The 57,671-nt window shown below is 44.1% G+C and carries 40 protein-coding genes and 1 tRNA gene (1 of these 41 running past the window's edge); 17 read left to right on the top strand and 24 right to left on the bottom strand.

Features of this window, described 5'->3' with window-relative positions; all coding sequences use genetic code 11:
- Window positions 1-441, bottom strand: the 5' end (the start) of a protein-coding gene (locus Q0R52_RS20300) for a glycoside hydrolase family 9 protein (RefSeq protein ID WP_295797717.1). It extends 1,404 nt beyond the left edge of the window; the window shows 441 of its 1,845 coding nt (coding positions 1-441); the start codon lies at window positions 439-441; the stop codon falls past the left edge of the window.
- A gap of 439 nt (window positions 442-880) precedes the next feature.
- On the opposite strand from Q0R52_RS20300, the gene Q0R52_RS20295 reads away from it, so the two are divergent.
- From Q0R52_RS20295 to Q0R52_RS20265, 7 genes are all read left to right on the top strand, one after another.
- The gene (locus tag Q0R52_RS20295; protein ID WP_295797715.1) at window positions 881-1,315 is read left to right on the top strand and encodes a hypothetical protein; all 435 of its coding nucleotides are present in this window, start codon (window positions 881-883) and stop codon (window positions 1,313-1,315) included.
- A complete protein-coding gene (locus Q0R52_RS20290; RefSeq protein ID WP_295797712.1) occupies window positions 1,308-1,778 on the top strand; it encodes a PTS sugar transporter subunit IIB in 471 nt (156 codons plus the stop codon). Before Q0R52_RS20295 ends, Q0R52_RS20290 begins: the two co-directional genes overlap by 8 nt.
- A gap of 118 nt (window positions 1,779-1,896) precedes the next feature.
- Window positions 1,897-3,471: a PTS system mannose/fructose/sorbose family transporter subunit IID gene (locus Q0R52_RS20285; protein ID WP_295797711.1), complete on the top strand. Its 1,575-nt coding sequence runs from the start codon at window positions 1,897-1,899 to the stop codon at window positions 3,469-3,471.
- 143 nt (window positions 3,472-3,614) lie between these two features.
- Window positions 3,615-5,318 (top strand): phosphoenolpyruvate--protein phosphotransferase, encoded by a 1,704-nt coding sequence (gene ptsP / locus Q0R52_RS20280; protein ID WP_295797708.1) that lies wholly within the window; start codon window positions 3,615-3,617, stop codon window positions 5,316-5,318.
- Between the two features lie 149 nt (window positions 5,319-5,467).
- On the top strand, window positions 5,468-5,734 hold the full coding sequence (locus Q0R52_RS20275; RefSeq protein ID WP_295797707.1) for an HPr family phosphocarrier protein: 267 nt from the start codon (window positions 5,468-5,470) through the stop codon (window positions 5,732-5,734).
- Window positions 5,731-6,489, top strand: coding sequence for a 6-phosphogluconolactonase (locus Q0R52_RS20270; RefSeq protein ID WP_295797705.1), 759 nt, complete (start codon window positions 5,731-5,733; stop codon window positions 6,487-6,489). The genes Q0R52_RS20275 and Q0R52_RS20270 overlap by 4 nt, the downstream gene beginning before the upstream one ends.
- Window positions 6,490-6,786: 297 nt before the next feature.
- On the top strand, window positions 6,787-10,449 hold the full coding sequence (locus Q0R52_RS20265) for a CheR family methyltransferase (protein ID WP_295797703.1): 3,663 nt from the start codon (window positions 6,787-6,789) through the stop codon (window positions 10,447-10,449).
- A 162-nt stretch (window positions 10,450-10,611) separates the two neighbouring features.
- Here the strand turns inward: Q0R52_RS20265 and Q0R52_RS20260 are convergent, their stop codons facing one another.
- From Q0R52_RS20260 to Q0R52_RS20240, 5 genes are all read right to left on the bottom strand, one after another.
- On the bottom strand, window positions 10,612-12,894 hold the full coding sequence (locus Q0R52_RS20260; protein WP_295797702.1) for a GH92 family glycosyl hydrolase: 2,283 nt from the start codon (window positions 12,892-12,894) through the stop codon (window positions 10,612-10,614).
- Between the two features lie 241 nt (window positions 12,895-13,135).
- Entirely contained in the window at window positions 13,136-15,316 is a 2,181-nt protein-coding gene (locus Q0R52_RS20255) for a hypothetical protein (RefSeq protein ID WP_295797699.1), read from the bottom strand.
- A gap of 371 nt (window positions 15,317-15,687) precedes the next feature.
- Window positions 15,688-16,437, bottom strand: a complete 750-nt coding sequence (locus Q0R52_RS20250) for a DUF3823 domain-containing protein (RefSeq protein WP_295797697.1) — start codon at window positions 16,435-16,437, stop codon at window positions 15,688-15,690.
- Window positions 16,438-16,447: 10 nt separating this feature from the next.
- Window positions 16,448-18,385: a RagB/SusD family nutrient uptake outer membrane protein gene (locus Q0R52_RS20245; protein ID WP_295797695.1), complete on the bottom strand. Its 1,938-nt coding sequence runs from the start codon at window positions 18,383-18,385 to the stop codon at window positions 16,448-16,450.
- Window positions 18,386-18,398: 13 nt separating this feature from the next.
- A complete protein-coding gene (locus tag Q0R52_RS20240; RefSeq protein WP_295797692.1) occupies window positions 18,399-21,632 on the bottom strand; it encodes a TonB-dependent receptor in 3,234 nt (1,077 codons plus the stop codon).
- Window positions 21,633-22,153: 521 nt separating this feature from the next.
- Between Q0R52_RS20240 and Q0R52_RS20235 the strand changes: the two genes are divergently transcribed.
- Genes Q0R52_RS20235 through Q0R52_RS20225 form a run of 3 tightly spaced genes read left to right on the top strand, consistent with a single transcriptional unit; the run spans window position 22,154 to window position 25,043 of the window.
- Entirely contained in the window at window positions 22,154-23,875 is a 1,722-nt protein-coding gene (locus Q0R52_RS20235; RefSeq protein ID WP_295797690.1) for an HAD family hydrolase, read from the top strand.
- Window positions 23,875-24,792 carry a class I SAM-dependent methyltransferase gene (locus tag Q0R52_RS20230; RefSeq protein ID WP_295797687.1) on the top strand — a complete coding sequence of 306 codons (918 nt, stop codon included), beginning with the start codon at window positions 23,875-23,877 and terminating at the stop codon, window positions 24,790-24,792. The genes Q0R52_RS20235 and Q0R52_RS20230 overlap by 1 nt, the downstream gene beginning before the upstream one ends.
- A gap of 5 nt (window positions 24,793-24,797) precedes the next feature.
- Window positions 24,798-25,043, top strand: coding sequence for an acyl carrier protein (locus Q0R52_RS20225; protein ID WP_295797685.1), 246 nt, complete (start codon window positions 24,798-24,800; stop codon window positions 25,041-25,043).
- 78 nt (window positions 25,044-25,121) lie between these two features.
- Here Q0R52_RS20225 and Q0R52_RS20220 read toward each other — a convergent pair whose 3' ends face one another.
- Both Q0R52_RS20220 and Q0R52_RS20215 read right to left on the bottom strand, forming a co-directional pair.
- Complete coding sequence (locus tag Q0R52_RS20220) at window positions 25,122-27,518, bottom strand: M1 family metallopeptidase (protein WP_295797683.1); 2,397 nt, start codon at window positions 27,516-27,518, stop codon at window positions 25,122-25,124.
- Between the two features lie 150 nt (window positions 27,519-27,668).
- Window positions 27,669-28,247: a HupE/UreJ family protein gene (locus Q0R52_RS20215; protein ID WP_295797680.1), complete on the bottom strand. Its 579-nt coding sequence runs from the start codon at window positions 28,245-28,247 to the stop codon at window positions 27,669-27,671.
- A gap of 66 nt (window positions 28,248-28,313) precedes the next feature.
- On the opposite strand from Q0R52_RS20215, the gene Q0R52_RS20210 reads away from it, so the two are divergent.
- The 3 genes from Q0R52_RS20210 (at window position 28,314) to Q0R52_RS20200 (ending at window position 30,798) form a co-directional block, all read left to right on the top strand.
- Complete coding sequence (locus Q0R52_RS20210) at window positions 28,314-28,838, top strand: DUF6702 family protein (protein WP_295797677.1); 525 nt, start codon at window positions 28,314-28,316, stop codon at window positions 28,836-28,838.
- A gap of 103 nt (window positions 28,839-28,941) precedes the next feature.
- Window positions 28,942-29,511, top strand: coding sequence for a type II CAAX endopeptidase family protein (locus Q0R52_RS20205; RefSeq protein WP_295797674.1), 570 nt, complete (start codon window positions 28,942-28,944; stop codon window positions 29,509-29,511).
- A 189-nt stretch (window positions 29,512-29,700) separates the two neighbouring features.
- A complete protein-coding gene (locus tag Q0R52_RS20200; protein WP_295797670.1) occupies window positions 29,701-30,798 on the top strand; it encodes a kelch repeat-containing protein in 1,098 nt (365 codons plus the stop codon).
- A gap of 189 nt (window positions 30,799-30,987) precedes the next feature.
- Here the strand turns inward: Q0R52_RS20200 and Q0R52_RS20195 are convergent, their stop codons facing one another.
- From Q0R52_RS20195 to Q0R52_RS20185, 3 genes are all read right to left on the bottom strand, one after another.
- On the bottom strand, window positions 30,988-31,965 hold the full coding sequence (locus Q0R52_RS20195) for a hypothetical protein (protein WP_295797667.1): 978 nt from the start codon (window positions 31,963-31,965) through the stop codon (window positions 30,988-30,990).
- A 129-nt stretch (window positions 31,966-32,094) separates the two neighbouring features.
- A complete protein-coding gene (locus Q0R52_RS20190) occupies window positions 32,095-33,258 on the bottom strand; it encodes an aminotransferase class I/II-fold pyridoxal phosphate-dependent enzyme (RefSeq protein WP_295797665.1) in 1,164 nt (387 codons plus the stop codon).
- A gap of 1 nt (window position 33,259) precedes the next feature.
- The gene (locus tag Q0R52_RS20185) at window positions 33,260-34,597 is read right to left on the bottom strand and encodes an APC family permease (RefSeq protein ID WP_295797662.1); all 1,338 of its coding nucleotides are present in this window, start codon (window positions 34,595-34,597) and stop codon (window positions 33,260-33,262) included.
- Between the two features lie 111 nt (window positions 34,598-34,708).
- Between Q0R52_RS20185 and Q0R52_RS20180 the strand changes: the two genes are divergently transcribed.
- The gene (locus Q0R52_RS20180; RefSeq protein ID WP_295797660.1) at window positions 34,709-35,401 is read left to right on the top strand and encodes a hypothetical protein; all 693 of its coding nucleotides are present in this window, start codon (window positions 34,709-34,711) and stop codon (window positions 35,399-35,401) included.
- A gap of 47 nt (window positions 35,402-35,448) precedes the next feature.
- Here the strand turns inward: Q0R52_RS20180 and Q0R52_RS20175 are convergent, their stop codons facing one another.
- The 9 genes from Q0R52_RS20175 to tsaD all read right to left on the bottom strand — a co-directional run bounded on the left by Q0R52_RS20175 (window position 35,449) and on the right by tsaD (window position 47,118).
- Window positions 35,449-36,360, bottom strand: a complete 912-nt coding sequence (locus tag Q0R52_RS20175; RefSeq protein WP_295797658.1) for a hypothetical protein — start codon at window positions 36,358-36,360, stop codon at window positions 35,449-35,451.
- Window positions 36,361-36,363: 3 nt separating this feature from the next.
- Window positions 36,364-37,803: an MBOAT family O-acyltransferase gene (locus Q0R52_RS20170; RefSeq protein ID WP_295797654.1), complete on the bottom strand. Its 1,440-nt coding sequence runs from the start codon at window positions 37,801-37,803 to the stop codon at window positions 36,364-36,366.
- Between the two features lie 6 nt (window positions 37,804-37,809).
- Entirely contained in the window at window positions 37,810-38,190 is a 381-nt protein-coding gene (locus tag Q0R52_RS20165) for a VOC family protein (protein ID WP_295797651.1), read from the bottom strand.
- Between the two features lie 139 nt (window positions 38,191-38,329).
- Entirely contained in the window at window positions 38,330-39,451 is a 1,122-nt protein-coding gene (locus Q0R52_RS20160; RefSeq protein WP_295797648.1) for a hypothetical protein, read from the bottom strand.
- Window positions 39,452-39,481: 30 nt separating this feature from the next.
- Window positions 39,482-40,603 carry an SPFH domain-containing protein gene (locus tag Q0R52_RS20155; protein WP_295797646.1) on the bottom strand — a complete coding sequence of 374 codons (1,122 nt, stop codon included), beginning with the start codon at window positions 40,601-40,603 and terminating at the stop codon, window positions 39,482-39,484.
- 121 nt (window positions 40,604-40,724) lie between these two features.
- Window positions 40,725-41,924 (bottom strand): threonine synthase, encoded by a 1,200-nt coding sequence (locus tag Q0R52_RS20150; RefSeq protein WP_295797642.1) that lies wholly within the window; start codon window positions 41,922-41,924, stop codon window positions 40,725-40,727.
- A gap of 111 nt (window positions 41,925-42,035) precedes the next feature.
- Window positions 42,036-43,664, bottom strand: a complete 1,629-nt coding sequence (locus Q0R52_RS20145) for a M28 family peptidase (RefSeq protein WP_295797639.1) — start codon at window positions 43,662-43,664, stop codon at window positions 42,036-42,038.
- 83 nt (window positions 43,665-43,747) lie between these two features.
- On the bottom strand, window positions 43,748-45,580 hold the full coding sequence (locus Q0R52_RS20140) for a patatin-like phospholipase family protein (protein ID WP_295797636.1): 1,833 nt from the start codon (window positions 45,578-45,580) through the stop codon (window positions 43,748-43,750).
- 536 nt (window positions 45,581-46,116) lie between these two features.
- Window positions 46,117-47,118, bottom strand: a complete 1,002-nt coding sequence (gene tsaD / locus Q0R52_RS20135; protein WP_295797633.1) for a tRNA (adenosine(37)-N6)-threonylcarbamoyltransferase complex transferase subunit TsaD — start codon at window positions 47,116-47,118, stop codon at window positions 46,117-46,119.
- Window positions 47,119-47,363: 245 nt separating this feature from the next.
- Here tsaD and Q0R52_RS20130 point away from each other — a divergent pair, with 245 nt between their 5' ends.
- A complete protein-coding gene (locus tag Q0R52_RS20130; RefSeq protein WP_295797631.1) occupies window positions 47,364-51,782 on the top strand; it encodes a translocation/assembly module TamB domain-containing protein in 4,419 nt (1,472 codons plus the stop codon).
- Window positions 51,783-51,913: 131 nt separating this feature from the next.
- On the opposite strand, the gene Q0R52_RS20125 is transcribed toward Q0R52_RS20130, so the two are convergent.
- The 3 genes from Q0R52_RS20125 to Q0R52_RS20115 all read right to left on the bottom strand — a co-directional run bounded on the left by Q0R52_RS20125 (window position 51,914) and on the right by Q0R52_RS20115 (window position 55,256).
- Window positions 51,914-53,116 carry a bifunctional 3,4-dihydroxy-2-butanone-4-phosphate synthase/GTP cyclohydrolase II gene (locus Q0R52_RS20125; protein ID WP_252789190.1) on the bottom strand — a complete coding sequence of 401 codons (1,203 nt, stop codon included), beginning with the start codon at window positions 53,114-53,116 and terminating at the stop codon, window positions 51,914-51,916.
- Between the two features lie 191 nt (window positions 53,117-53,307).
- Window positions 53,308-54,747, bottom strand: a complete 1,440-nt coding sequence (locus Q0R52_RS20120; RefSeq protein ID WP_295797627.1) for an LptF/LptG family permease — start codon at window positions 54,745-54,747, stop codon at window positions 53,308-53,310.
- A gap of 128 nt (window positions 54,748-54,875) precedes the next feature.
- Complete coding sequence (locus Q0R52_RS20115; protein WP_295797625.1) at window positions 54,876-55,256, bottom strand: START-like domain-containing protein; 381 nt, start codon at window positions 55,254-55,256, stop codon at window positions 54,876-54,878.
- A 165-nt stretch (window positions 55,257-55,421) separates the two neighbouring features.
- Between Q0R52_RS20115 and Q0R52_RS20110 the strand changes: the two genes are divergently transcribed.
- Together Q0R52_RS20110 and Q0R52_RS20105 are read left to right on the top strand one after the other, a co-directional pair.
- Window positions 55,422-55,495: transfer RNA gene (locus Q0R52_RS20110), tRNA-Met, on the top strand.
- A gap of 415 nt (window positions 55,496-55,910) precedes the next feature.
- Complete coding sequence (locus Q0R52_RS20105) at window positions 55,911-56,591, top strand: hypothetical protein (protein WP_295797622.1); 681 nt, start codon at window positions 55,911-55,913, stop codon at window positions 56,589-56,591.
- 149 nt (window positions 56,592-56,740) lie between these two features.
- Here Q0R52_RS20105 and Q0R52_RS20100 read toward each other — a convergent pair.
- Window positions 56,741-57,671 (bottom strand): PDDEXK nuclease domain-containing protein (locus Q0R52_RS20100; RefSeq protein WP_295797619.1); only part of this gene is annotated, 931 nt, incomplete at its 5' end.

Here is a 57,671-nt window from a genome sequence, read left to right as displayed (position 1 = left end):
TAATAGTCCCGAACTGCGTTGGCCTTTAAAATAATATACTACATCAGATACGGTAGCTTTCTCCAATACATTTTTCCCGATGATAAATGGATAAGACGAAACAGTACCGCCTGGCAGCGTCGCCTGCAGCTTATAAGTACCGGGTGTTGTAAAGCTGCTAAAGTCTATTGTCCAAAACTGGAAATGTTTCCATTTATCAACCCCGCCACTAAATACCGGTTTGCCACTGAAAACGGATTTACCTGTGGCAGCATCAATAAGGTTAAATGAATTAATGTTGATTTTGCTGTCGGCAACGATTATGGCATGCTTGGCGCGGCTGTCTTCATAACCCACGTGATTGGTTACAATTTTTACCGGTTGCGCCTTCAAAAAAGCAGGTATACCTATTAATAAGCACAGTATCCAGGTTTTTGCGTTTGATGTTAGCACGAAATTCATTTTATAAAAGGTTTTATTAATAAAGGTGTTCGGCGGGACCCTTTACGAGTTCAAAGCTAAGTTATTACAATTTACGCTGGTATTTTCATACCCCTACATTAGCACTACGCAAGGGATTAAAATCAGTTGGTGTATATTAAATCAAGTTTCCAAACCGGGTTTTGGACTAAACAGAGCCGCTGTGAGGACACAGCCTTTGGGTGTGTATATGTGGTTTTTTAATAGAGCCATCGGCTCGGCCCATATTGTAGCGCCGGGTTTCAACCGGGCGGACGAAGGATGTTTACACCATAAAACCACCGATTTCCACCATAAATTCTATCGTAGTGGTATTGTAGTGCCTTAAAAATAGTATTTAACCAAAGTTTGGCGGATTATTGCACAACATAAAATCCATATATTGTAATGCCGATTTATAATATATAGCCAATAATATTTGATGGAGAATACTGCTAAAACAAGAAAGTTCCTGATTGCTACCCACGGCACCTTTGCCGCGGGGGTAAAATCGTCGCTTGATATTATTATTGGCTCGATGGAGCATATTTTTTTGATTGAAGCTTATGTTGATGAAACGGTTTCGGTGGAAACACAGATAAACGAGGTGATGACACAGGTTAGCGATACAGACGAACTGATTGTATTTACTGATATTTTGGGTGGCAGCATTACCAACCAAATATTGCAACATGCACTAAAACCGAACGTGCATGTTGTTTCAGGCTTTAATTTACCGCTGCTGATTGAAGTTTTGATGGCTGATGCTGAAAAACCGGCGGAAGAGGTAATTACCGCAGCCCTCGAAAATGCAAAAGAACAAATGACCTACGTAAATAAACTTTTAACCGCACAAAAGGAAGACCAGGATGATTAAGCTTACCCGCATTGACGACCGGCTGGTGCACGGCCAAGTGGCTTTTACCTGGACGCCGGCCCTTGGCGTTGATTGCCTGTTAATAGCAAACGACAAAGTTGCTAAGGATGAATTTTTAAAGATGACACTCGGGCTGGCCAAACCTGCTGGTACAAGGCTGCTGATAAAATCGGTAACCGATGCAGCCGCTTTTTTGAACGATGAAAAAAGCCGCAATCTTAAAATATTACTGATTGTAAACAGTGTGAAGGATGCCTTCGCCATGGTAAACGGCGTGCCGGAAATCAAATCGGTAAACTTTGGCGGCATCAGGATGAACGAGGGGATGCGCCTCATCAGCAAAGCGGTTGCCGTTAACGATGAAGACATCACGCTGGTAAAAGAACTGTTGAACAAAGGCATCGAACTTGAACTGAGGCAGGTACCTACTGATAAAAAACAGATGGTGGAAAGCTTGATATAGAGAATCAAGAGGTCAAGAGTCAAGACAGAAGAAAAGAATAAAGAGTTTTTAAATCTTGATTCCTGACTCTTGATTTCTTGCATCTCAAAGCACATACATTAAAGGAACATAAAACAGCATGTCATTATCCTACCTACTCATCGCTCTCGTCGCCATGTTTGGCCACTCCGAAGATTTTTTGGGGACCACACTATTGAGCCGCCCGCTGGTTTTGGGGCCGCTTGTTGGACTGGCGCTGGGCGATTTAAACCAGGGTGTTATCATCGGCGCCACGCTCGAGCTGCTATTTATGGGTAACATAAAGGTTGGCGCTGCTATTCCGCCCGATGTTATCACCGGCGGCGTGCTGGGTACTGCTTTCGCCATTATATCGGGTAAAGGACCAGCCATTGCGCTGGCTATCGCGGTGCCGGTATCCATCCTTGCCGAAATGGTTATCAGCAGTTTGTTCGTGTTCAGGGCAATACTTAATAAAAAATTTAACCAGTACGCCGCCGAGGGCGACTTTAACGGCATCCAGCGGCTGCATATTTTTTCGGGGGTATTAAGGCCCATATTTATGGGGATAATTATCCTGCTGGCCCTGCAATTAGGCGGCTCGGTAATGAAGGAGTTCCTGGATATGATACCCGCATGGGTACAAACCGGGTTAACGGTTGCCGGCAATATGCTGCCTGCCCTTGGGTTTGCGCTGCTGATGCATTTAATGTTTAACAAAACAGTTGCCCCGTATTTCTTTTTAGGGTTTATGTTGGCAGCCTATTTAAAACTGCCTGTAATAGCTATTGGTGGGCTTGGAATAATCATTGCGTTAATAGTAACACAGGTAACCCCGAAAACGCCTTCCGATGATGATGATTTTGAAACTGTTGCTGATGAAATTAAACCCGTCCAAAAGCTCACTAAAAGAGACATGCGCAATGTTTTTTTAAGGTCGATGGCGCTGGAGGCTAACTTTAACTTCGAGACCTGGCAGAACACCGGCTTTGCGTTTTCAATCATCCCCATACTAAAACGGCTCTACACTACCAAAGAAGCCATGGCGGCGGCATTGAAAAGGCATTTGAGTTTTTTTAATACCAGTCCGTACGGATCAACACTTATTTTGGGTATTACCGCTGCCATGGAAGAACAAAACAGCAACGATGCCACGTTCGACGCCGAATCGATTGGCTCGGTGAAGCTAGGCCTCATGGGGCCTCTTGCCGGGGTGTTCGATTCCCTTTTTTGGGGCACATTTAAAGTTATTGCTGCAGGGGTTGGTACATCGCTGGCTATAAAAGGCAATATCATGGGGCCTGTTTTGTTCCTGCTGATATTTAACGTGCCACATTTGGTGCTCAGGTACAACCTTACTTTTATAGGCTACAATGCGGGAACTAAATTCCTGCAAAACCTGGCCAAAAACAATGTGATGGACAGGCTTACCAAAGGGGCATCCATTTTAGGACTGATGGTGGTAGGCGCCATGCCTGCAACGCTCATGTCAATCACTACGCCGATAAGTATCGGGTCGGATAAATCAACGGTAACCATCCAAGGCTTGCTCGACCAGGTTGTGCCCGCAGTAATACCTTTAGGATTGACATTTTTGGTTTACTATTTTGTAAAAAATGGTGCTAAAACCACGCACCTGTTGTTGGGTTTGCTGGCGCTGGGCTTTATTGGCAGTATGATACACTTGTTTGCTTAAGGCCTCACCTAAATCCTCTCCAAAAGAGAGGACTTAAAAAAAAGCAAGCCACAAGAAATTAATTAAAAAGCCCCTCTGCTGTGGAGAGGGGCTGGGGCAAATAGGTCCCAAAATGATAAAAAAATGATGAGCAAGATTAAACAATGAAAGGGATTGGCGTTTCACCGGGAATAGCGATAGGCAGGGCTTTTATAATACAAAAAAAGGCGACTGTGGCTACCGGCATTTTGCTGAATGGCCCAGCAGAAATTGAGGTGGCAATCGCGCAGTTTGATAAAGCAGTAACCAGCGCGGTTAATGAAGTTGAATCGATAAAAATAAACTCACCGGCGCTGTCTGACAATGATTTTGCCATCCTTGAAACTCAAATCGAGTTGTTAAGCGACCCCGAAATACGGGAAAGCGTAATTGAAAAAATTGAGTCCGAACATAAAAACACCAGCGACGCGCTGCTGGAAACAATTGCGGGTTTTGTACAGGTTTTCGAAAGCATGGAAGATGCCTATATGCGTGCCCGCGCTGCCGATGTGCAGGACATAGGTGACCGGATATTAAAGAACCTCGGCAATTCCGGGCCGGCTAACCAACTTGCCTTTAAACCGGATACCATCATCATTGCCGAAGACCTTTCGCCATCAGATACCATTGCCATGGATATTACAAAAGTGATTGGTTTTGCAACCCAGGCAGGTAGCCAAACATCGCACGCGGCTATTATTGCAAAAGCCAGAGGTATCCCGGCGATTGTTGGGTGTGGCGCGGATTTGATCGACATAAAAAATGATGATGTTATTATTTTGGATGCAATATCAGGTGAAGTGTTCATCAACCCAAATCAGCAAATTCTGGACGAATACCTTATAAAAAGGAATGTATATCAACGGCGTGCGGTTGAATTAAAGGCTTTGCACGATGTTCCTGCAATTACAACTGATGGCATGCAAATAACGTTAACCGCTAACATATCCGGCGCGGGGGACTTAGTTAACGTTTTTGATAACGGTGGTGAAGGCGTGGGCCTTTTACGCACCGAACTTTTGTACATGAACCGCGATACCTTCCCAACAGAAGACGAGCAATTTGAATTCTACAAAAATACCGCGCTGCAGGCCAAAGGCAAACCTGTAATTGTGCGGACTATCGATATAGGCGGCGATAAGCACCTGCCCTACTTTAACCTGCCTGCCGAGCTTAACCCATTTTTAGGTTACCGGGCGATAAGGGTTTGTTTGGATAGGAAAGACTTATTCATTACCCAGTTAAAGGCTATTTTACGCGCCTCCGTTTTTGGGGATTTGAAAATTATGTTCCCTATGATTTCCAACATCCAGGAAATCAGGTCGGCGAAAAGCATTTTGGAAGAAGCAAAGGAAGAATTACGAAAGGATGGATTGCCATTCAAGTCCGGAATTAAAGTTGGCATCATGATAGAAATACCCTCTGCCGCCATTACTGCTGATTTGCTGGCTAAAGAAGTCGATTTCTTCAGCATCGGAACAAACGACCTTTGCCAATACACGCTTGCTGTTGACAGGATGAATGACAAAATAAGTCACCTGTACGACCCATTTAATCCGGCAGTATTACGGCTGATTAGTTTTGTAATTGAGCAGGGTGCTAAACAAAATATCCACGTAGGCATGTGCGGTGAAATGGCAGCCGACCCGCTGGCAACTTTATTGTTAATGGGAATGGGGTTAAAGGAATTTTCCATGAGCGCAGCATCAATACCTGCTATAAAAAGCATCATCATCAACAACAGCGAACTGAAAGCAAAACAAGTTTGGGAAAATGTGAAGGCGATGGATAGTTCGGAGGAGATTTTGGAGTATTTGAAGGGGATATAACTTTTGTCATTGCGAGCGCGGCGTGGCAACCGCGAACTATACAGAGCGAATGGAAAGTGTTCAACCTGTTTAGCTGTCATACATGGCGTGCGGTTGCCGCGCTCGTTCCTAGCTCGCAATGACATGACTTTTAATTTGATATGTAAAAAATGGTAACAACCAACCTTATAATTCTTGCCCCGCAGGGGCTCCATGCCAGGCCTGTAACCGCTTTGATACGGCTGGCAAAGGGTTTTAAATCAAACATCAGCCTGCAAAAAGGGGATAAAACTGTGAAGCTAAACAGCATGCTGAATATACTTTCGCTAACCATAAAAGGCGGCGAAACCATTACCATAATCATCGATGGCGAAGACGAAACAGAGGCATCAGCTGCCATTAACCATTTTTTTACCGAAGAACTAAAACACTTATGAAAATAACCATCTGCAAAAACGAAAACGAATTTGATATAACCGCCGCCTGGCGCATTATTGCCCAAATGCTGGAAAAACGCACATCGGTAATAGGCCTCTCAACCGGGCAAACTACTATCGGTATGCACCGCATTGTGTCTGAAATTTTTAAGCAATATCCGTTTGATGTATCCGGTATCACATTGTTTAATGTGGATGAACTCACCAACCTGGAGCGCGAATATGCCGGCAGCTGCTACACCATGATATTGAACCAGATTGCCGGGCCGTTGGGGATACCTGATGAAAATTTTATTATGCCGCCAACCCTGTCCGACGACTTTGAGGCCGAAAGCATCCTGTTTGAAAAGCGTCTCGCGGATCGGGGTGGTGCCGACTTGCAAATGCTGGGTATAGGCAGTAATGGCCATATAGGCATTAACCAGCCAGGCACGCCGTTTGAAAGCGAAACATGGGTATCGCCAATGGACCCTGATTTTGAGGCCCGCGTTCGCCGCGAAACGCAAGTGCCGCCCGAAACGGTTTTAGGCGGCCTTACCCGCGGCGTGAAAAACATAATGCATACCCGTAAATTGATATTAATAGCTAAGGGCGCGCATAAAGCAGATATTATTGAGCAGGCTATCCTTGGGCCCGTAACTACAGATATCCCGGCATCGGTGGTACAACTGCACCCTAACTGCGAAATTTTGCTTGATGCGGATGCTGGAAGTAAAATTGAAGCGTATGCGAGGAAGAGGGGGTATAATTTTTAGCGTCGACAAACGGATTTGGCAACTTTTAAAAAGTTGTCAAATCTAAATCTCGTTCAAAGGACTTCATGTCCTCATAAACCCATCATAACCAGCGGCCTGCAAAACCATTCCTTGGTTTTAAAAAAAACAATATTACCATACATCAAACAGTTTAAACTATAATGTGTTGCTTAAGCAGGAACAGATTATAGTATTCAACCCTTTCCTTATAAAATAGTTATACCTTTAGCTTTATTCAGACAGCTAATTCGTCTTTTCTGCTTTTTATCTGCTTATATCTCCTATAATTTATTTATTATGCCCTTACCAGATTCTGCCCATCACGATACTGTACCATCAGAAAATCAATTTCCTGTAGTGGGGATAGGTGCATCGGCAGGAGGCGTAGAAGCATTTAAACTTTTTTTAAAGTCGGTACCGCCAGACTCGGGAATGGCTTATGTGTTTGTACAGCACCTTCACCCGGGATACGAGAGTTATTTACCCGAAATTTTTCAAAAGGTCACAAAAATCCCTGTACGGTTAATAGCCGACAATATTCATTTGGAGCCCAACCACGTTTATATTATCCCACCAGGAAATATCCTTACCGCCACAGATGGTGTGTTGAAGCTCGACCCGATAAAAAATAAAAAAGTAAAAACTATCGATGTTTTCTTTTCGTCGTTGGCAGTAGTTCATCAAAGCTTTGCAGTGGGGGTGGTACTATCGGGCGCGTTAAATGATGGCACCCAGGGGTTGCAGGTAATTAAATCATACGGGGGAATAACATTTGCTCAAAACGAGGACGCTACGTTTGATAGCATGCCAAAAAGCGCCATCCGCTCGGGCGCGGTTGATTTTATTTTACCGGCCGAGCAAATTATTGCAAAGCTGATATCCATCAATCATCCTTTTCGCACAAGCTACACCCCGGCAGAAGTTAAAGAAAATGAGCCTGAACAGGATGAGGAGATTTTCAGGCAGTTGCTTACCGTTTTACGCGTAAGGCGTGGGGTTGATTTTACCAACTATAAACAAAACACCATAAAGCGGCGCATTGTGCGTCGCATGGCGCTGAATAAAATTGAGAAACCTAAGGACTATTTAGTTTTTCTGAGAGAAAATAAAGCCGAGCAGGATGCATTATACAATGACATGCTGATATCTGTGACTGATTTTTTCCGCGACCCACATAGCTTTGAGTTATTATGTAACAATATATTCCCGGGTATTCTGCTTCACAAAGCGTCCGATGAACCACTAAGGATATGGATTGCAGGCTGTGCCACCGGCGAAGAGGCCTATTCATTTGCAATATGCCTGCAGGAGTTTTTAGGCGATAAAATAGCTACCCGTAAAATCCAGATTTTTGCTACCGATGTTTCTGAAACAGCCATTGCCAGGGCCAGGACAGGCATTTACCGGCAGAGTGAACTTGCCGGCCTTTCATCGTTCCAGGTGCAGCAATTTTTCAATAAGCTTGATGGCAGCTACCAGGTGAATAAATCAATAAGGGATATGTGCGTTTTTGCGCACCATAATTTGTTGAAAGACCCCCCATTTTCAAAAATTGATTTGGTGAGTTGCCGCAACGTAATGATATACCTTGAGCCGGTATTGCAAAAAAGGGCGTTAAATACCTTTCATTACGCATTGAACGAGCGTGGGTATTTAATGCTGGGCAAATCAGAAACCATTGGTTCAAGTACCGACTTGTTTGCGCCTGTTGACAAGCAACAAAAAATTTACCAGTCGAAAGGTCCGCACGGTAAATATAGGAATGTAACGTCCGAAAAAAGTGAGCAAACATTAAAGGATATTGACCAGGTAGCACCTGATGCAAGCAATGAGCGCGATATTAATAAAGTTGCCGATGCCCTATTGCTATCAAAGTATACACCGGCCGGTGTTATGGTTGACCAGTTGTTTGATATTATCCAGTTTCGCGGCAAAACAGATGCCTGGCTGGCAGTATCGCCGGGAAAACCGAGCTTTAACGTACTTAAAATGGCGCGCGAAGGCCTTTCTTTCGAATTACGGAACCTGCTGCACATGGCTAAAACCAAGCAAACAATTGTACGGAAAGAAGGTATTTCATTTAGAGTAGATAATGAGTCGCAGTATGTTAATATTGAAGTAATACCCTTATCAGATACAGAAGAGGCTTATTTTTTAGTGCTTTTTCAAGATGGTATCCTTTCAGAAACTTTATCCTCGGGCGAAAACTCAACATCGTCCAAGCATGCACAGGAAAATATAAACGCCTGGGTACAGCGCATTGACCAACTGGAAAAAGAGCTTTCCCAAACCCGCGAGGATATGCGGAACATAACAGAAGTGCAGGAAGCCGCCAACGAGGAATTGCAGAGCGCCAATGAGGAGTTGCTATCCGGTAGCGAAGAGCTGCGTAGCCTGAACGAAGAACTGGAAACATCGACCGAGGAACTGCAAAGCACCAACGAGGAAATAACTATTGTAAATAACGAGTTGCTCGACCGCAACGACCAGCTCAACAACTCCAGGAAATACACCGAAGAGATTTTTAATACCATACACGACCCATTGGTTATATTGGATAAGGATTTAGTGGTATTGCGTGCAACCGATGGATTTTACAACATGTTCAGGGTTAATGAAGAGGATACGGAGGGCAATTTTGTCTATGACCTTGGTAATAAACAATGGAATATACCGAAATTGCGGCATCAGTTAGACGTAGTGTTGCCGCAGCAAGGCTTTTTTAAAGCCTTTGAGGTGGACCATGTTTTTAAAACGATTGGCCGCCGTATAATGCAGCTAACCGCACGGCAGTTTGATACCTATACCAACGAAAAGCTCACCCTGCTTGCAATCCACGACATAACCGACAAAAGAAAAGTTGAAGAAGGCCTGGCCGAAGCCGAACGTCTGCTTGCCGAAAACAAGGAGAGGCTGCATTTTGCAATCGAGTCGGCTGGGATTGGGGCCTGGGACTTCAATCCGATAACCAGGGAGCTTATTTGGGATAACCGTAACAAGGAACAGTTTGGCCTTAAACCGACAGATGATATTGCTTTTGATATTTTTTTAAATTTGATTCATCCCGATGACCGGGACAATGTTAACGATGCCATAAAAAAAGCTTTAAAGGGCGTAAATGGCGGTGAGTTTAACGTCGAATACCGCGCAATTGGCAAAAGCGACCAAAAGCTGCGCTGGATAAAATCAAAGGGCAAAGCGTATTTTGATAAAGACAACAAGGCTACACGTTTTATAGGAACAGTTTTAGATATTTCGATGGAGAAGGACCTGGAGGAAAATACGAAGGAAATGCTCCGGAAAAAAGATGAGTTTATTAGTATTGCCAGCCATGAGCTAAAAACACCGATAACCAGTTTAAAGGCCTCACTGCAACTGATGGAGCGGATGAAAAACAATCCATCGCCGATGTTACCCCGCTTCCTGGACCAGGCCACCCGCAGCATGGAGCGGATTACGCGCCTGATTGATGAACTGCTGAATGTGAACAGCATGAACGAGGGCCAGTTGCGGTTAAACAAAGCATCATTTGTTGTTGCCAGTATGCTCGACCAATGCTGTAGCCACGTGCGAGCAGGCGGCGGGCACGAATTGGTTGTGCAGGGCGATGAAACGCTCGAGGTAAACGCCGACGAAGACAGGATTGAGCAGGTGGTAGTTAACCTGGTTAACAACGCGGTTAAATATGCACCTGATTGCAGGAAAATATATTTAATTATTGAAAGAGAGGACAACATGGTGAAAGTATCGGTACGGGACACCGGTGCCGGCATACCGCATGACAAAGTGCCCCATTTGTTCGACCGCTATTACCGGGCTGACTATGGTGGAGGCCATTACTCAGGCATGGGCCTCGGGCTTTACATCTGCTCCGAAATCATCAAACGCCACGGCTGCACCATTGGCGTTGACAGCGAAATAGGGTTGGGCTCAACGTTTTGGTTTACGTTGCCGTTGTAAGAACATCGGTTTTAATAAATATTGTCATTGCGATCCGCTGGCTAGCGGAGGCAACCGCACGCCGTGCACAACCGCTATTGCAAGCTCTGTACCATTCTGTTCGCCCTGTAAAGTTCGCGGTTGCCGCGCTCGTTCCTCGCTCGCAATGACAATATTTGCTTTTTATTTTTCGTTTGACATAGAAAACGGCACATCCCCTTTCCCTGTTCCCCTTTGCTTATTTGGCGTTGCCGACATATCGAAATTTAAAACTTCACCGCTAACCAGCGCCTTGTGGCTTAGCCAGTTAAATCCATAAGCCTTGCCATTAACCGTTAAACTGTTTACATACTTATTTTCCGCGCTGTTTTTCGGTGCATTTATAGTGATGGTTTTCCCATTCTCCAAATTGATGGTTAGTTTTTTAAACAGTGGCGCACCCAAAACATATTGGTCGCTTGCGGGGGTTACCGGGTAAAAGCCCATCGCCGAAAATACGTACCAGGCCGAGGTTTGGCCGTTGTCCTCGTCACCGCAGTACCCGTCGGGGGTGGCTTTGTAAAGTTTGTTCATGGTTTCGCGGGCCCAGTATTGGGTTTTCCAGGGCTGACCGGCGTAGTTGTATAGGTATATCATGTGCTGTATAGGCTGGTTGCCGTGCGCATACTGGCCCATGTTGGCGATCTGCATTTCGCGTATTTCGTGTATCACCGTATGATAATAGCTATCGTCAAATGTTGGCGGCAGGGTAAACACGGAATCCAATTTGGCTACAAATTTTTGTTTGCCGCCCATCAGGTTTATCAGCCCCTGTATATCATGAAATACACCCCAGCTGTAGTGCCAGGCATTCCCTTCGGTAAAGGCATCGCCCCATTTAAAGGGATTGAAAGGTGTTTCAAAGCTGCCATCCTTGTTTTTACCGCGCATCAGGCCGGTTTGTTTGTCGTAAAGGTTATGGTAATTCTGGCTGCGTTTTTTGTAAACCTCGATTTCAGCGGTCGGCTTGCCGAGGGCTTTTCCTAATTGGTATATGGCAAAGTCGTCATAGGCATATTCCAGCGTGCGGGCGGCGTTTTCGTTAATTTTTACGTCGTAAGGCACGTAACCCAGCGTGTTATAATAGTCAACCCCGCGGCGGCCGGTAGCATTCGGTCCTTCGTTATTGGCCCCATGCTTCAAAGCCTCGTAAAGTGTCTCTATATCATACCCGCGAGCGCCCTTTAGATAAGCCTCGGCAACTACCGATGCGGAGTTATTCCCGATCATACAATCGGCATAACCCGGGCTGCTCCATTCGGGCAGCCAGCCCCCTTCTTTGTAATCGTTCACCAAACCTTCCTGCATCTGCTTGCTTACCGAGGGGTAAACCAAATTCAGAAATGGATAAAGCGCCCGGAAGGTATCCCAAAAACCTGTCCCAGCAAATAAATAACCCGGCATAACTTTGCCGTTATAAGGGCTATAGTGTACATTTTGCCCTTTTGCATCCACTTCGAACATTTTATGGGGGAAGAACAGCATCCGGTACAGGCAGGAATAAAAAGTACGCGTTTGGTCGATAGTTCCGCCTTCAACATTTAAACGGCTTAGGGTTTTATTCCAGGTGGTCTTCGCGTTTTGCTCGGTTTGGGCGAAGCTGTTACCGCCTATTTCGCGTTTTAAGTTAAGCTCAGCCTGTTCTACACTTATAAAAGACGATGCTACCCGCAAATGTACCTGTTCGCCCTTTTTAGTTTTAAAGCTGATAACAGCGCCGGCATGGTCGCCGGTGTATTCCAGTTTACCATTATCTATATTCTTGTCATGCCAGGCCGAGGCAACATCGAAAGCCTTATCTACATAAATAACAAAAAAATTCTTAAAGTTATCGGTTACCGCGCCGCTGTTTTTGGTGCTGTAGCCAATAATTTTCCGTTCGCCGGGTATGATTTTTACATATGAGCCCTTGTCAAATGCATCTATTAAGATATGCGAGCTGTCGCTTTCGGGGAAGGTAAACCTGAAGCTGGCAGCGCGTTCGGTGGGTGTAATTTCTGTAGTTACGTCATAATCTGCCAGGTAAACGCTGTAATAATAAGCCTTTGCAACCTCGGCCTTGTGCGAAAACCAGCTGGCGCGCTTCTGCTCATCCAGCACAATTTTGCCTGTTTCCGGGAAGATGGAAAACATCCCATAATCGTTCATCCAGGGCGATGGTTGGTGCGTTTGTTTAAAGCCAAGTATTTTGTCGGCATCATAGGTGTACTGCCAACCGTTGCCCATCTCTCCGGTTTGGGGTGTCCAAAAATTCATACCCCAGGGCAGCGCTATCGCCGGGTAGGTATTACCGTTTGATAGCGCCGGTTTTGAAGCTGTCCCCATCAGCGGGTTAATCAAATCCACCGGATTTGATACGCCACCGTTTTTTTGGGCGAGTATAGATAAAGGTAGAAGCAGGGTTGCAAGGAGTGTGTATTTTTTCATAGTGTTATATGCGGGGCCAGTGTTATATTATTATATTTTTTGTCATTCTGAGCGAGATCGAAGAATCTTATACGTGCGATATTCACGCGGGAAGGTAGTCGTCGACCTATTTGGCGCACACCTATCAACTGTATAAGATTCTTCACTACGTTCAGAATGACAAATGGGTAGCGTCAAAAAACTCCCGCGCATAATTGCTTATGCACGAGAGTAACCAACCTTTCCTCAAAAAAGCTCTTCATCACCACTTCAAATCAACCTTTATACCATCCGGGCTGTTGGCAAAGCCCAGGTACAAGGTGTTTGATGATGCATCCCATGCCGATTTCACATCGGCAACGGTTTGCCCGGTGCTATCTGTAACGGTTGTTGTTTTTGGCTGCGCAGGCAAAAGCACACGCATGCTGTTTAATGTTTTTATGGGGCTTTTCACCGTAAATGAATAGCTGCCTGGCTGTATTTTTTCATCATACGCCCTGGCTGCTGCTGCCAACACTTGTGGCTTCTCGTTATCGGCAACGCGGTTAACTGCGTAAAGCAATGCCTGCTCGCCGGGATTAATCGTTTTTTCAGCAAGCACCGGCAATTGCGGGTCGAACAAATCGATAACCGGGCCTTTCACCAGGTAAGGTTTGCTATCGGCATTTTCATCCATAACGGCAACCACATCATAAGGGCCACGCTCAACATACATGCTGTTTTTAAATAGCATTTTGCCTGCTTTGGCATCATTTTCATAGCCTTCTTTCACAAGCCCTACAAACTTTTCGTCGTTATTGGCCTCCATCACAAATTCCTTAGGGTTTTGCCTTAGCACGTATACAGTGCCTTTGCCAACCTTAAACTTTTGGTTTTCTTTTGTTGGGTTGATGCCCAGCAGCTTAAACAGGTGCTGCGATGGCGCTTTAAATTTGTTGCCGTTGGTGTCCCACCATTCCATTACCGATTGGTAGGGGTCATCATCTTTGCCGCAGTAAATTAATACCCCACCTTGCCTAACCCAAGTTGCTAATTGCTTGTGTACATCCGCTGATACCGGTTTCATGTTGGAATAGCTCATCACCAAAACCTTGATATCTTTTAATGATGCCGCGTATCCCATATTTTCCATGTGCACGGTTTGCACCGGCACGCCGCGTTTTACCAGCGGCAGTGTTTGTCCATAAAAGTTGGAGAACTGCGGATCTTCAAAACCATTATGCGTGGGGAAGCGCTGGAACATCAGCGTGTTGCTCATCAAGACCCCAATGCCGTTGACGCCAGATACTTTGTTGTTTGATTTTGGCATGCTATTTAAAGCGTTTACCATCACCTGCATCTGGGTTGAATAAAACTGCGGGATTAGTATTTTTTCATTGCTGTTGAGTACTGGATATGGGTGAGTGTAAATCCGCTTGGGCCATGGCATTACCTCGTAATCAGAAATCATGGGATATAATAGCTTGGCGGTGAATGTCGCCTGGTAGTTCCGTTTGTAGTCGCTCCACTCGTGTACACGATCCTCGATAGGATCGGTCAGGAAAAACAGTTTGCGTTTGGTGGGCGCCGTCATCGATACCATCGACCCATATTCTAAAAATGCGTTTTCAAACACGCGTTCTTTTTTCTCACCATTAAAAAATGTAGGCTCGCGCGAAGTACCTGTCCATACCTGGGCTATATAACCGTCGATACCCGGCAATGATGCCAGGCTTGCTTCGGGGCTCACAATTTGCCACGATGAATAATTAACCAGCGAATGCGTGGCAATAAAAACTTTAATGTTCATCCCCTTGCTTTTGCCATAGGTTTTGGCGTAGCTGGATACCTGTTTGATGGCATCGTAATACAAATGATATTTCAGTTTGCTTGACAGGTAGGTATTTTCTGCGGACTCATCCTGCGCCTTCCAGGGAAAGCCATAATACTTTTGCCATTCGGCTTTAAAGGGCGCGCTGTAACCGGCGCGTGCCCAAAACTCGGGCTCCTCTAAAAATATGGTACTGATGTTGGCGTCGATAACCTTTTTGATAACATCCGTCTCCATGTAATTGATGAACGATTGCACCGGCACCACATACGGCATGTTTTTGCCGTGCATAATGGTATCGCCCTTTTTGGTTACCTGGCCAACGCCCAGGTGATTTTGCCCGTCGTATTTACCCAAAAAATAATCGTAATACTGCCCCCAGGCAATGCCGGTCATGAAATTAACCTCGTAACCATGATCACGCCATGATTTTACGCGTTGCTCAAATGTCATTCCGGGCCGGTCGTTAGTTCCGTAAACAATGGCAATGTCCGAGCGTACATCAATCTCGGGCATCCATGGGCTGCTGGTTTGGAAGGCCGTTTTTTGTTTAGAGATAACAGGATTGGTATTTTGTGCAAATGCCCAGGCCGATGCACACAACAAACCAGATAGAAGGATAGATTTTTTCATGTAGGTACTACTGTTTTCCGATGGATGAAGGGCCTTTTTTTAAGTCCCAAGTCTTGAGTCTTAAGTCTGATTTGGTTTTTTGACTTGAGACTTTATACTCCGGACTTAAGACTAACGTGAGTTCGACATAAGAATTGGCGCTAATAAATCCATATCGTTTTATTTAACGGCTTGCGTTTCGCCTCACCTAAACGGCGAAGCCCTCATGTAATAATCCTCTCCAAAGGAGAGGACTTCAGCTTCGCCCCCCGGGAATTCCTTTTCAGAACCCTCTCCTTTGGAGAGGGCAGGGTGAGGCGACGACCAGCTATTGTGGCGCCGCCTGCAATTCAAAGCATCGTGTTCTTATATCGAACTCACGTTAAAACTATTTAATGTGCCGATACCGGCGTGGTATAATTATATTGATTTAACCCGGCATTAATTCTCGCACCAACCCTAAAGTACACATCCTGGTCGGGCAAGGCGCCACCGGTTGTGGTGATAGAGATGGTTTGGCCAAGCAGTGCTGTACCGGTTGAGCCGTTGTATGATACAAGCGTTGAGTAGCGCGGGTCGTAGTTGTTACTGCCATCGTACTGGGTGTTGCTTACATACAGGTTAATATTGGTTACATCAGATTGATAGGCCGGGTTATTGGTACCCCGCGTAACTTTAACCTGCACGGTAACCGATTTATCGGCATTTACCACCGGCGAACCAACCCACTCAACCCTTAAAAATGGCTGTACTTTAAAGTTAACCGTTGCCGAACCTTTCAATACCACCGTTTGGCTCGAGTCGGAAACTACGTTGCCGGTGTTGTCAGTTTGCACCAATGGTACGAAAGGCCCTTCTACCGAAATTTTGTAGGTGGCTGCAAACACTTTGGTATTGTTAAAAGTACCGTCCTGTTTTGATTGGAAGTATTCAGGTACCGGGTTGGCGCTATAGCTTGTTTCAAGCAATTTAACGCGGGTGCCGCCACCGCCAACTTCTGTTTGCAGGGTTTTTCCTGTTGCTTCGTCAATTGTACTACCTGTTAAGGTATCTGATGGGGCAGGGTAATTATCTACCTTACTGCATGAGCTGGTAATTGCTATTGCCAGGCATAATGCGGAGTAATAAAATATCTTTTTCATGTCTGTTTAATTAATAACCTGGGTTTTGAATTAAGTTGCTGCTTTTTGAAATAGCGCCGCCCGGAATTTGCTCGTAATACCACCTGGTATCGTAGGTGTAAACATTGTTCCGTTCGTCGGTGCGCTGGTCAAAGAAATATTTGCCGGCCTGTGCCGAGTAAAATGGCATCAGCACGCGGTAAATGGTACCATTTTGTTCTTTGTCAAATATTCTCCAGCGTTTTAAATCCCAGTAGGTTTTATTTTCAAATGCAAGTTCTTTCCGCCGTTCGGCGCGGACTGTATCGATTTTAGCATCGCCTGCACCAGCCAGCAAAGTGGCACCGGCACGCGAGCGTATCTGGTTAACAATAGTAAATGCATCCGATGTATTTATCGAACCTGTTTGGCCTAAGCTTGCCAGCTCTGCTGCTGCTTCGGCTTTGTTTAGCAATACCTCGGCATAACGCATTTCTATCCAGGTTTGGGTTTCGTTGTTTTCTAAAACCTGCGATGTTGCAAGATTTGGATTTAACCACTTACGAACCGAAAAGCCCGAGATGGCGCAGGTTTGGTCGCCTGTAAACACACCGCTTAATCCGGCAGGGTTCATCAACGTGCCGTCGGGCAACTTATAAGCTGTCTGGCCTGAGTTTGAAGACACCACCAAATTAGTTGATGGATACTGCGATTTTGAACCTGCCGGTAGCAGCGGGCTTATGCCACCTGCGGAAGGACCGGTATAAATACCACGGCGTATTTCAATGTTTTGTCCTTTAAACACATCACCAGGTAAAATAACCGATGCTCTTAACCTTGGCTCTACATTGGCAAAAATGTCCATTGTATTGTTAAACAAAATGTAGTGCCCGCTTGCATCAAGCGTTTTTAATGTGCCGTCCGGATTTTTTGGCAAGCCGCCAAATTTCTCTACAAAATCAAGTGTCGGGTTTACTTCTGATGAATAGCCGTTAGGCCCCATCAACTGGCGCGGAACGTTATAAGCATCGTAGCCATGCACCGAGTTTGGATATTGGTACTGACGCACAAATATATTTTCCTTGCTGGCCGGGTCCGAAAACAGGTTAACAAAGTTTTGGTACTGCGCAGCTTTATCAGTCGGCGACCATGCAGATAAATACAGGCTGTACTGACCATCCAACAATTTGGCGGCATCATAAGCTTTTTGGAAATAACCGGCGGCAGCCGTCGAAGGAATCCCGCAAAGTTGGTTCTTGGCGGCATCAAACAAGGTTGCAGTATTGTACTTAGCGATAGAGCCGGCATACAACATTGCCCTTGATTTAAATGCTGCTGCAACAAATTTGTTGGCACGGGTGCCATCGCCATAGTCGCTGTTAACTGCGGGCAGGTTGGCAATTGCAAAGTCAAGGTCACTGCCAATCTGATCCCAAACAGCCTGTTCTGATGAACGCGGAACTTTCAAATCCGCAACATCCGACCCTGGCGTATAGTTAAGCACTTTGTTTACAATTGGCACACCGCCAAAGCGTTTTACCAGTGCAAAATAGGTCATTGCCCGCACAAAGTAAGCTTCGCCAAGCCAGGCGTTTACCTGGGCCGGGGTATAAGTGCTGGCGTAGGTTGGCAGGGTTTGTATAAAGTAATCACAGTCGTGTATGGTAGTGTAGTTACCGGCCCAAACATCCCAATGCCAGCCACCGAAATTTTCGCCGGTCGAGCCACCCTGGTCGCGGCTTAAGGCTTCGCCCGTTGTTGCCGGGGTAGGTTTAATAATCCAAAAGAAGTTTAAGCCCATATCAGGCGAATACCTGAAATCTTCAATAGGCAGCTCGCTGTAAATGCGAGCCATGTAAGCCTGTATACCACCTGTCGAGGTGAATACCTGCGGGTCCTGGATAATATTTTTTGGCGGAATGTTAAGCTTTCTGCAAGCCGATATACCTGCCACCAGGAGTACTAAAAATATATATTTAAATTTTTTCATGATTTCTTGCTGATTAGAATTTGACATCTAAGCCAATGTTAAACAATTTGTCGAGCGGGTACAGGTAACCGTATGTGCCTGACGGGTGTTCAGGGTCAACATATTTAACCTTGGTAATGGTAAACAGGTTATAGCCGTTTGCAAATATCCTCACACCTTTAACGCCGATAACCTTTAGCGCGTTATTTGGCACGTTGTAACCCAGTTCGGCGCTCTTCAGCCTCAGGTACGCAGCATTTTGAAAGTTGAATATCGAGTTGGTATTGGCTGTTGTACCGGTGTAAGCAAATTTACCTGGTGTCCATACGGTGTTCGGGTTATAGGGGTCAGCAGTTGGGTCGGCAGGATGCCAGTTGTCGGTAAATTGAGTCAAAGCACTGCCGCCACCCCAAAGTGGTATATTCAACTGTTCGATGTAGGATACGCTGTACATTCCTGTTCCCTGGAACAACAAATTAAAGTCGAGGTTACCGTAAGAGCCGCCTAAATTCAGACCATAAGTAATTTTCGGTATTGCCGGGCCACCGTTAGGATTGCCGCCATAAACTATAGGGTGCGAGTCGTTACCGTCTATCTGGCCGTCGCCGTTCCAGTCCTGGTAAATGTAATCGCCAACAACTGTACCACGGTTAACATACACCGGGCTGTTCAGTATTTGCTGGTAATTTTGGTACTGTCCGGCGCCGCCATAGCCTGTTTGAATGCCCTGGTTGCGATTGGTGTTGTTGCGCTGCCAATCGAGCAATGAGTTACCCTGTTTCGATTCAGCAACAGTTGTGTTGCGGGTATTGGTGTACAGGAAGGTCCCTTTTACGTTGTACCTGAATTTGCCAATGCTGCCGTGGTGACCCACTTCAAAATCAAGGCCCTGGGTACGGTCGCCATTAAGGTTGGCCTGTGGCAGCGGTGCGCCAAGCACATCGGGTACCTGTAACACTGCAGACGCCAGCAAGCCTTTTCTGTCGCGGATAAAATAATCCACAGTAATATTAAATAAGCCTTTCCATGCGTCGATATCCACACCCGCATCAAACGTATGCGATGTCGACCAGCTTATCGCCGGGTTTGGTATACCCTTGCTTTGCACGGAATTAACGAAAGTGTTGCCAAATACCGCGCCGCCGGGCAATTGGTTATTTGAACCACCTGCGGGATAGTTGTACCCGGTTAAAAACTGGTAGTACAACGAACCGTCATCACCAAGCACTCCGTAAGATGCACGAAGTTTTAAGTTATCGATAAACGACAGTGCCGATGAGTTTTTCCAGAAATTCTCATCAGATACGCGCCAGCCCAATTGTGCCGAGGGGAAGAATCCCCAGCCCTGGTTGGGTGCAAACCTCGACGATTTATCATCCCTGAAACTAAATTCGGCGAGGTACTTGCCTTTGTAATCATAAGTCAGCCTGCCTACCAGCGAGTTGGTGGCATATTCGTACAGTGCGTTATTTCCACCATCCTGCGTGGCATTTTGGTTTGATGAGTTACCTGCAATTATCTGATCAACTGGTATAGTAAGTTGCCTGTAAGCTGCAAAGTTATCGCCGCTTTGCGAGTTTCCTTCATAAAGCACTAACGCGCTTATGTTATGGGCACCGCCAAATGTATGCTGGTAATTAATTGAAAATTGGTCGGTATTTTTTGGATAATCATAATACTGCCGTTGCACAAAAGCCGGCGAGTTGTTCAGCGATGGCTGGTAAGTTTTGGTAGCATCGTTATACTCATACAGGTTATATGATTTTTGGAAAAGCTTGTTATCCTGTATCTGCTCGTCATAGCTGTACAAGCCTTTTAACGATAGGCCCGGCACAAAGGGCACTTTATATTCCAAACTCAGGCTTCCGTCAAAAAACTTATTGGTTTGGGTGCTGTAACCATTGATGTCAGAACTGCCGTAAGCAACAGGGTTACCGCCATCAACCTGTCCCTTTAAATAATACGGAGCGGTGTTATTGGCATAAATGGTTTGGGTTGGCAGTTCGCGCCAGGCCTCGCGGGTGGTATACCAAAATGATTGTGCGGGCGAACTCTTCTTGTCGGATATGGCGCTCAGGTTTAAATTAACCGTGATGTTTTTACCAACCTTGCTGGTAATATTCGAGCGCACGTTGTAGCGTTTGTAGTTTAAGTCGTTGCTTTGCAATATACCATCCTGGTCGGTAAAGCCACCGCTTAACAGGTATTGGGTATTTTCAGTTCCGCCGGTTGCTGTTAAGTTGTGCTGTTGCTGCATGGCCGATTTTCTGAAGGTAGCATCGTACCAGTCGGTACTTTGCTTAGTGCCGTTGGTATAAGCTGCAAAATCTGCGGGTGTGTAAACCAGTTTCCCGCCGTTTGCCTGGTGCAGCGCCTGCTGGTTAAACAGGGTCATAAAATCGGTAGCGTTAACCGGTTTTGGTAATCCCGATGGCACCTGCCAGCCGTAAGTGCCCGAATAGGTAAGCTGCAATGTGCCGGCTTTACCTTTTTTTGTGGTGATAAGTATTACACCATTTGCCGCTTTAACACCGTAAACCGAAGCCGACGCATCTTTCAGCACCGAAATACTTTCAACATCGTTAGGGTCTAACCTCGAAAAGATGTTACTTGAGCCAACGTTATTATCGCCGTTGCCGCCGGTAACCGAAAAGTTTGGTTGCTCCACCCCATCAATAACGATCAAGGGATTGCCCATACCGCGTATAGAGATATTGTTTGCAAAGTCGCCTGGCTCGGATGTGTTTTGCACAATCTGTAAACCTGCCACTTTACCGGTAAGCATATTTTCGATGTTTTCGTTTTTGGTGGTCACAATCTCGCGGGCAGTTACCGCAGCAACCGAACCCGTTAGCGACGCTTTCTTTTGCGTACCGTAACCTACAACCACTACCTCGTTCATAGTTGTTGAGCTTGATGCTAAGTTTACGGTAAGTGATTTAAAGTCCTGGATAGTTACTTCCCTGGTGGCGTAGCCCAAAAAGCTAAACACCAACGTTTGGCCGATGGATGCGTTGATGGAGAATTGCCCGTCAACATTGGTTACTGTGCCCTCGGTGGTGCCCTTGAGCTTAACAGTTACACCCGGCAAGGGTAATTTTGTCTCATCAAGCACAACACCCTTTATGCTGCTGGTTTGCGCAATGGCCGGGGCGGCGAAGAGTAAAAACAAAAAGCATGCAATGGATAGCTGCAGCAACTTTTTGATTTTAACACGATGGTATGCGTCATGACAGCGCGCACCATAATTGGTAAAAAGTTTCTTCATAAATAAAATTGGTTAGTTGGTTTATAAAATTCCTAAATCAGAATTACAGGATTATCAGGCTGGTTAACCTGCTGGTTCTTCAATTGGCGAAACAATATTATACAGCGCAGTATTAAAGGATGGGTTAAAATTTGGGTTAATAGCGTTAAAAATTTATTAACCGGGGCGAATTAACCGGTATTTTAACCGGGGGGACTGTTAATTGGGTTGATTAGGTTGGATTGAGTTGGGAAAATTAAGACTACGATTTTCGTTTATTCGGCTAAGCCGCTTAGATGGGGAAGCATAAGCATTTTTTTTATGAAAAGTGCTGACACTAATTTGTCAGTACTTTTCGCGTTTTTTGGGGTAGCAGACCAGGTGAAAAGTGCATTATTAATACAGAAACAAGGTTTTCACCACTTTAGGGCGAGCTGTTCCTGTTCCACCATGTTCCTTATGTTCCACTGTGAACAGGGTGAAACAGCGGCGTAAACCTATGCCTTTATCATTATCCTGTATTTATTTATAATTTTATCATCATGAAGATTTTTTCGGAGCTGAAAAAAAACCTGAAGAACGACTTTTCAAATTTGACACCTGTTAAAGTTGCGTTGCTAGGCGATAACCCAACGCAATTACTGACTATCGCTTTGCGTGGAACAGGCTATGATATGGGGTTTGATTTACAAATTTGGGAGGCCGGTTTCGCCCAAATTGAGCGACAGGTATTTGACCAGGCTTCGGAATTTTATGCTTATCAACCTGATGTTGTTATTATTTTTCATTCGTCGCACCATCTGCTTCAAAAATATAACAAACTAAACCCGGAAGATTACAGCAGCTTAGCCGAAGAACGATTAAAGCAGGTTGAAAATCTGACGGCCGCGATAAATTCCGGCTTAACGGCAAAAATCATTCACTACAATTTCCCCGAAATAAATGATGGCGTTTTTGGTAGCTACGCCAATAAAACACAGTCCTCGTTCCTATTCCAAACCCGAAAGCTTAATTACGGATTGATGGAATACGCCATGAATAAGGCTGGGTTTTACATTTGCGATTTAGCAGCGGTTCAAATTCAATGCGGTAAAGCAACCCTTTTTCATCCGTCGGTGTATATCAATACAGGAATGGTTTTAAGCATTGATATTTTACCCGAAGTTGCCGCCCGTACTGTTGAGGTTATCGCTGGTATGTACGGAAAATTCAAGAAATGCCTGGTATTTGACCTGGACAACACTATTTGGGGCGGTGTGATCGGCGATGACGGTATCGAAAACATACAGCTCGGTGGGCTGGGCATCGGCAAAGCATTTACCGAACTGCAACACTGGCTAAAAAAACTGAAAAACAGGGGCATCATCCTTGCAGCCTGCAGCAAAAATACGGAAGCCATTGCAATGGAAGCTTTTGATCAGCACCCGGATATGGTTTTAAAAGTTGAAGATGTTGCCGTGTTCGCCATTAACTGGGATAATAAGGTTGATAACCTGCTGCATATTCAAAGCATACTGAATATTGGTTTCGATTCGATGGTATTTTTGGATGACAATCCATTTGAACGCGATATGGTTAGGCAAAATATCCCGGAAATTACTGTGCCCGAGCTGCCTTCCGATCCGGCCGATTATCTTGAATATCTGTACAGCCTGAACCTGTTCGAAACTGCGTCTCTGTCAAATGAAGATGCCGGACGCACAAAGCTTTACCAAACCGAATCTAAGCGGACTGCAGAAAAACAAAGCTTTGTTAACGAGGACGATTTTTTAAAAAGTTTGAATATGGTTTCGGTTGTTGAACCATTTACTAACTTCAATATTCCACGTGTAGCGCAGCTTACCCAACGCTCCAACCAGTTTAATTTACGCACAGTAAGATATACAGAAGCAGAATTGAAGAAGCTGGCGAAATCTGAGCAGGTGTTCTCATTTTCATTTGGACTTGAAGATAAATTTGGCGATAATGCGTTGATAGCTGTTGCCATCCTAAAAAAGGAAAACGACGATACTTTGTTTATAGATACCTGGTTGATGAGTTGCCGAGTACTGAAAAGGGGAATGGAGAATTTTGTATTAAATGAACTGATTGATGCCGCCGCTAAAATCGGCATTAAATATTTAAAGGGTGAATACCTCCCGACAGTCAAAAACGGGATAGTGAAAGAGCATTATGCGAATCTTGGCTTTACCGAACAGGATGGATATTGGACAATACCGGTCGACGGCTATCAAACAAAAAAAACTTTTATCAGCCGCAAATAATGGAGCACCCGGTAAATTATATTTACAATAAAATTGCGGTGCTTAACCCCATGCACGGCAAAAAGCTGAAAAAGAACATTGGTTTTTTTGACGATGGATATTATGAATTAGCGGATGCCTTTTTCGAAAAATATACCGGCATATTACACGCTCAAAACAAAACGTTAGACTACGCCATTGATTGTTACCTGCAAATGATTGCAGATGTAAATGCCGAGACTATTGAGTTTTTACGTACGGGCAAATACAGCAGCACCACATTCGAAGAAGTAAACCAGCGCGTGTATGCCCGGCCGGAAACCATGGAATATTATATGCATGGTTTAATTATGTCGCAGTTTTTGTGGAAACACCATTACCAGGTAGTTGATTTTTTCATTCATAACTTACCTTCTTATAAAGGCGAAACCAAAAGCTATTTGGAGATCGGCGCCGGTCATGGTTATTATCTTTCAAAAGCGCTGGAGATACTGGACGACAAAACGTCTTTTACGGTTGTTGATATCAGCGAAACATCCATCGCGCTAGCAAAAGACTTTATAAAGGATGAACAGGTTGAATTCAACCTCCAAAATATTTACGATTACAACAGCGATAAGAAATTTGACTTTATAACCCTTGGCGAAGTACTGGAACATGTAGAAAACCCGTTACAACTGCTGGTAAAAGTCAATGACCTGCTTAGCGAAGATGGTGTGCTATTTTTAACCACTCCTACCAATGCCCCTGCTATAGACCATATTTATTTGTTTGAGAGTGCAGATTTTATACAGGACATGATCCATGTTGCCGGTTTTAAGATTGGAAAAGAAGTGGATTTGCTCACCGAAGACGTATCGCCGCAACGGGCCGCGAAATTAAAAATAGCGACCCTTTACGGGGCATTTGTTAAAAAAGATAAATCTGTTTATTTATAACCCCTATGGAGAGGAACGAAATACTAAATACCGTTAACAATGTTTTCATTGACGTGCTGGATGATGATAACCTTGTTTTAACCGAAGCCACAACCGCCAACGACGTAGAAGAATGGGATTCGTTAAACCATATCCAATTGGTGGTGGCTATTGAGCGGCAATTTAAAATCCGCTTTGCATCGCAAGAAATTTTGAGCTGGCAAAACGTTGGCGAAATGGTTGATTCGATAGCTGCCAAATTAAACCTGTAGACATCCCGACAACAAAAAAAGCCGTTAACCATTTTCATGATTAACGACTTATGCAAAGGGTTTTGGGTTTGATTATCTTTATTTGCTGCCAGACACCTGCATTGGGTTTACACCCACTGACTGGCCCCTTGCAGCGGCGGCACTAACTTTTTGTTTAAACACCTGGAATTTTGATGGCTCCGGCATTTTGCCCCAATAATTATTGCTTTCGTCAATATCTGCGGTTTCGCGCATTGGGTCAAGTTTAATCGAAGCCACTTCTTTATCCTGTATGTAGAATTTGGAAGCGTGTTTTTCATTAAGCCTCCAGATTTGCGCTGGTATGCGGTCAACAGTTTTCGTACCATCGGCAAAGGTAAACTCAACAATAATAGGCATTACCAGGCCGCCTTTGTTGCCAAAGTCAAGCTGATAGAAGTATTTGCCGGCGTATTTGGTTTTATCCTCGTCGGTCATGGCTTCGGCCATGGCGCTCTGTTGAGGAGTAGCAAGTTCTTTGGTCATGTTGTTGAATTTGGTGGTATCAACAGCAGCCAGGCCACGGTCGTATTTGTAATAAAAATCCTGCACCGAAGGGTCCTGGTCAACATAAAACTTAATGTTTTTGTCTTCGCGGTTGCGGATTTTTGAGATATCATCGAAATCATTAACAGCGGGTGCATCAGCTTTTCTTGCTGCCCTGCGGTTAAACTGCGGCATTTTTCCATTCAAATCAGCTTTGGCTACTTTTACCGAATCAAGCGAAATATCGCAAGGCTCGATACCGTAGAACCAACCTCTCCAAAACCAATCCAGGTTTTCGCCACTGGCATCGCCCATGGTGCGGAAAAAGTCGGCCGGGGTTGGGTGTTTAAATTCCCAACGTTTGGCATATTCTTTAAAGGCGTAGTCGAATAATTTACGGCCCATAATGGTTTCGCGCAAAATATTCAGCGCAGTAGCCGGTTTGGTATAAGCATTCGGCCCAAAGCGAACAATGTTTTCCGAGTTCGACATTACCGGCTCCAACTCGTTTTTAGGCAGTTTCATGTAGTCGGTAATGGTATAGGCCGCACCTTTTTTGCTTGGATATTTGTTATCCCAAAGTTCCTCGGTAAGGTACTCCATAAACGAGTTAAGACCCTCATCCATCCATGTCCACTGGCGTTCGTCGCTGTTTACAATCATCGGGAAAAAGTTGTGGCCAACTTCGTGGATTACCACACCAATCATCCCGTTTTTGGTGCTTTCGCTGTAAGTTCCATCCTTTTCGGTACGGCCGTAGTTAAAGCAAATCATCGGGTATTCCATACCATTTGCGGCTTCAACACTTTGTGCAACTGGATAAGGGAACGGAAAAGTAAAGCTCGAGTAGCTTTTTACGGTGTGTGCAACCAATTTGGTCGACAGCTTGCGGTACAAGTTGTATGCCTCTTTGCCATAATAGCTCATACACATAACGGTTTTGCCGCTTACCTTTTGGCCCATACCATCCCACACAAACTTACGCGACGAACCCCATGCAAAGTCGCGCACGTTGTTGGCCTGGAACACCCAGGTCTTTTTGGCAGTAGTAGGTGATGTTTCGCGTTTTTTAGCTTCGTCAAGTGTTACAATTTCAACAGGCTCGCTTGAAGTTTTGGCTTTGTTATATCGGGCAAGTTGAGTTGGTGTTAATACCGCTGCATAGTTAATACATTCGCCTGTTGCTCCGATAACGTGATCTGCCGGTACGGTCATCTGTACTTTAAAGTTACCGAAGGTTAAGGCAAATTCCCCCCTGCCGGTAAACTGGTGGTTTTGCCACCCCTGGAAATCGCTGTAAACGCAAAGGCGCGGGTACCACTGCGTCATGGTGAACAGGTAGTTACCATCACCAGGGAAATACTCATATCCGCCGCGACCGCCGAGGCTCATCCTGTCGGATATTTTATAGTTCCATTTTACCGTAAATATCATTTTTGTGCCCGGCTTCATAGAGGCAGGCAAATCAATTCGCAGCATGGTTTTGTTAACTATGTAGGGCAGGCTTTTGCCAAGCGCATCAGTAATGCTCATTATTTTATCGCCGTAGCCATTATCGCCGGCAGTTTTCGCAGCCCTGTCCAGCTGTAAGGTACCTGCCCCGCGCGGCATAAGCGAACTTTGCTGATAGTTGGCATTGTCGTTGTTGTTATGCTCGTTTTCGTCCAGTTGCAGCCAGATGTAATCAAGCGGGTCGGGTGAGTTGTTATAGTAGGTGATGGTTTCGCTGCCCGTAAGCTTCAGGTTCTTTTCGTCCAGGTCGCATTTGATGTCGTAATCTGCACGTTGCTGCCAGTACTTGGTTCCGGGCGCGCCGCTGGCGGTGCGCTGCTCATTGGGCGTATTTAAAATAGTGCCCAACTGTTCAAATTTGTTGCCATGATTACTGGTAGGATTGTTTTGAATATCCTGCGCCTTTACAAAAGCGCCAATAGCCAAGGTGCAAAAAAGTGAGGTAAAAACTTTTTTCATTGTTAATTATTATTTGTTTAGTCAGTTTACTAGTTAGTCGAAAATTCGGAAAAGACCGAAATTCCAAAAGAAAATTGGTGCTGTTATAACCCGAAATTATCATTCCGTATTAAAATATAAAATCCGAAATCGAAATTCCGAAATCCGAAATCAAAAAGGCAATCTCTCCCAAGCCATCTTTAAAGATAATGCAAAAACGCCAGCCGACAAGAAAAATACCCAGTCCCGGCGTTTCACCTTGATAACATTTAAGAACAGCACACCAATTATCAATATAATAGCCACCACCACAATTTGGCCGGCTTCCAGCCCGATATTAAATCCAAACAAACCTAAACCAATGGTTTGATCCTTTGCCAGCATTATGCGGATAGCGTTTGCAAAACCCATCCCGTGGATAAGGCCGAAACACAATGCAAGATAATAATTTATCTTCGCACTTGTATCCCTCCGGTTTATCTGAAATATATTATTCAGTGCTGTAATAAATATGGTGCAGGGTATCAAAAACTCCACCCATTTGCTCGAAAACCGTATCACATCATAAACGCTTAAAGCCAGCGTTAATGAATGGCCAATGGTAAAAGCTGTAACCAGTATCAGTACCCGTTTAATATCGCGGATCGAAAATACGCATGCCAGGGCAAGAATGAACAACTGATGGTCGAGGGCATCGGCACTAATGATGTGCTGCCAACCCATCTTAAAATAAAAAGCAAAGTCGGACATTGCGAACTAACCGATTTAAGCGCTAAATTTAAGCCGTTTTTTTAACTATAAAAACCAGGGTACCTTATGTGGGCTTTTATTTATCAACCGTTACTATATTGTTACATTGCTTTGGGTATTGCGCTACCGGCAAAGCCATTAAAAAAGGCTTTCCACCCTATCCACGTAAGCACCACCAACATCAGCTATAACAACCAGGACAGTAAGCTGGAAATCATCTGCACGATTTTTACCGACGATTTTGAAGCTGCGCTGGCCAAACAATACCACGCAAAAACCGACCTTACCAAAGCTGAAATGCATGCCGCCATGGATGCACTGGTAAAAAAATACGTAACCGGTAACCTGCAGGTTAAAACCGGCACTGCTCCATTAAACCTTAATTACCTCGGCTTCGAAATTAACAAAGAGGCGACCGATGTTTATATTGAAACCGACAAAACACCCCCGGTTAAAAAAATTGCTGTCGACGTAAGCCTGCTGCACAACCAGTTTGACGACCAGATAAACATTGTGCACATCACCATAAACGGCGTACGAAAAAGCGAAAAGCTGGATTACCCCGACAAAAGATTGGAGCAGGCATTTTGAGGGGGCTATGGCAAATCACTCCCGCGTTACTAGCAAAATAAGGGTATTAACAGGTATAGGACTGTGTATGCTTTTAATTGTGTTTATAAATCTCCCACAAGGCATGCTACCTTTTCATTCGGCGACGTCAAACGCCGGCAGGTTTTTAATATCTCGCGGGCTAATTTGGACTTTTTTTACAGCCATATATTTGTGGGCGTTAAAAATTGAAAGAGTCTCCTTTTTGTTATTGGATGAAAGGCGGTACACCTTTGATTTTTATATTATATGGATAGTGGTGCTGTTAGCATCAAATTACGTCATCGCCGGTATAATTAGTACGCCACTAAACAACCTCCATTGGAATAATTCGCAACAACAGGTACTTAAATTATATCATCTGCCTCCAACACTAAAGCTTTTTGGTGTAATAACAGCGTCCATAACCGAGGAACTGATTTTCAGAGGGTATTTAATTCCCAGGATACAGCTCTTTTTCGAAGATGCGAGATACGGAATTGTGTTATCAGCCCTCGCCTTTTCACTTGGTCACTTAGGATACGGTACTATGGGCTATATACTTTACACCCTTGCGTTCGGTATATTGTTTGGCTGGCATTACCAAAAATATCGCAACATAAAAATTTTGATAGCCTGCCATTTCTTACTGGATTATTATTTGTTACTATTTTAAATTTGATTTAACTGAAAGGCAACCTAACTACCTATCTTACAGCATTGTTAAGTACAAGCAATTAAACTATTTTCTTTTAAAACAGCTGTATCAAAACGGTGTTCTTACCCGTAATTAACAATACAATCATTGCATTTGCCGTTATTATACCGATGCTTTTGGTTGCTTTATTATATTAAACTTTACTGTATGAAAAAGGTATCCTCACTTATTTGCGCCGCTGTTTTACTGGCGACGATTAGTTCATGTTCAAATAAAAGCACACCGGCGCCACCCGTGGACAACAGTGGCGGCTTTACAAAAATAACTTTTAACGGCACGGGCGATATGACCGTAGCGCGCAGCAATTTTGCGGGTGCCGGTATTGGCGGGGCTGCTTTTTTTGCAGGCGGCAGCGCCGATAATGGCGCTACTTTTTCAAAAGTTGTAGATGTGTACGATGTGCTTGGAAACAGGTGGTTTGCAGGTAATTTAAGTGAAGCACGGTATATGCTCGCTGGCGCAGGTGGTGGTGGTAAAGTTGCTTTTGGCGGCGGAAAAGGGGCAACAGGCGTTTCAAAAACAGTTGATATTTTCGACGCAAACAAAAACGTTTGGACTACCGCTCAGCTAAGCGAAGCCCGGGCCGGGCTTGCAGCTGCATCTTTAGGTAATATAATAATTTTTGCCGGAGGAAAAGGTGCGGCAGGCGTTTCAAAAACAGTCGACATATACAATGCGCTAACTAACACCTGGACAACCGCTCAGCTTAGTGTTGCACGCACAGGCCTTGCGGCAGCTGCGGCGGGCAGCAAAATCATTTTCGCTGGTGGCGACAATGATGCAGGCGTGCCTTTAAATACCGTCGACATTTATGATATTAACACACAGGCCTGGACAACAGCTACGCTGAGCAGCGCCAAAGACCATTTTGCAGGAGCAGGCGCAGGCACTAAAATTGTCTTCGCAGGTGGAAACACCGCGGCAGCGGGCTTAGTAAACACCGCCGACATCTATGACACCTCAACCAACACATGGACAACCAGCCAACTTTCTGAAGCACGTGAAGACCTCGCGGCTGCCGGCATCCCCAACAAAATTGTTTTTGGTGGAGGTTATAAAGGCTCCGGGTCATCAACCGTGGTTGATGTTTATGATATTAAAAGCGGCACATGGAGCACCCTTTCAATAAATAACGGGCGAAACTTGCTGGCCGCTGCAGCTGCCGACTTTGATATTGTATTTGCCGGTGGTCAATCAACAGGCGGCCCTTCAAAAGAGGCAGACGTGTTTACACTTTCCAACTAATTTAAAGTTGGTATACTTGCGCAACCGCACCATTTTTAAATGCGGTTGTGCTCACCAATTCCAGGGGAAATAAGGACAAGGCTTAACAAAGTATTCACGAAAGCTGAGATCTTTTGCCACGCCGCACAATACGTTATGCTGCGCTACCCCCCCCCAGCTAATCCTAAAATCCTATCAATCCAATAAATCTTAGTTTTTTTTAACCCCTGTTACTTTCAAAATAACAATGCTTTTGTGTGGAATGCCGAGCGTTTTCCCGGGTGTGGTGTTAAGGTAAAGCTTAAGGTAGCCGTCGGTAATACCCTTCATAGCATCATCACTAGCCTTTTTAAACTCGGGATAAGTAAACGTTAGTGTTTTACGGAAAGTAATTGTACCTTTTTCGTCAACAAATGCCGAGTAGGAGTAGTAAAAATCGGTGTAAGCTTTGTGAATGGTAATATCATAAGTCGGCGAAAGATAATCATCAAACCCCATGCCTCCATCTAAGTCATTATCGGGCGTTACATATTTTTTAACCGAAATTAATGGTGTCTTCGGCGTTAAAACTACAGGTTCGGTACCCGCAAAGGCGCTATCGATTACTTTATCAGCCAGCGCAATTTTGGCTTTTATATAAGCAGTATCTTTCCTGCTGGGCCTCCACACTTTTGAGGGCTCAGTATGCAGCACATTTTTTATGTAATCGTTAGTGTAAAACGTCATAAAAACATGCGTTTTCTCTTCTTGTATAATATTATCGTGTACATGAAGCACCATAAACTGCATGCTATCCTTTTTAATATATTTAAGCTTAAGCCATGCCCAGGCCACGTTGTAAACCGAGTCATGATCGAAAACCACAGGAGTGTTCATAAACCTCTTCTTTTTCGGGCTGTAAATATTTACCGAATCGGTAGATGGGAAAGATATTTGCCACTCGGGCACCAACTGGTAACCAACCCGGCTAAACGACAGGCCGTTATCAAACGTACGTTTAACCTCAGTATATTTTATCCCCTTTATACTTTTTAGCAGGGCCTGCGCTTTTACTTTATCAACCTGTAGCTTTTCCTTGAACTTTACCCTTTCCGGTACATGATGACGGCACGAAACCATCCCTAATGGAAAAACGATTAATAAAATATATAAATATTGGGGGATATGCTTGCGGACAACTATGTTCATATACAATATTCGCGACTCTTTCAATAAAGCCGCTAAAATAACAAAATGTGTTAACGGATTGATTAAAAACTAATGCCGGGCGATATTGTTTCTCGCTATTTTTTCAGCAGAACACGTGCAGTTCATTAATTAATCAACCAACGCCAGCGCCTGTTCCAAATCCCTTATCAAATAATCCGCGTCTTCAAGCCCGGCATACATCCGGATTAACTGGTGACGCAGGTTGCTGGGGTCGTAATCATTTTTGGCTACACCTGCTATGGCGGGTATTATTAAACTCTCGTGCCCACCCCATGATACGGCCATTAAAATATGCTTCAAGCCGTCGCAAAAGGTTTCTATTTTTTGTACCGATGAGTTCTTTAGCGTAAAACTAAACATACTGCCGCAACCCTGCATTTGTTTTTTTGCCAGTTCTGCCTGTTTAAAACCGGGCAAAAATGGCCACAGTATTTTGTCTATTGCAGGATGTTGCTGCAACCATGCCGTAACGATTTTGGCGGTTTCAAAGCTGCGCTGCATACGCAAGGGCAGCGTACGCAGTCCCCTGATAAGCAACCAGGCTGAGTGCGGCGAAAGTGCGGGGCCGATATTCAAAAATTCATTGTTAAATATCTTTTTTATCAATTCGTGGCTGCCGGTTACCACACCTGCCACCACGTCCGAATGCCCGCCCAGGTATTTGGTTGCCGATTGCGCCACCAGATCAATCCCCAGGGCAATAGGCTGCTGGTAAAGGGGACCGCAATAACTGTTATCAATCATGGTGATGATGCCTTTTGATTTGGCTATATCGGCAACTGCTTTCAGGTCCTGCAACTCATAGCTAAAGGTATTGGGGCTTTCAAGGTAGATGAGTTTAGTATTGGATTGGATGGCATTTTCAATTTGCTGCAAGTCGCTGCCATCAACATAAGTTGCAGTAATGCCAAATTTTGGCAGCAGGTTATTAAAAAGCTTTATGGTCCAGCTATAGGGATTTTCAACAACCACCGCATGGTCGCCTTGTTGCAGCAGTGCAAGTATGGGAACGGTAACAGCTGCTATGCCGCTGCTGAAAACCAGGGCGTCTTCCGCTCCATCAAGCGCGGCCAGCTTTTTACGCAAAATATTAATAGTTGGATTTTGCCCGCGCGAATACAACATCGCGTCAAATTCTTCGGCCAGGGCTACCCGGAAATCGCTTACGCTATTAAAAGTAAAATTGCTGGTTTGAATGATAGGCGGCGATACGGCGTTAAAGTAGTCGCCCCGTTCTTCGCCAAGTTCATTCAGTATATACGATAGTTCCATGTTATGTTATTGTCCCTTGTTTCTTCTTGTAAGTGCACGCGTAATAAATAATCAGCCCAACAGCGTATGTCGCCAGGCAGATCAGCGCAGCATATGGATTTTCTTTAAAAGTGATAAAAATATTAATGGTTACAAACCAGTACGAAATTATAAAAACCACCGGTACAAACGGAAACCATTTGATAGTGTAAATACCTGTACCATCAAGTTCTTTGGTTTTTTTGCGCAGGATGAATATCGCGACAGCCGCCAGCGAAAGACCTATGGTATCAAAAAACATTACATATTTTAGCATCTCGCTAAACTTCGATACAAAAAACAGCACCACAACTACCGCCGCCACAAAAAACGACATCCCGAATTCCTGCACCTGTGTTTTGGGGTTAACCTTTTTAAATATAGGCGGTAAAATACCATCCTCGGCCATAGCATAATATACGCGCGGGTTGGCCAGCACATTCACATTTACAAAAGCCAGCACCGATAAAAATATCATCAGCGAAGTAACCTTGTAGCCGGTATCGCCAAAAATAACCCCCACCATTTTTGCAGCCAGCGATGGTGTTTGCTGCAGGCCGCCAATACCCAAAACATGGTAATAAGCATAATTAATACCCAGGTACATAGCCAGTATTACAAACATGCCTGCCGCAATGGCCTTCGGAATATTGCGTTTGGCGTTAATAATATCGCCGCCAAAATTGATGGTTTGCTGGTAGCCGCCATAGCAAAAAAACACGGCAACCAGGCTTAAACCAACCGAAGTAATAATGTTACCGCTATATGGCACAGCCTGGATGCTTACCGGGTTCACATTACTTTTAAATACGGTTGAGCAGATAAGCAGTATCATGCTCAGTTTAAATATTATCAGCAGGTTTTGGGTGCGGGCGCTCATTTTAATGCCCAAAAAGTTAATTACGTATAAAATGAGCACCGAGCCAATGGTGATAATTTTGGTTCCCAAATCATTCTGCAAACTTTCGGGGAGCAAAAAAGGCCTGATATAGTCGGCCCCAATAAGAGCAACCGCCCCAACCGATGCCGCGTTGCTGATAACCAGAACCCAGTTAATCATAAATGCAAACGCAGGGTGGTAGCAATACGAAAAAACTTTGTAAAAGCCGCCGGTAGCCGGGTAACGTGCGCCAATTTCCGCAAAGGTGAGTGCGCCGCAAAAACTAATCAGTCCGCCAAATATCCACGCGCCAAAAAAAACCCAGGCATTGCCCGCTTTTATGGCAACTTCGCCAGGTGCGGCAAAAATACCCATGCCTATTACCAGGCTAATAACGATCATGGTAAGGTCGAAACGGTTAAGGATGGGCTTGATACTCATGTGAAAAATATGCGATTTGTTTGTTTTAAGATTTATTTTTTAAATTAATATTTTAAATTTGTTAGCTTTAGATCCCTGTTAATTAATAATAATTCTATTGTTTGCGCGGTAATGAAGATTGGTTTTAAGCAAATTAAGCAAATATTAGTTACCGCAATACTTTTGCTCAGTATTTCGCAGGCGATTGCGCAGCCAAAACAGTCGGTTACAGTTGTGAAACGATCTGCGCCTGCGGTTAAGCCGGCCCCTATGAGCCACCAGCTTGCCGAATTTATAAAGCTTGCTACCCACGCTGACGTGAATTTTAGGTTCCCCAGAGGCTTTAAAGAAATTAAAGCACCCGATAATGAAGATCTTTCGTTCGACTATGCCATGACACTGCCGGGCAAGGATTTTGAAATATGGTTGCAGGTAAAATCGCAAAAAGAAAACTGGGCCAGCTATCAAAATGCACAAGGCAGGCCTAATGCAGAGCTCGCCAACCCAGACTCGACTTATAATTTAATAGCACAAGCGCACGCCGCAGCATTTACTGGCGAAAATAAATTTTTCGTAAAACCTATGCCCCCTGAAGTGCTCACGCGTTATAACGCCGATGCAGGAAAATCATACCTGTTAACTTTGCTGGATATGCCGGAAACCAAACATTATAAGTACGCCCTGCTGATTACCCTTCAAAAGGATCATACCGGCATAATAGTGGCCGTCTGTTTTACCAACGATAAAGGGCCCGAATTTTTTAAGGATATGGACAGGGCTTCAAATTGCTTAAAGTTTAAGCAAGTAAAGAATTCTCAGCAGTAAATTACAACGTAGCTATTTACTGCCACCTTGTATTCCACATGTCCCATTCATTTAATCACCTTTTTTAAATCAGCAACTATTTCTTTTGTAAAAACAATGGCTCCCGCATTCTGCAAGTGATATTGGTCCACGAATAAACTGTCTGTAAAAATCGTGGTGTCGTAGTAATTCAAATAAATGCCGCCCCGGCTCTCAATAATTGAGCGGCATTTATCAAAATGTGTATTGATCCGTTGCTGGTAGTAAGCGGTATTAGCGTACGATTTTTTGATAGGCGCCTGCACAAAAATAAATTTGATGTTTTGTTGTTTTAGCCACACAGCCAAACTATCCAACCCGTTATAATTACTTTGGGTGTACTTGGTTGGAAACTCGTCGTGAGCATCCCACATTTTACGATTGATATCCTTTGGCTTAACGGTTAACGATGCGCCGCCTTGTACATCAAAACTAATGGGGTATTCAAAATATTTTCGCCATATAATTTGATGGATGGAGTTATAATTTTTGAGGTAAAAAAGTTCAGGCAGGTTGTTCCTGATAAAACCTGGCGTATTTAGATAATTTAAATATGTTGGGTTCGGCGGCGACATAAATTCGCCCAGCGAAGCGCATATAATAACATATTTAGGCCGATGCTCTGGTATAAATTTGTAAAGCATCAACCGCATATCGTTTATTTGGATGCCCCACGAGGCAAAATTATAATAAGAAGTGTCCAGGCTTTGAGTTACCAGGTCCGACTTTAGTTCATACAGTGTTATTGACGAACCAATTGCCATCAGGTTTACCTGTTTAACGTGCTGCTTTTTTATATGCCGCATTTTTGCATCGAACAAACCCGAACTGGTAACAATAGGCGCAAATCCAAGTCGGAGCAATATCCCGAAAAGGACAAAGACCGGCAGCACAAACAACATTGCCTTTATCACGAATTTATTTAACTGCCCTTTCTTCATCCTTCAAAATTTAAAATAGACAAAGTCGGTTATATTGGTGGCGCTGAATACAAGGATGAAGAGTACCAGTCCGTAGTATATTAACATCTTTGCACCTGTTTTTTCAACACCATCCATTTGCAATGCATGTTCTTTATCGCGCTGTTTCCACTCCGCAATAAACATGATGATGATGGCCAAAAGCGCAGCTGCCATATTTACCTTTTCGGTAATCACAAAGCCTTTGAATAACGATGGCGAAAATAAGCGGCGGTAATAATCAAATGCCTGGGCAAGGGTTTCGGCACGAAAAATAAGGAAGGTAAACATCAGCAGGACGAACATGCCTGCGATATTTAAAAATGTTTTAAGGACGTCTTGTGTATTTTTTTTCTTTTTACTGAGCGTGCCGTTTAATATTAGCGGGATGTACAAACAACCGTTTAAAAAACCAAAAAACACGAAAGTCCAGCTAGCGCCATGCCATATGCCAATCAGGGTAAAATTTATCAGTATAGCCAATATTAACCCGAACTTACTATAAGCACGGAAGTATACGCTTAGTGGCGTAAACACATAGTCGGTTAACCACGATGTGAGCGAGATGTGCCACCTGCGCCAAAAACCGGCAATATTTTGGGCGAAGAAAGGGTAGTTAAAGTTGCGCGTAATTTTAAAACCCAGCAGGCTTGCCAAGCCGATTGCGATATCAGAGTAGCCCGAAAAATCGGCGTAAACCTGTATAGCAAACAAAGCCATGCTGAACAGCAAAGCGCTCGCGGGCAAAGTTTGGTAATGACTAAGCACATCGTTGGTAAACGCGGCACAATTATCTGCAATTACAATTTTTTTGAACAGTCCCCACAAAATTTGGCGCAAACCGTCTGCTGCCTGGTTGTAGTCAAATGTCCTTTCTTTTTCCAGTTGAGGGATAAGCGTCTTCGGCCTGTCGATAGGCCCCGCAATAAGGCTTGGAAAAAATGCGACGTACGAGCAAAACGTAACCAGGCTAGTTGTTGGCTGTATCTTTCCATTTTTAATATCCAGCAAATAACTGATTATACGAAAGGTGTAAAAGCTTATGCCAAGCGGAAGGATAATATTAAGTGTTTGCACTTCAACCTTCACATTAAACCAGGCAAAAGCGCCTGCCATCGACCCAACAAGAAAATTAAAATATTTAAAAAACACCAGGCAGCCCAACCCTTGCAATAAGCCTATCCACAATAAAAGGCTGCGGCGTTGTTTATTGCCGGTTTTGCCAATGCCGATGCCTAAAAAATAGCTGATGATTGAGCTGCCGATGAGCAGCAAGAGAAAACGCCAATCCCACCAGGCATAAAATAGATAGCTGCCGGTTAATATTAAAAGATTTTGAAATTTGAGGCTACCGCTAAATACATACCAGTACAACAGGAAAAACACAATAAAAAAACACGCAAATAGTATGGAGGCAAACAGCATCTGCGTTTAATTTGAGTTTAGCAATTCAATCAACCCGTACGACACATTGAGGAACGCCACCAGCCGGTTACCGAACAATACAGCAGGCTTTGGCGGCGAAACTAAAAATGCGCCTTCAGCCACCAGCCGGTCTATTTCGGCTAGGATGTCATCCACCTCGAAACAAATATGGTAATACGTGATGTTTTTTTTGACGAATGTCTCCACCTGTTTGCCTGCTATCAATTCCATGTTAGTGCCATCGGCCAGGGTTAGCAAAAGCAACTCTGCATTTTGTTGGGCATCAATGACTTTGTCGGTTTGTTTAGTAATGGTGTGAATTTTAGAAATATTGGCTATTTCCTCATCAATGTTTTTGCAGGCAACACCTATGTGATGAAATTTCATACTTATTTACGCTTATGAGGGCCACTTACAGGCTGCGGCTGTATAATTACGGTACGCGGGCATACTCTATTTAGTTGCCATCGCACTTTAATAGTTTGCAACTTAGGACTTTCGACTCAAGACTCAAGACTATTCTAAATCAACCTGCATTCTTAAAATACATTACAATCCCTGCAATAACTGCCAATACAATCACAATCAGCATGATAATTTTCCCGGCGCTCCAGGGGCGTTTGCCGCTTACTTGCCCGGTGTAGCCGTTAATAGCAAACTGGTACGATTTATTTTTGTATACGTACGAACTTATCCATATCGGTAGTAAAACGTATTTAATCATAACCTCCTGCAGTTCGGTTTCCGAATTATCGATACGCTGCTCATCGCCGCCAATGTCCTGCATTATGGTGCGCTGAATAACCGGGGCCATCGATGCTTTTGAACGTTCCAGGCCATCCTGCGGACTAACCTGGTATGTTTCGGACCTGAACCCGCTGATATAACGTTCATCATATTTAACCAGCATGCTAAAGTCCCAGGCGCCAAGTTTGTTCAGCGTTTCCTGCGATACTGATGCACTGGCGCTGATGATGATATTCTTAAAAATATTGGCAACATTCCCGAAAACGGAATACCAGTTGGTGTGCCTAACTTCTCTGGTACGCTCTACCTGTTCGTCATCTACCGTTTCGTAGTAAGTTTCGGTAACGTAATAGTAATCGCCGCGTTCGCCGGTATAGTTGGTAAGGGCGTTGGCATCGTAAACCCAGTAAGGCAAATAAACCCCATCGATTGGCGATGATGCACCATTGCCTACTTTCGCAATCAGGTCGGCCGGGGCGAAGGATAAGCTTTTGAGCCAGGTTAAAAATTGATCTTTAGCCATTTGCTGGCTAACCTTAAAAGGTAAAACATAATGCGGTTTCACATATTTCTGGTTGTCCGACAAATCAACCACCAGGGCTGAACTACAGAAAGGGCATTTATCAGCAGTCTCATTTTTCTTTAAAACCGTAGTAGAACCGCAGTTATTACACCTAACTGTTTGCATTCCTTCGTCAAGAGTCGACGACTGGATACTCTCTACAAAATCGTCGAAAGCAAACGGCTCGGTGTTATGGTCGTCCAGCGTACTGATCTCGTTGGAACTGCCGCAATGGTCGCACATTAAAGTTTGCGTACCTGGCTCAAAATGCAGGGCCGCACCGCAGCCTTTGCAGTTAAGAGAATTGGTTATTACCGCAGTTTTTTCGTCGAATGCCATAAGGATGAGGTAAGGTGCTTTGGTTTATAATCAACCGGGTATTGCCGGCGGCATATTGTTAAAAATATCGGCTACTTCGGTCAAAGTGCTGGCCGCAGCCCATGCCGCCATTCCTTTTTTCCAAACCAGCGTAGCAGCGGTAATACTTTGGCCCGATGCCATGCCGCTAAGTTGCTCCATACTGTATGGCCCTTCCGACTTGCCGTTCATCACAACAAAATATTGCGGCGTCTCGGGTACAGGCGGTGGTGCAACCGGTGGGGGCGCACTTGCGGCAGGTGTAACCTGGTTATTTTGAAAAATGTTGCCCACCTGCCCCATCATCGCTGCGCCAACGCCAAGGCCCATGCCTGCTGCCCCAAGGTTGCCGCCAATGCTGTTCCCGGCCGATTTCTCAATGGCATTTGCCGCCTGGAACTGCGCGTAGGCCCCAAGATTTCCCACTATGCCCATCTCGCTCCGCTTGTCGAGCGCCTGTTCAACTTCGGGTGGCAGTGATATATTTTCGACCAAAAACTTGGTAAGATTAAGGCCCATTTCGGCAAAGTCAGGCTGAATTTTGTCGGTTATCAGTTTTGATATTTCGTCGTAGTTGCTGGAAAGGTCGAGCAGTGAAATTTTCGACTGTGCAATAGAATCCATCCCGCGCGACACTGCAATATTGCGCAATTGCCCATTTATGTCTTCAGTCAGAAAGTCGGGATTGGTGGCCGATATTTGTGTAATAAATAATTTAGGGTCGTTTATGCTAAAGTTAAATGAACCATAAGCCCGCAGCCTCACCGGCCCAAATTCAGCATCCCTGATAATTACCGGGTTTTGTGTGCCCCATTTTTGGTTAAGGAACATGCGTGTGCTCACAAAATAAACATCAGCTTTAAACGGGCTGTTAAAGCCATATTTCCAACTTTTCAGGTCGGTCAAAATCGGCATATTTTGCGTATTCAGCGTGTACAGGCCCGGTCCGAAAACGTCGGCGATTTTGCCTTCGTTCATAAAAACAGCCACCTGGCTCTCCCGTACGGTGAGCTTGGCACCCATCTTAATTTCGTTATCCTGCCGCGGAAACTTCCAGATAATGGTATTATTGGAAGCATCCACCCATTCAATAACATCAATAAACTGTTTCATCAACCTGTCAAAAATTCCCATGGCGTTTTTGGTTTTAGGATTTATCGCTTAAAAATATAAAATATTTTTATTTGTGGGGGAGGTTAGGGGATTTATTGAGCGGCGTTATAGATTTTGTCGTTGCTTTTTAATGCATATCGATTTAATGAATATCGATATTCTCCAAATACTTATACCCACTCCCCGTATTTATCATCAATACCTTCTCCCCTGCTTCAATCCAACCGGTGGCTTTTAGCTTTTTAAAAGCCTGCCATAGTGCAGCGCCCTCAGGAGCCATCAGCATGCCTTCGTTGCGGGCAATTTCTTTTAGGGCAGCACTCATTTCATGGTCACTTATGGTAATGGCTGCTCCGTTACTTTCACGCAGTACTTTCAGTATTTGTCTATCGGCATAAGGTTTAGGCACACGCAGGCCGTTGGCAATGGTAAAACCACCATCGGCAAATTCAGACACCGGCAACCCTGCATTAAATGCGCTGACTATTCCGTTACAACTCTCAGATTGTACCGCAACCATGCGCGGGCGGTTGCTGCCGATCCAGCCTAATCGTTCCATCTCGTTAAATGCCTTCCACATACCAATCAGGCCCGTACCACCACCGGTAGGGTAAAGTATCACGTCCGGTAATTGCCAGTTAAATTGTTCGGCTATCTCATACCCCATGGTTTTTTTCCCTTCGAGACGGTAAGGTTCCTTTAAGGTTGATACCTGGAACCAACCATTTTGCAGGGCAAGTTCATTAACCAGTTTACCGCAATCGCTGATATTGCCGTCAATAGCCACCAGTTCAGCTCCGTACAGGCGGCACTCGTCTTTAAAAACCTGCGGAGTTAATTTAGGCATATAAACTATCGCCTTTACACCAGCCCTGGCAGCGTAAGCAGCTAATGCACCACCGGCATTACCTGCCGTGGGTGTAGCGATGGTTTCAATTCCAAGTTCTTTTGCTTTTGATACGGCAGCGCTTAATCCACGTGCCTTGAACGAGCCTGTTGGGTTACCCGACTCATCCTTCCAAAACACTTCATTATCCCCTATAAATTGTTTCAGATTTTCAATTGGGATTATCGGCGTAAAGCCCTCGCCAAGGGTTACTATGTTTTTCTCATCCAGCACAGGCAAAAGCTCTTTGTAACGCCACATATCGGCCGGGCGCTTGAGCAAAATAGATTTATCTAATCCCACATCAAGATTATAGGTTGCAAACAAAGTCGATCTGCAGGCATCATTCACACAAACCGTGTTGATTACATCACCATTGTGCACAGTGCCACATTCAGGACACGTTAAATTTTTTATTAGCGAACCGGTCCCGGTTTCAATATCAGTTACCATCATTATTATTACTGCAAAAGCAATAAAGCCGTTGCCTTACCTATCGTTTCTTTTTGCCTTGATTCTTAACTACCCGCTCTTGATTCTTGACTCTTTATTCTTGAGCTCTTGCTTCTAATTAGTCGCGAAAATATCCCCTTTGTTCCAGGTCGGCCGCGCATCGTCTTGTGCAACCAGGTAGCCAATTATAAAGTTAAGCTGGGCGTATTTTTTGCCGGCTGCAAAATCAAAAATACCATTAATATCGTCCTGTGGCTTATGATAATATTTGGCGCGCCATTTGGCCACAAAATCGTTCAGGTTGTTTTTGCCATCGGCGGTTTTGCTGCCGTATTTAATATGCAGGGCCGGTATGCCATTTACCACAAAGCTATATTGGTCGCTGCGCACAAAGCGTACTTGCTTAGGTTCGGGGTCAGGTTCAACGCCAAGGCCCAGGTAGCCCGCCGCCTGGTCAACCTGTTTCGCCAGTGAAGAGTGCTCGGCGCCCAAAGCAGTAACCGACAATAATGGGGCAATAATAGTAGGCATATCGGTATTCACATCGGCGACGATGCTCTTAACCGGCACGGTTGGGCGCGCAGCAAAATAGCCCGAGCCAAGGTCCCCAAGCTCCTCGCCGGTCAACAATACCGTGAGGATAGAACGTTTTGGTTTATTTTTAATTCCGCTGTATATTTTGGCAATTGCCATTACGCTGGCGCAGCCTGAAGCATTATCATGCGCGCCGTTGTAAATAGAGTCGCCTTCAACCGGGCGACCAATGCCCAAATGGTCGAGGTGGGCGCTGTGGACTACGTATTCGTTCTTAAGCTTAGGGTCACTGCCTTCAATTTTGCCTACTACATTGTAGCTGATGATATCGTTATAAGTTGATGCATAAGAGATTTTAACGCCAGCATCGATAACAAACGATGCGGGCTGACCACCCTTCATTTGTGCCAAAAGCGCTGGTATAGTTTTACCCGCGCCTTTTACCAGGTTATTAAATATGGGATAGCTAAACTGGCCCAGCACCTTTACATCATCTGAATAAAATGTACGCGAAATAACCACCATTCCATCTTTACCGATTACACTGTATTGGCCTCCACGTGCAGCACCAAAACGGGCAGCCGAATCGGCAGTACAGATGATAACTCCGATGGCCCCATGCTCAGTCGCAGCTTTTAATATCGATGTCGGGTTCATGGTATGCGCCATAACCGAGGAAGAAAATTTATCGGGAGCGCCGCGCACCACCAGCACCACTTTACCTTTAACATCAAGCCCGGCATAATCATCATATCCAAGCGAAGGTTCGCTGGCGCCATAGCCTGCGAAAGCAAGCTGACCGCTTAAAGTCACATCCGGTTTGGAGGGGTTTGGCAATATGTTATAGTCTTTACCAGCCGTTAATGCTACCGCGTTTTGCCCGGTTAGTGCGGCATCTGCAGTTCCGGTAGTGGCTTTGCGAAGTTTTACTTCCTGCAGCCAGGTACCGTTTTCGCCGGCGGGTTTAACGCCCATGCTTTTTAGGCGACCAACAACATAGTCAACCGCCATTTGGAAGCCTTCGGTTCCCGGGCCGCGGCCCTTTAACTTATCATCAGCCAGGTAAGCAATGTCTGCCTTAAACTGCGCAGTATCAACTTTTGCAAGCGCCTGCTCAATTTCGGCGCTTAACTTTATCTGCTGCGCGAAAACGCTGCTTGCAAACAATACTATTACAGGTATAAATAATACCTTAAAAAACTTAATCATATTTCAGGATATCGAAGTTTAATAAATACCTCACAAGGTATTAACTAAGCATTTCACCTGCAAGTTGTTAGTAATATTGTTACTTACGCCGGAAAACTTCCATCAACCATAACTATCGGGTTCTTTTTAAACACCTCCCAATCGGCCAGCAAACGTTGCTTTAAGCTTTGCAGGGTTGCATCAGTTGTCCATTTAATATCGAGTACTTCCAGACGGTAAATGTGTTTTAATAAATTGTAACACATGGTGAACTGACCGCAGGCAATAATATTATCGCGCATGGTTTGTTTCCCTGCCGGGAACCATAACGTGGTGCCCATGCTGGTAGCCAGGGTTGCGATCTCCTGTATCTGCGGCCCTGGGGTTAAAACATTGGCTACTGCGGGCCACCAGGCTTTATCTTTCGACTCCAGGTTTTCGATTCGCGTTGTAGCGTGTTGTGCCGAAAACTCATAAATATAGCAGGACAATACCCGGTTCTTATAAGCCGGCATACCATAAAATTCGCTGAAATACTGGCGGCGTATTTGCTTTAAAAACAGGTCGGTGGTAATCAGCAAGGTTGAGTTAAGCCTCGTTGCCAGCATTTGCTGCAGTTGGTTAAACCTGATTTTGAAAATAGTGCCAATAAACCGCACAATCACTTTACCAAAACTACTTTTTAGTCCGTTAATTGCTTTATTAAAGGTTAACACCGTCCAAAAATAAAACAGGGTATAAATGCCGGATGTAAGGACAAAAAAAAGACCTGCCCGTCGTGCCCAGCCATCGGTTAGTATCGCCAGTAAAAAGCTGGCCACAAATATGATCACGCCAACCGGCATCAATTTTCTAAGTGTATCGATGGTGAGATTTTTATACCAGGGATCAGCTTTTGGCGGGGTTTGGTAACCGTTTACAAAGTAACTGCCCACATCGCACACCATCATCAGGTCGAACTGTTTTTTAGGGTGATGTTCGGCCCTGAAAGTATCTTCCATCATCATGCTATACAGTCCCTGGTTGTCAACCACACCACCGTCAACCATACAAAATGGTTCGTTTTTTACTTTAGGCAGGTTTAGCGGGTTATTGTTTTTGTAATCGATAGCGGTAAGCATTTTGTTTACATCCGTTAAGCCGGGATGGATGTAATCATCCGGGTAAATCATCGGCTCAAACCCGCTGGGGAAGCAGGATGAAGTTGCAGCCAGGTCGCCAAGTTTAAGCTTGCGGGCTATTTCGGCGTCGTTAAAATGCAGGTAATAATTGCCTACCGTTCGTATACTGTCGTCGTCGCCATTGGTTTGGAAGCGGAATGAGACACCATTGTTCAGTTCGGTCGCGTTAAAGCAAACCGTTTTAAGGTGCGGATTTTCGGCCCGGTTAAAATAAACGTCGAACAGGTTGGTGTTGGGATGCGCCGCATCGTTAAACAACAGGTTATCATAGGCCTTGGCAAAGGAATTTATGATGTTATGGGTCTTTTCAATTTTCACCTCCACCTCCTTCCCATTTTTAACAATAGTGCGTCGTCCAACTTCATTCCAACGTTTTGGGTCGTTTAAAATGTCGCAAACTTCTTCCAGCAGCGCTTCGCCGTCCATAAAGTTTTTCATATTGTTAAAAAACGTAGCAAACTCAAACCCGGGCTTAAAAAGGCATGAGGTGTAATAGGCATTAGCCAGTGTGCCGCCCGATGTTGAAGTTGTGAAGGTAACGTGCTTTAAAAGCGTGTCCTCCGGCGTACCTAAATACGCCCGGTTGAGATATGAAATAGCACCCAAGCTAAACGACGATGCCCTGAAGCCGCCGCCGGATAAGGCAAGCGCCATATCGCCAAAGGGCGATGAGGGCTCTATGTTTATTAATTTCCGGTCGGTATCCTCTTTTTGCGCTTGTAAGGTAGGCTGGGTTAATGAATTGGTAGTTGCCATGATTGTGCTTAAAATAAGGTTGAATAGTTAACCTAAAGTTAAGACTAAGATTCGTAGGATTTGCTGGATTATAGGATTTTTTTTGGGCGGTGAAATAATACCGTTTCAAAATCTTACAATTCACCAAAAAACTAAGATTCACGGGATTTGTTGGATTATGTGATTTTTTTCGGCCTATTGAATACAATAGTCGCGTTTTGGTAAATCCTATAATCCTAGCAATCCAAAAAATCTTAGTTTATTGACGGTGCAATTGCCAGTACAAGTACACAATACAACCTATAACCGTAACGGCCAAAACAATAAGGCCGGTTTTACGACGGCGCTTGTCCTGCCATATCAGCCAGGCGAAAAAAGCAATAAAGGGCAGTACAAAAATTGCCCAGAAGATAAGTGATGGTCCCATATGCCCCCTTGCCCCCTAAAGGGGGAATTTAAAGTCTATCTGTTAAAGGATAGGAATGTATATTTATGTTAGTTTCTTTTATTCATTCTCAATAACCCACTTTTGTTCCCCCTTTAGGGGGCTAGGGGGCCTACAAAGGCATCCTCGCCAACGGCGTAACATCCTGGCTGGTGAATTCTCCGTTTAAAAATTTATAATACCCGGCAATGGCAATCATGGCTGCATTGTCTGTACAGTACTCCATTTTCGGTATAAAGCAGCGCCAGCCATTTTTTTCGCCCAAAGTTAATAGACCTTGTCGCAAGCCTGTATTAGCCGATACACCGCCGGCTAAAGCAATATCTTTTATACCATATGCCTGCGCTGCCTTGCTTAATTTATTCAATAAAATAGTGGCGATCCGTTTTTCAACCGAGGCACAAATATCGTTTAAATTTTGTTGGATGAAGTCAGGATTGGCGGCTACACTATCCCGTATAAAATAAAGGATGGATGTTTTTAACCCGCTGAAGCTAAAATCAAAACCGGGTATCTGCGGCTCGGGGAATTTAAAAGCATCGGGGTTACCCGAACGTGCATGCTTATCAATCAATGGACCGCCGGGATAAGGCAGACCCAAAATTTTGCTGGTTTTATCCATGGCCTCGCCGGCGGCGTCGTCGAGCGTTTGGCCAATAACTTCCATATCGAAATAATCTTTTACCAAAACTATCTGGGTATGACCACCGGATACGGTAAGGCATAAAAACGGAAATGCGGGTTTGTTATCTCCAATAAAATGGGCCAGCACATGGGCTTGCATGTGGTTTATATCAATCAGCGGGATGTTTTTTGCGAGCGCGAAAGCCTTGGCAAACGATACGCCAACCAATAACGAACCCAAAAGACCAGGGCCGCGCGTAAAAGCTACGGCATCCACATCATTTTTGTTTACTTTTGCGTTCAACAGCGCTTGTTGAACCGCAGGAACAATGTTTTGCTGATGAACCCTTGAGGCAAGCTCAGGGACCACGCCTCCGTAGGCTTCGTGTATGGTTTGATTGGCAATTACATTGCTCAAAATTGCACCATCAACACAAACCGAGGCAGAGGTTTCATCGCACGAAGATTCGATTCCGAGTATTACAGGCATCGTTTTAGTTATTGAATTAGTGAGTTGGCGAATTAGTGAATTAAAAAAATTATGAATGAACTAAAATTTGTGATTAATGTTAAACCATATTGGCCCGGTGCTGTTAAATCAACAACTATATTAATCGCTAATTCACTAATTCGCTAATTCATCCATTATTAAACCGCAAAGTTATTAAAAAAGCACTCAAAATAGCGTTAAGTATAGTATTGGTTATCCTGCTGATATTTAGCATACTGTTACTGGTGTTTCAATATAAACCGGTGCAAACCTGGGCGGCAAAAAAAGCTGCAGGCTACTTATCAGAAAAATTACAGACTACCGTTTCTATTGATGGCATGTATATCAAGCCTTTTTCTTCAGTTGTGCTGGAGGGTTTTTACGTGCTTGATAAACAAAAAGACACCCTGATAAGCACCCCAAAACTGGAGGTTGACCTTGCAGGTTTTTCGCTTTTCAGCAGCATAAAAAATAAAATTATTGACTTTAAGCTGATACAACTGGATAACGGCTCGGCTTATCTTAAAAAACAAAGCGACAGTACGTCCAATCTTAAATTTATTATTGATGCCTTAAGCGGTCCGCCTGATACCACCAAAAGCCAACCCTGGCATGTGGCGTTCGAGAAAATTGCCATCAATAATTTTCACTTCCGCTTTAAAAACATGCTGGTTGATACCGTTATAAAAGGTATTAATTTTGACGACCTCGATGTAAAACATTTCAGCGCGGTTATAAAAAACATGGACCTCACCAACCATCTTTTTAAAGGCAACGTTACTAACCTCACCCTAAAAGAGAAGAGCGGCTTTTACCTAAAAAAGTTTAATGCCGATGCCACCATTGATACCAACCAGATATTGGCGCAAAACCTGTTTATACAAACCAACCACTCCATGCTTAAAAATTATTTCAGGATGAAGTTTAAATCGTTTGACGATGTAGGCGACCATATTGAAGATAAGGTTTACATGGATGGGGACTTTAAATCGTCCAGGATATCGTCGACAGATATTGCCTATTTTACAGATGGCCTGGAGAACGTGCGTTTCGATTTGGGAGTTGATGGCCGCATAAAAGGCTATGTAAATAACCTAAAGGCAAAACAATTGACCATCACCGGCGCAAAGGCAACTTATATACGCGGCGACTTTAATTTAAAAGGATTACCCGACTGGGACAACACTTTCCTGGAGCTGAACTTTGACCAGGTTGCCACCAACAAAACTGACCTTGATTTTCTGTACAGTAATTTTGTGGGCAAGCGTTTCGCAAAAACACCGGATATCATAGCCAAGTTTGGGAATGTTAATTTTTCCGGGAGATTCACTGGCCTGCAAAACGACTTTGTTGCTTACGGCACATTTAAAACAAAACTGGGTAGTTTCGACTCCGACATCAACCTGAAAATAAATAAAGCTGGTACGCCGTCTTATAGCGGAAAACTCAACACCAATGCTTTTGATTTAGGCGAACTGCTTGATGAGCCCGACCTTGGCCGCATCACCATGAATGCCAACGTAAAAGGCAGCGGCGACGACCTAAAAACTCTTAACGAAAACGTTGATGCCAAAATAAGCGAATTGAATTTTAAAGGCTACAACTACCATAACCTGGCGCTGAATGGCACCTTTGCTAAAAAAATAGCCAGTGGTAAACTAACCATCAACGACAAAAAAATAAAGCTTAATGGTACTGGCAGTGTTGACCTTAACCCCGCTTTACCAGTTTATGCCTTCAATGGCAATATCAACGAGGCCCATCTGCACGATTTAAAAATATTAAACGATACCATAACCTTTACCACCCAAATAAAGGCCAATTTTTCGGGCAACGACCTCAGCAATATTACCGGTGAGGCGGCGCTTCAAAAAATAAGGATTGTTGACCCCAGGAATAATTACGTGCTCGATTCGCTGAACATTACTGCTACAGGCAAGGGCAATCAACGTGCGATCAACCTAAAATCTGACTTTGCCGACGGATACATAAAGGGCAGCTATGATTTGGCCACCCTACCTTCGTATTTTAAAACCATCGTAAAAAAGTATATTCCATCGTTAAAAACAGAAATAGTTACCCCAAAGCCACAGGATTTTTCGTTTAACCTTACGCTCAAAAATATCGACCCGCTGATTGCCATTTTTGTCCCTAATCTGAAGATACCTGACCAGGGAACTTTTATTGGTGAATTTAACTCTGAAAAGAAAACGGCTACGCTTTCGTCGTACATAAAAACTATCCAGTACGATAAAATCGTTTTTCATGATTTTATTATTGATGAGGGCACAACCGACGGCTACCTGGGGCTGAACCTTTCGCTAAATAAAGTTAACATCACCGACAGCCTGTTTATAAAAAACATTACGGTTACCAACTTTTTAAAGAACGACAGTTTAAATTTCAACGTAAAGCTATCAGACAAAGATGCCGTTAACCAGTTGGATTTGTACGGCCTGGTACAGTTTGGACGTGATACTACCGCTAAGCTGCATATCCTGCCCTCTGACGTGATATTGGAGCACCAGAACTGGAAAATAGTTGAAAAAACAAGGGTTAAATTTTTAGATGGCAAAACGCAGGTAGAAGGCTTTGAACTATCAAACGGGCAGCAAAAGGTTAAGATAGACGGATTTGTATCAGACAACCCGGCTGATAAGCTGAAGCTAACCTTCCAAAAATTCAGCATGGCAACATTGAACCAGCTTACCAAAACGGCGGGTATACAAATGCATGGTTCGCTCAACGGCGATGTTAACCTCAGCTCGATACTGAAAACACCAGGGGTTGATGCCAAACTGGGGATTGATTCGTTAATGATGAATAAAACGCTGGTTGGCGATGTGAAAATAACATCGACACTTGGTAACGACCGTAAGCAGGCCGATGTTAACATCAACATAAAAAACCATGGGCTCGAAACCATGAACCTTGCCGGCGTTTACCAGATTGGCCACGGCACTGAGGACAACCTGAACTTCGATGTTAAGATGGACCAAACCGAGGCCATTATTTTTGGGCCGTTTATCAAAGACCTGGTTTCGAACGTAAAGGGTACAATATCCAGCACTTTAAAATTAACCGGCCCGGTATCAAAACCCAAGCTAAATGGCACCCTCAGCCTTAATGATATAGGTGTAACTGTTAACTATCTTAAAACACCTTACCTGGTTAGTGATACCGTTGATGTGGTGAACAGCGTAGTAAAAATTAGCAGCATGCGGCTTAGGGACACTAAAAAAGGCTACGGTGATGTTACTGGCACCGTTGACCTAAACGACCTTGCCAACCCTGATATTGAAGTAGAAGTAAATGCCCACAACCTGATGGCGCTTAATACCAATTTTAAAGATAACCACCTCTATTATGGTACAGCCTTTGGCACCGGCCGGTTCAGCTTTAACGGCCCGGTTGACAATATGAAAATTGATATTAAAGCCAGCACCGAAGCGGGGACGATATTTAATATACCGCTAAACACGTCGGTAACAGTTGGCGATTACGATTTTATAAAGTTTGTAAGCCATAGCGACACGACAAAAGCCGCGCCTAAAAAACTTGCTTTTAACGGGGTGACTTTAAATTTCGACCTTACCGTTGACGAAAAAACCGTTGTAAAAATTACTACCGACTATGGTGTGCTGGAAGGCAGCGGACAGGCGAGGGACTTACGGCTCAACATAAACAGCCTTGGGGATTTTGAAATGTTTGGAAGTTTTTTAATTACCTCAGGTAAATTTGAGTTTACGGCGAAGAACTTTATCAGCAAAAACTTTACTGTAAACCAGGGCGGTACCATACGCTGGACGGGCAGCCCGTCGAACGCGTCGATAAACCTGAATGCTATTTACGAGGTACGTGCCGACATACAACCGTTGTACCAGGCGGCGGGCTCACAGTCGCCGAAAGGGCGCTCGCTGGCATTGGTGCAGGCCGAACTGATATTAACCAAAACACTGTTACAGCCAACTATCGATTTCGACTTTAATTTCCCGCTCGACCCATCAATTAAAGAGGATTTGAGCACTTACCTTGCCGATAACAACAACCGCAGCCAGCAGGCGCTGAGTATTATTGTAAGGCGCAACTTTAGCAACGGCGCCAACAGCAACCTAACCAACCAGGTGTTGGGTACGGCCGGGGAGGCGGTTAGCGAGTTTGCATTTAATAAACTCAATAGCTTTATATCGCAGTCGAACATCAAAAATCTCGATTTAAATATCCGGTCGTTTAATGACCTGGGAGTGTCATACAGATTTAAAAACAGGCTGATACTTACGGGTAGCTTGTTCAACTCATCATTAGGCAGCAGCAGCGATTTGTTCAATAACAATACCAGCTTGTTTAATTCCAGTTTTAGCCAGCTAACTAAGGATTTTGAAGCGCAATACCTTATTCGTAAAGACGGTAATTTGAGCGCAAAGTACTCGTATCGTGTGCTGAACAGTACAACGCTTAACGCGCTGAGTGGTAACTTGACTGAGCAATATGTAAATGGTATCGGCCTGGTTTACCAGCGGGATTTCGACACTTTTGGCGAGTTTATAAGGAACTTTTTCCGCAGCGGTACAAGGCGGACTGCGCCGGTTAACCCAACGCCAATACCGCCAACAAGCAAAACACCGCCGGTTACACCCGCAGTTAAGCCCGATGACGAGGAATAGTAGTTTGAAGTCTTAAGTTGAAAGTCTTAAGTCCTGAGTGAAAACCGATGATCTGCCCAAAACTTCTGACTATAATCTTTTTGACTCAAGATGTTCGACTTAAGACTTTAGGCTTAGTACTCAAGACTTGATTAATGATCAAGCATAATGGTATGATCCATTTTATCGCGCTTGGTACGCAGGTACACTTCGTTATGTGGGTTCGATGCAATTTCGATAGGTACATTCTCCACAACTTCGAGACCATAACCGATCAGGCCTGCACGTTTTTTAGGATTGTTGCTCATCAGGCGCATTTTTGATATGCCAAGGCTGCGCAATATTTGAGCGCCCACACCATAGTCGCGCTGGTCCATTTTAAAGCCGAGTTCGAGATTTGCTTCAACGGTATCCATGCCATTTTCCTGCAGGTGGTAGGCTTTAAGTTTATTGATCAGCCCAATGCCGCGCCCTTCCTGGTTCATATAAAGCACCACGCCTTTGCCTTCACGGTTTATCATTTCCATGGCTGCATGTAATTGTGGGCCACAATCGCACCGGCATGAGCCGAAAATATCGCCCGTAACGCATGAACTGTGTACGCGCACCAATACCGGCTCATCGGGTTCCCAAGTTCCTTTAACCAGTGCCAAATGATTTTCTCCGGTGTCTGCCTGTGTGTAGGCAATCATATCAAAATCGCCCCACTGAGTAGGCATTTTTACTGACACATCTTTATGCACCAGGCTTTCAGTCGCCAGGCGGTAAGCTATCAGATCTTTTATCGATACTATCTTGAGGTCAAATTCTTTAGCAATTACCAGCAACTCGGGCAAACGCGCCATGTCGCCATCTTCCTTCATTATTTCGCATATAACGCCTGCCGGTTCAAAACCAGCCAAAACAGCAAGATCAATAGCTGCTTCGGTGTGGCCGGTACGGCGCAATACGCCGCCGTCCTTTGCTATCAGCGGGAAAATATGGCCCGGGCGACCCAGATCTTCCGGCTTTGTAGCTGGGTCGATAAGCGCCAGTGTGGTTTTTGAACGGTCGGAAGCCGAAATACCTGTGGTGCACCCAGCCAGCAAGTCAACCGAAACAGTAAAGTTTGTTTCGTGCGATGTGGTGTTGTGACTAACCATAGGCTCCAAATTAAGCTCGCGTGCACGTTTTTGGGTAATAGGGGCACAAACCAGCCCGCGCCCGTGGCGTACCATAAAGTTTATGGTTTCGGGAGTTGCGTTGCGCGCAGCAGTTAAAAAATCGCCCTCGTTTTCGCGGTCTTCATCATCAACAACTATAATGGTTTTTCCGCTTTTTATGGCGTCTATGGCTTCCTGTATTGTATTTAACATGTATACTGGTTATTTGAAAAAAGTTGCCGGTGAGGCAATCTTAATTCCTTGTTTTAAAACTGAATGCAAAGTTAGCTGATAATGAAATCAATCAAGTCGTTCCTTTGTAAATTAAGTACTTGTTTATTGCGTAATAAGTTGCCCTGCGGTAAAAAACAACCATTCAACTAAATAAACTCAATCTAACTTAATCAACTTACCTCCGCTTTCTTTCGCTTAAACAACTTGTTAAAAAACCGTTTATAAACTTCCATGTCAAATATCACAGAATCGGTTGCAGCCTTGTACGAAAGAAACATACCTATTGGTGTTATAATTGTAATGGCAACCCACGATCCTAAAATTGGCGACAGGTCACCATCTTTTACCGCTTTTTCGCCGATGGTTGAAATAATGTAGAAAATAAGGAAAAAGATAACTGATACCACAACCGGTAAGCCCAGGCCGCCTTTACGGATTATTGCCCCAAGCGGTGCCCCAATTAAAAACAAGGCAATACATGCCGCCGACAGTGTGAACTTTTTCTGAAATTCCAGCCTGGCCCTGCGCACATTTTTACTGAGCTCGGTTACGCGCTCGCCGCGATTTTTAAGCAAATCCTGTATGGAACGTGCCTCGCTGGATGCGCTGGCAATAATGCTTAACTGTTCATATATCTTTAAATTAGGTATGCTTTTGTCGCCCTTGATAGCGTTAGCGTATTTTTTTGTTGAATCGGAATTGCTCTTTATTGAATAGTATTTAATATAGGCAGTTATTAACTTATAATTTACCTGTAAACTGCTATCAATCTGCCGGCGGCTCTTGTGCTCGTCATCATTAATCTGCTGCAGGTTCATCATCTGCAAAGCCTGTTTAAACTCGCTTTCATCCGTGCGTTTCATTTTGCTTAGGCCCGAAATGTCAAACTTTTGTTCCGTTTCCTTAAAGCGGAAGCGGGTTAACTTTTGCCGGTAGTTGAAATTATTGGTGCCCTTGGCTTCCTCGTACCTCACCCCGTCTTTAAGCTTTAGCACCAGGAACAGGCCATTTGGCGTACGGTACATTTTGCCGCTTTTGGCCAATAAAACAATAGTATTATTTTCGGACGGATTTTTTGAGTAGATCATGATGTCGTACAGGGTCTGCCCATCGGGATCTTTTCTTTTCACCCTGATGACATAACCCGGAAAACTGCTGCTAAACACCCCTTCGGGCAAAAAATTGGCCGATTTTTGCTGCCGCGCATCGTATAATAACGAGTAGTATTTTAAATTGGCAATAGGCAGCATATAATCTGAGAATACAAAAGCCGCCACACTTAAAATGGCGACCACAACAAGCATAGGCGCCATGGCACGGCGCAACGATATCCCTGCAGATTTAATGGCCACCAGCTCGTAATTTTCGCCGAGGCTGCCGTAAGTCATGATAGATGAAAGCAGTACCGAAAGCGGCAGCGCCATCTGCACGTTGGTAGCCGACGCATACACCATCAGTTCGACGATGATATACCATTCAAAACCCTTGCCGATGAGGTCGTCGATGTATTTAAACAAAAACAACATCAGCAACACAAACATCACTATCAGGAAAGTGACTAAAAAAGGCCTTATGAACGATTTAAGTAGTAAAAGATGTATTTTCTTCATTAAAAATGCCCCTTGTGTATAAGCCCTAAGCCTGTAAAACGCAGGCAGCAAGGCCCGTGCGCGTGTAATTGCAGCTTATAACGCGCATTGCGGCTTTATCATACAAAAGTAGGAATATTTAAATTTTTTCAGGCCCCTAATGTGCTTATCAGGTATTTTACCTGGTTGTCCCAAATCAGCTTACGTTCGCCAATTGCGTCTTCGGCGGCAAAATCGGTAATGCTGAGGGCAACGTCGCTGGTAAGCTCATCCTGTATAATTTCCATCTCGAAGTAATAAGAAGGGTCGTCATCCACCCAGCGAAAACGCACCAGTTTGTTTTCTTTGGTGGCCAGCAGCTTTGCCGTTTGCTGCTCATCGTCCCATGTAAACGTATAAACCTGGTCGCGAACGCTCACGTCATCGGCAAACCATTGTGTTAACCCATTAGGCTCATTTAGAAAGGTATATAGTATCCGGGGAGATGATTTTATTTCATACTCTATATTAAATTTCTTCTTTTCAGGCATGCTCGGTTTATAATTGAATACTATTATGCTGTAAATGTTAACATTTTTTCTAAAGAAAACGAATTTCTGCTATATTTGCAAACCTTTTTCGGATGGGGGTTTGTTTAAGCGGTTAATATAATCTTATTTAAGCAAACTATCTTCATGTCGAAAACAAAATAACCCGGCGGGGTAGCTCAGATGGTTAGAGCGTAGGATTCATAACCCTAAGGTCGGCAGTTCGATCCTGCTCCCCGCTACTTAAGGAAACACCACTTCGTGGTTGTTTCCTTTTTTTATGCCAATAAAAATCTGCTGATCAGGCGTTTACAATTAGTTGTAAAACAGTTCGATTTTAGCATAGAAATTTCTGAACCGTTTGGTGGCAACGGTCTAAAAAATGGGATAGAAATATGATTAACGAACTTTTTTATAGTTCGATATCCTCTTAAGGTTCATAACGCTTGGATTGCTGTCGCACTGGTAGGTTTTTGCGATTAAATAAAGAAAATTCAATATAACCTCGGCTTCATTATTATCAACTTGAATGCCATTTTGTGCCAATATAGCTGTAGCCCGCTTAGTTGATATTCTCTTTTCTGTAAAGTTCATCTCAATTATTAAGTTTATTCCACCAATAGATTTTATATTGACTTTATTAAAACCATTTAACCTATGAAAGAAACAGAAATCACGCCGGAAAAGCTGCTCTCGTCAATACTCATAGACAGATTTTCTTCAGCAGTTGCTCGGATGGCACAAGTACAGTCAATTATTGCTGAAAACTTCATGCTCCCAGAAATCGATATTCCTAGGATAGAAGCATGCAACTGTTATGTAATCGGCGCTACCACTGCTTGTATTACCTTGACCAACCATTTGCTGGAGCGCTATTGCAAAGAGCTTTTAATACAAGTCGAATTCGGACCGCCATTCATGCGCACCAGTTTTCAATTTGACAACTCACCGTCCCCTGATCTGTCGGTTTATCTTAATAAAGATCTATCCCGCACCTTAGCAGCTTTAAAGTCCAAGGATCTTCTTTCAAAAGAAACCTGGAAAATACTGGATAAATACAGAGACATTTTCAGGAATGGCTTTGCTCATTATGACCCAGCTCTTATTTTGAAAGGATTAACCTATAAAATTTCAGTGATGAAAATGCCGGGCGAACCAATAGAAGAAAAGGAATTAAATTTACATCAAATTCCTCATGTAGGTTTGGCTGTAGAGGCATTTGCAGAAAAGAATGCCTGGCTTTACCTGGTTACTGTTGAAAATTTTATCCGCTCAACCATTCGGCATTTTCATAACCCTGATATCGATCCTGTTTTCCCGATGATAGTATATCCATAAATAGTTTTACTCATTTATAAATGTTCTTCTTAATAGACCTTCTTATAAATAGTATCTTCTACGTTATCGTAGAAGCTCTACATAGATAAGTTGATTTTACTTTTTCAGCAAAATCATTAAGTTCAATAAGAGAATTGGATAACTGTTTTTTAGCTTCGCTTCTCAATCTCCTTCTCAACCTCTGCAATCAATTGTTGTTCTGTAGGTAAATACAACTTATACTCACTTGCGAAGATAGTTTTGTTATCTTCCGGAAGAGATATCTTTACAACCGCGTTATTCTTTTCTGCACATAATAAAATACCTATAGTTGGATTTTCAAAGTCTTTCTTTTCGTATCTGTCATAGTAGTTTACGTACATCTGTAATTGGCCAATGTCCTGGTGTGTAAACTTTGTAGTCTTTATCTCTATAATCACAAAGCATTGTAGTAGACGATTATAAAAAACAAGATCAATAAAAAACTCATCACCTTCAATATGCAGCCTCTTTTGCCTTGCTACAAATGCGAAACCATTACCCATTTCTAACAGAAAATCGTGCAGGTGTGTAATGATGGCTTGCTCAAGGTCTTTTTCATAATAAGATGCCTCGCGTTGTAATCCTAAAAATTCAAGGTACATTGGATCTTTGATGATCTCTTTAGCATCGGACGGTTGCTTTTCATTTCGTGCTACAGCTAATACACTTTCCCTGTCGTTACTCATTAACAGCCGTTCCCATAGACTACTATGAATTTGTCTTTCTAACTGGCGAGTGGTCCAGTTGTTTTTTATCGACTCTGCTATATAGAAGTCGATTTTATCTTGACTATCAACACGCAGTAATATCTTGTAATGTGTCCAGCCCAATTGCGAACGCAGTGCGTTCGCAATTGGGAATGTGCGATAAAACTGACGAAATAATTCTATTTGACGTTTTGAAAACCCACTGCCATACTCCGGCTCTAATTGATCAGCAATAAATTTAGTGAGGTAATTGCCATAATCCGCCCGGTCTTTCCCTTGTTGTTCCTCCTCGAAAATGCGTTGCCCTATTTGCCAATACATTAATGTACGCTCATGGTCAACCAACCTAATC

This window comes from Mucilaginibacter sp., from assembly GCF_025359345.1.
GTDB lineage: Bacteria > Bacteroidota > Bacteroidia > Sphingobacteriales > Sphingobacteriaceae > Mucilaginibacter.
The sequence above is the reverse complement of the archived record's forward strand: the minus strand, read 5'-3'. Positions and strand labels throughout refer to the sequence as shown.

Excerpts from the sequence above, each read along its gene's own strand:
- Q0R52_RS20295 (WP_295797715.1), top strand. The coding sequence starts at position 881 with ATGGAGAATACTGCTAAAACAAGAAAGTTCCTGATTGCTACCCACGGC.
- Q0R52_RS20290 (WP_295797712.1), top strand. The coding sequence starts at position 1,308 with ATGATTAAGCTTACCCGCATTGACGACCGGCTGGTGCACGGCCAAGTG.
- Q0R52_RS20285 (WP_295797711.1), top strand. The coding sequence starts at position 1,897 with ATGTCATTATCCTACCTACTCATCGCTCTCGTCGCCATGTTTGGCCAC.
- ptsP (WP_295797708.1), top strand. The coding sequence starts at position 3,615 with ATGAAAGGGATTGGCGTTTCACCGGGAATAGCGATAGGCAGGGCTTTT.
- Q0R52_RS20275 (WP_295797707.1), top strand. The coding sequence starts at position 5,468 with ATGGTAACAACCAACCTTATAATTCTTGCCCCGCAGGGGCTCCATGCC.
- Q0R52_RS20270 (WP_295797705.1), top strand. The coding sequence starts at position 5,731 with ATGAAAATAACCATCTGCAAAAACGAAAACGAATTTGATATAACCGCC.
- Q0R52_RS20265 (WP_295797703.1), top strand. The coding sequence starts at position 6,787 with ATGCCCTTACCAGATTCTGCCCATCACGATACTGTACCATCAGAAAAT.
- Q0R52_RS20260 (WP_295797702.1), bottom strand. The coding sequence starts at position 12,894 with ATGAAAAAATACACACTCCTTGCAACCCTGCTTCTACCTTTATCTATA.
- Q0R52_RS20255 (WP_295797699.1), bottom strand. The coding sequence starts at position 15,316 with ATGAAAAAATCTATCCTTCTATCTGGTTTGTTGTGTGCATCGGCCTGG.
- Q0R52_RS20250 (WP_295797697.1), bottom strand. The coding sequence starts at position 16,437 with ATGAAAAAGATATTTTATTACTCCGCATTATGCCTGGCAATAGCAATT.
- Q0R52_RS20245 (WP_295797695.1), bottom strand. The coding sequence starts at position 18,385 with ATGAAAAAATTTAAATATATATTTTTAGTACTCCTGGTGGCAGGTATA.
- Q0R52_RS20240 (WP_295797692.1), bottom strand. The coding sequence starts at position 21,632 with ATGAAGAAACTTTTTACCAATTATGGTGCGCGCTGTCATGACGCATAC.
- Q0R52_RS20235 (WP_295797690.1), top strand. The coding sequence starts at position 22,154 with ATGAAGATTTTTTCGGAGCTGAAAAAAAACCTGAAGAACGACTTTTCA.
- Q0R52_RS20230 (WP_295797687.1), top strand. The coding sequence starts at position 23,875 with ATGGAGCACCCGGTAAATTATATTTACAATAAAATTGCGGTGCTTAAC.
- Q0R52_RS20225 (WP_295797685.1), top strand. The coding sequence starts at position 24,798 with ATGGAGAGGAACGAAATACTAAATACCGTTAACAATGTTTTCATTGAC.
- Q0R52_RS20220 (WP_295797683.1), bottom strand. The coding sequence starts at position 27,518 with ATGAAAAAAGTTTTTACCTCACTTTTTTGCACCTTGGCTATTGGCGCT.
- Q0R52_RS20215 (WP_295797680.1), bottom strand. The coding sequence starts at position 28,247 with ATGTCCGACTTTGCTTTTTATTTTAAGATGGGTTGGCAGCACATCATT.
- Q0R52_RS20210 (WP_295797677.1), top strand. The coding sequence starts at position 28,314 with ATGTGGGCTTTTATTTATCAACCGTTACTATATTGTTACATTGCTTTG.
- Q0R52_RS20205 (WP_295797674.1), top strand. The coding sequence starts at position 28,942 with ATGCTACCTTTTCATTCGGCGACGTCAAACGCCGGCAGGTTTTTAATA.
- Q0R52_RS20200 (WP_295797670.1), top strand. The coding sequence starts at position 29,701 with ATGAAAAAGGTATCCTCACTTATTTGCGCCGCTGTTTTACTGGCGACG.
- Q0R52_RS20195 (WP_295797667.1), bottom strand. The coding sequence starts at position 31,965 with ATGAACATAGTTGTCCGCAAGCATATCCCCCAATATTTATATATTTTA.
- Q0R52_RS20190 (WP_295797665.1), bottom strand. The coding sequence starts at position 33,258 with ATGGAACTATCGTATATACTGAATGAACTTGGCGAAGAACGGGGCGAC.
- Q0R52_RS20185 (WP_295797662.1), bottom strand. The coding sequence starts at position 34,597 with ATGAGTATCAAGCCCATCCTTAACCGTTTCGACCTTACCATGATCGTT.
- Q0R52_RS20180 (WP_295797660.1), top strand. The coding sequence starts at position 34,709 with ATGAAGATTGGTTTTAAGCAAATTAAGCAAATATTAGTTACCGCAATA.
- Q0R52_RS20175 (WP_295797658.1), bottom strand. The coding sequence starts at position 36,360 with ATGAAGAAAGGGCAGTTAAATAAATTCGTGATAAAGGCAATGTTGTTT.
- Q0R52_RS20170 (WP_295797654.1), bottom strand. The coding sequence starts at position 37,803 with ATGCTGTTTGCCTCCATACTATTTGCGTGTTTTTTTATTGTGTTTTTC.
- Q0R52_RS20165 (WP_295797651.1), bottom strand. The coding sequence starts at position 38,190 with ATGAAATTTCATCACATAGGTGTTGCCTGCAAAAACATTGATGAGGAA.
- Q0R52_RS20160 (WP_295797648.1), bottom strand. The coding sequence starts at position 39,451 with ATGGCATTCGACGAAAAAACTGCGGTAATAACCAATTCTCTTAACTGC.
- Q0R52_RS20155 (WP_295797646.1), bottom strand. The coding sequence starts at position 40,603 with ATGGGAATTTTTGACAGGTTGATGAAACAGTTTATTGATGTTATTGAA.
- Q0R52_RS20150 (WP_295797642.1), bottom strand. The coding sequence starts at position 41,924 with ATGATGGTAACTGATATTGAAACCGGGACCGGTTCGCTAATAAAAAAT.
- Q0R52_RS20145 (WP_295797639.1), bottom strand. The coding sequence starts at position 43,664 with ATGATTAAGTTTTTTAAGGTATTATTTATACCTGTAATAGTATTGTTT.
- Q0R52_RS20140 (WP_295797636.1), bottom strand. The coding sequence starts at position 45,580 with ATGGCAACTACCAATTCATTAACCCAGCCTACCTTACAAGCGCAAAAA.
- tsaD (WP_295797633.1), bottom strand. The coding sequence starts at position 47,118 with ATGCCTGTAATACTCGGAATCGAATCTTCGTGCGATGAAACCTCTGCC.
- Q0R52_RS20125 (WP_252789190.1), bottom strand. The coding sequence starts at position 53,116 with ATGTTAAATACAATACAGGAAGCCATAGACGCCATAAAAAGCGGAAAA.
- Q0R52_RS20120 (WP_295797627.1), bottom strand. The coding sequence starts at position 54,747 with ATGAAGAAAATACATCTTTTACTACTTAAATCGTTCATAAGGCCTTTT.
- Q0R52_RS20115 (WP_295797625.1), bottom strand. The coding sequence starts at position 55,256 with ATGCCTGAAAAGAAGAAATTTAATATAGAGTATGAAATAAAATCATCT.
- Q0R52_RS20105 (WP_295797622.1), top strand. The coding sequence starts at position 55,911 with ATGAAAGAAACAGAAATCACGCCGGAAAAGCTGCTCTCGTCAATACTC.